50 protein-coding genes (1 of these 50 cut by a window edge) are annotated in these 57,671 nt (G+C 49.3%); 13 read left to right on the forward strand and 37 right to left on the reverse strand.

Annotation, left to right across the window (positions count from 1 at the left end; all coding sequences use genetic code 11):
• The coding region (locus tag V7P87_RS06995; RefSeq protein WP_333796798.1) for a hypothetical protein at positions 1 to 221 on the forward strand (221 nt) is incomplete at its 5' end.
• 67 nt (positions 222 to 288) lie between these two features.
• Here V7P87_RS06995 and V7P87_RS07000 read toward each other — a convergent pair.
• From V7P87_RS07000 to V7P87_RS07040, 9 genes are all read right to left on the reverse strand, one after another.
• The gene (locus tag V7P87_RS07000; protein WP_333796799.1) at positions 289 to 702 is read right to left on the reverse strand and encodes a hypothetical protein; all 414 of its coding nucleotides are present in this window, start codon (positions 700 to 702) and stop codon (positions 289 to 291) included.
• Positions 703 to 818: 116 nt separating this feature from the next.
• Positions 819 to 1,412, reverse strand: coding sequence for a nucleoside deaminase (locus tag V7P87_RS07005; RefSeq protein WP_296294379.1), 594 nt, complete (start codon positions 1,410 to 1,412; stop codon positions 819 to 821).
• A 229-nt stretch (positions 1,413 to 1,641) separates the two neighbouring features.
• Positions 1,642 to 2,154: a DUF1993 domain-containing protein gene (locus V7P87_RS07010; protein WP_333796800.1), complete on the reverse strand. Its 513-nt coding sequence runs from the start codon at positions 2,152 to 2,154 to the stop codon at positions 1,642 to 1,644.
• A gap of 260 nt (positions 2,155 to 2,414) precedes the next feature.
• Positions 2,415 to 2,831, reverse strand: coding sequence for a DUF1801 domain-containing protein (locus V7P87_RS07015; RefSeq protein ID WP_296294383.1), 417 nt, complete (start codon positions 2,829 to 2,831; stop codon positions 2,415 to 2,417).
• Positions 2,832 to 2,934: 103 nt separating this feature from the next.
• Complete coding sequence (locus tag V7P87_RS07020) at positions 2,935 to 3,738, reverse strand: hypothetical protein (RefSeq protein ID WP_333796801.1); 804 nt, start codon at positions 3,736 to 3,738, stop codon at positions 2,935 to 2,937.
• A gap of 109 nt (positions 3,739 to 3,847) precedes the next feature.
• Positions 3,848 to 4,297 carry a hypothetical protein gene (locus tag V7P87_RS07025; protein ID WP_333796802.1) on the reverse strand — a complete coding sequence of 150 codons (450 nt, stop codon included), beginning with the start codon at positions 4,295 to 4,297 and terminating at the stop codon, positions 3,848 to 3,850.
• A gap of 630 nt (positions 4,298 to 4,927) precedes the next feature.
• Positions 4,928 to 5,911 (reverse strand): ion channel, encoded by a 984-nt coding sequence (locus V7P87_RS07030; protein WP_333796803.1) that lies wholly within the window; start codon positions 5,909 to 5,911, stop codon positions 4,928 to 4,930.
• A gap of 181 nt (positions 5,912 to 6,092) precedes the next feature.
• Positions 6,093 to 8,048 (reverse strand): S9 family peptidase, encoded by a 1,956-nt coding sequence (locus V7P87_RS07035; RefSeq protein ID WP_333796804.1) that lies wholly within the window; start codon positions 8,046 to 8,048, stop codon positions 6,093 to 6,095.
• A 109-nt stretch (positions 8,049 to 8,157) separates the two neighbouring features.
• Positions 8,158 to 9,405: an MDR family MFS transporter gene (locus tag V7P87_RS07040; RefSeq protein WP_333796805.1), complete on the reverse strand. Its 1,248-nt coding sequence runs from the start codon at positions 9,403 to 9,405 to the stop codon at positions 8,158 to 8,160.
• Positions 9,406 to 9,850: 445 nt separating this feature from the next.
• On the opposite strand from V7P87_RS07040, the gene V7P87_RS07045 reads away from it, so the two are divergent.
• Positions 9,851 to 12,457, forward strand: a complete 2,607-nt coding sequence (locus V7P87_RS07045; protein WP_333796806.1) for a TonB-dependent receptor — start codon at positions 9,851 to 9,853, stop codon at positions 12,455 to 12,457.
• 35 nt (positions 12,458 to 12,492) lie between these two features.
• Here V7P87_RS07045 and V7P87_RS07050 read toward each other — a convergent pair whose 3' ends face one another.
• Positions 12,493 to 12,948, reverse strand: coding sequence for an Lrp/AsnC family transcriptional regulator (locus V7P87_RS07050; protein WP_333796807.1), 456 nt, complete (start codon positions 12,946 to 12,948; stop codon positions 12,493 to 12,495).
• A 138-nt stretch (positions 12,949 to 13,086) separates the two neighbouring features.
• Between V7P87_RS07050 and yjeH the strand changes: the two genes are divergently transcribed.
• Complete coding sequence (gene yjeH / locus V7P87_RS07055; protein ID WP_333796808.1) at positions 13,087 to 14,373, forward strand: L-methionine/branched-chain amino acid transporter; 1,287 nt, start codon at positions 13,087 to 13,089, stop codon at positions 14,371 to 14,373.
• Positions 14,374 to 14,476: 103 nt separating this feature from the next.
• On the opposite strand, the gene V7P87_RS07060 is transcribed toward yjeH, so the two are convergent.
• A complete protein-coding gene (locus V7P87_RS07060) occupies positions 14,477 to 16,240 on the reverse strand; it encodes a hypothetical protein (protein WP_333796809.1) in 1,764 nt (587 codons plus the stop codon).
• Between the two features lie 124 nt (positions 16,241 to 16,364).
• Entirely contained in the window at positions 16,365 to 17,975 is a 1,611-nt protein-coding gene (locus V7P87_RS07065; protein WP_333796810.1) for an NAD(P)/FAD-dependent oxidoreductase, read from the reverse strand.
• A 194-nt stretch (positions 17,976 to 18,169) separates the two neighbouring features.
• Between V7P87_RS07065 and fdxA the strand changes: the two genes are divergently transcribed.
• Positions 18,170 to 18,499, forward strand: coding sequence for a ferredoxin FdxA (gene fdxA, locus V7P87_RS07070; RefSeq protein ID WP_296294400.1), 330 nt, complete (start codon positions 18,170 to 18,172; stop codon positions 18,497 to 18,499).
• Between the two features lie 12 nt (positions 18,500 to 18,511).
• On the opposite strand, the gene V7P87_RS07075 is transcribed toward fdxA, so the two are convergent.
• From V7P87_RS07075 to V7P87_RS07090, 4 genes are all read right to left on the reverse strand, one after another.
• On the reverse strand, positions 18,512 to 19,426 hold the full coding sequence (locus tag V7P87_RS07075) for an ABC transporter ATP-binding protein (protein WP_333796811.1): 915 nt from the start codon (positions 19,424 to 19,426) through the stop codon (positions 18,512 to 18,514).
• Positions 19,423 to 20,250 (reverse strand): ABC transporter permease subunit, encoded by an 828-nt coding sequence (locus tag V7P87_RS07080; RefSeq protein WP_333796812.1) that lies wholly within the window; start codon positions 20,248 to 20,250, stop codon positions 19,423 to 19,425. The genes V7P87_RS07075 and V7P87_RS07080 overlap by 4 nt, the downstream gene beginning before the upstream one ends.
• A 115-nt stretch (positions 20,251 to 20,365) precedes the next feature.
• A complete protein-coding gene (locus V7P87_RS07085; protein ID WP_333796813.1) occupies positions 20,366 to 20,581 on the reverse strand; it encodes a hypothetical protein in 216 nt (71 codons plus the stop codon).
• Positions 20,582 to 20,700: 119 nt separating this feature from the next.
• Complete coding sequence (locus tag V7P87_RS07090) at positions 20,701 to 22,041, reverse strand: NAD(P)/FAD-dependent oxidoreductase (RefSeq protein ID WP_333796814.1); 1,341 nt, start codon at positions 22,039 to 22,041, stop codon at positions 20,701 to 20,703.
• A gap of 99 nt (positions 22,042 to 22,140) precedes the next feature.
• On the opposite strand from V7P87_RS07090, the gene V7P87_RS07095 reads away from it, so the two are divergent.
• The 5 genes from V7P87_RS07095 (at position 22,141) to V7P87_RS07115 (ending at position 31,007) form a co-directional block, all read left to right on the forward strand.
• Positions 22,141 to 22,707, forward strand: coding sequence for a GNAT family N-acetyltransferase (locus tag V7P87_RS07095; RefSeq protein ID WP_333796815.1), 567 nt, complete (start codon positions 22,141 to 22,143; stop codon positions 22,705 to 22,707).
• A 578-nt stretch (positions 22,708 to 23,285) separates the two neighbouring features.
• Positions 23,286 to 26,174, forward strand: coding sequence for a TonB-dependent receptor domain-containing protein (locus tag V7P87_RS07100; RefSeq protein WP_333796816.1), 2,889 nt, complete (start codon positions 23,286 to 23,288; stop codon positions 26,172 to 26,174).
• Between the two features lie 518 nt (positions 26,175 to 26,692).
• The gene (locus V7P87_RS07105) at positions 26,693 to 27,712 is read left to right on the forward strand and encodes an isopenicillin N synthase family dioxygenase (RefSeq protein WP_296294416.1); all 1,020 of its coding nucleotides are present in this window, start codon (positions 26,693 to 26,695) and stop codon (positions 27,710 to 27,712) included.
• A 157-nt stretch (positions 27,713 to 27,869) separates the two neighbouring features.
• A complete protein-coding gene (locus tag V7P87_RS07110; protein ID WP_333796817.1) occupies positions 27,870 to 29,033 on the forward strand; it encodes a trans-sulfuration enzyme family protein in 1,164 nt (387 codons plus the stop codon).
• A 126-nt stretch (positions 29,034 to 29,159) separates the two neighbouring features.
• Entirely contained in the window at positions 29,160 to 31,007 is a 1,848-nt protein-coding gene (locus V7P87_RS07115; protein ID WP_333796818.1) for a M2 family metallopeptidase, read from the forward strand.
• 101 nt (positions 31,008 to 31,108) lie between these two features.
• Here V7P87_RS07115 and V7P87_RS07120 read toward each other — a convergent pair whose 3' ends face one another.
• Positions 31,109 to 31,513, reverse strand: coding sequence for a VanZ family protein (locus V7P87_RS07120; RefSeq protein ID WP_333796819.1), 405 nt, complete (start codon positions 31,511 to 31,513; stop codon positions 31,109 to 31,111).
• 151 nt (positions 31,514 to 31,664) lie between these two features.
• On the opposite strand from V7P87_RS07120, the gene V7P87_RS07125 reads away from it, so the two are divergent.
• Entirely contained in the window at positions 31,665 to 31,862 is a 198-nt protein-coding gene (locus tag V7P87_RS07125) for a hypothetical protein (protein ID WP_333796820.1), read from the forward strand.
• Here V7P87_RS07125 and V7P87_RS07130 read toward each other — a convergent pair.
• The 20 genes from V7P87_RS07130 to mioC form a co-directional block, all read right to left on the reverse strand.
• On the reverse strand, positions 31,859 to 32,440 hold the full coding sequence (locus V7P87_RS07130) for a DUF1439 domain-containing protein (protein WP_333796821.1): 582 nt from the start codon (positions 32,438 to 32,440) through the stop codon (positions 31,859 to 31,861). The two genes, V7P87_RS07125 and V7P87_RS07130, sit on opposite strands and share 4 nt — an antisense overlap.
• A gap of 27 nt (positions 32,441 to 32,467) precedes the next feature.
• Positions 32,468 to 33,328 carry a TraB/GumN family protein gene (locus V7P87_RS07135; protein ID WP_333796822.1) on the reverse strand — a complete coding sequence of 287 codons (861 nt, stop codon included), beginning with the start codon at positions 33,326 to 33,328 and terminating at the stop codon, positions 32,468 to 32,470.
• Positions 33,329 to 33,440: 112 nt separating this feature from the next.
• Complete coding sequence (gene glmU, locus V7P87_RS07140; protein WP_333796823.1) at positions 33,441 to 34,811, reverse strand: bifunctional UDP-N-acetylglucosamine diphosphorylase/glucosamine-1-phosphate N-acetyltransferase GlmU; 1,371 nt, start codon at positions 34,809 to 34,811, stop codon at positions 33,441 to 33,443.
• A gap of 177 nt (positions 34,812 to 34,988) precedes the next feature.
• Positions 34,989 to 35,369: a hypothetical protein gene (locus V7P87_RS07145; RefSeq protein WP_333796824.1), complete on the reverse strand. Its 381-nt coding sequence runs from the start codon at positions 35,367 to 35,369 to the stop codon at positions 34,989 to 34,991.
• 205 nt (positions 35,370 to 35,574) lie between these two features.
• Positions 35,575 to 38,454, reverse strand: a complete 2,880-nt coding sequence (locus V7P87_RS07150) for an insulinase family protein (protein ID WP_333796825.1) — start codon at positions 38,452 to 38,454, stop codon at positions 35,575 to 35,577.
• 92 nt (positions 38,455 to 38,546) lie between these two features.
• Entirely contained in the window at positions 38,547 to 40,640 is a 2,094-nt protein-coding gene (locus tag V7P87_RS07155; protein WP_296294437.1) for a winged helix-turn-helix domain-containing protein, read from the reverse strand.
• A gap of 384 nt (positions 40,641 to 41,024) precedes the next feature.
• Positions 41,025 to 41,441, reverse strand: a complete 417-nt coding sequence (locus tag V7P87_RS07160; RefSeq protein ID WP_260657553.1) for a F0F1 ATP synthase subunit epsilon — start codon at positions 41,439 to 41,441, stop codon at positions 41,025 to 41,027.
• Between the two features lie 23 nt (positions 41,442 to 41,464).
• Complete coding sequence (atpD, locus tag V7P87_RS07165; RefSeq protein WP_260657554.1) at positions 41,465 to 42,850, reverse strand: F0F1 ATP synthase subunit beta; 1,386 nt, start codon at positions 42,848 to 42,850, stop codon at positions 41,465 to 41,467.
• A 39-nt stretch (positions 42,851 to 42,889) separates the two neighbouring features.
• Positions 42,890 to 43,750: a F0F1 ATP synthase subunit gamma gene (gene atpG / locus V7P87_RS07170; RefSeq protein WP_260657555.1), complete on the reverse strand. Its 861-nt coding sequence runs from the start codon at positions 43,748 to 43,750 to the stop codon at positions 42,890 to 42,892.
• A gap of 62 nt (positions 43,751 to 43,812) precedes the next feature.
• Positions 43,813 to 45,354 carry a F0F1 ATP synthase subunit alpha gene (gene atpA, locus V7P87_RS07175; protein ID WP_296298915.1) on the reverse strand — a complete coding sequence of 514 codons (1,542 nt, stop codon included), beginning with the start codon at positions 45,352 to 45,354 and terminating at the stop codon, positions 43,813 to 43,815.
• A gap of 14 nt (positions 45,355 to 45,368) precedes the next feature.
• Positions 45,369 to 45,902 carry a F0F1 ATP synthase subunit delta gene (atpH, locus tag V7P87_RS07180; protein ID WP_333796826.1) on the reverse strand — a complete coding sequence of 178 codons (534 nt, stop codon included), beginning with the start codon at positions 45,900 to 45,902 and terminating at the stop codon, positions 45,369 to 45,371.
• 12 nt (positions 45,903 to 45,914) lie between these two features.
• Positions 45,915 to 46,385, reverse strand: a complete 471-nt coding sequence (atpF, locus tag V7P87_RS07185) for a F0F1 ATP synthase subunit B (RefSeq protein ID WP_260657558.1) — start codon at positions 46,383 to 46,385, stop codon at positions 45,915 to 45,917.
• Positions 46,386 to 46,433: 48 nt separating this feature from the next.
• Positions 46,434 to 46,667 carry a F0F1 ATP synthase subunit C gene (gene atpE / locus V7P87_RS07190; RefSeq protein WP_260657559.1) on the reverse strand — a complete coding sequence of 78 codons (234 nt, stop codon included), beginning with the start codon at positions 46,665 to 46,667 and terminating at the stop codon, positions 46,434 to 46,436.
• A gap of 51 nt (positions 46,668 to 46,718) precedes the next feature.
• Positions 46,719 to 47,513, reverse strand: coding sequence for a F0F1 ATP synthase subunit A (atpB, locus tag V7P87_RS07195; RefSeq protein WP_296298920.1), 795 nt, complete (start codon positions 47,511 to 47,513; stop codon positions 46,719 to 46,721).
• Between the two features lie 2 nt (positions 47,514 to 47,515).
• Positions 47,516 to 47,908 carry an ATP synthase subunit I gene (locus V7P87_RS07200; RefSeq protein ID WP_296298922.1) on the reverse strand — a complete coding sequence of 131 codons (393 nt, stop codon included), beginning with the start codon at positions 47,906 to 47,908 and terminating at the stop codon, positions 47,516 to 47,518.
• Between the two features lie 128 nt (positions 47,909 to 48,036).
• Positions 48,037 to 48,936 (reverse strand): ParB/RepB/Spo0J family partition protein, encoded by a 900-nt coding sequence (locus V7P87_RS07205; RefSeq protein WP_296298923.1) that lies wholly within the window; start codon positions 48,934 to 48,936, stop codon positions 48,037 to 48,039.
• 22 nt (positions 48,937 to 48,958) lie between these two features.
• Positions 48,959 to 49,753 (reverse strand): ParA family protein, encoded by a 795-nt coding sequence (locus tag V7P87_RS07210; RefSeq protein ID WP_260657563.1) that lies wholly within the window; start codon positions 49,751 to 49,753, stop codon positions 48,959 to 48,961.
• Positions 49,754 to 49,774: 21 nt separating this feature from the next.
• Entirely contained in the window at positions 49,775 to 50,398 is a 624-nt protein-coding gene (gene rsmG, locus V7P87_RS07215) for a 16S rRNA (guanine(527)-N(7))-methyltransferase RsmG (protein ID WP_333796827.1), read from the reverse strand.
• Between the two features lie 12 nt (positions 50,399 to 50,410).
• The gene (gene mnmG / locus V7P87_RS07220; RefSeq protein WP_333796828.1) at positions 50,411 to 52,300 is read right to left on the reverse strand and encodes a tRNA uridine-5-carboxymethylaminomethyl(34) synthesis enzyme MnmG; all 1,890 of its coding nucleotides are present in this window, start codon (positions 52,298 to 52,300) and stop codon (positions 50,411 to 50,413) included.
• Between the two features lie 688 nt (positions 52,301 to 52,988).
• On the reverse strand, positions 52,989 to 53,444 hold the full coding sequence (gene mioC / locus V7P87_RS07225) for an FMN-binding protein MioC (protein WP_333796829.1): 456 nt from the start codon (positions 53,442 to 53,444) through the stop codon (positions 52,989 to 52,991).
• 165 nt (positions 53,445 to 53,609) lie between these two features.
• On the opposite strand from mioC, the gene V7P87_RS07230 reads away from it, so the two are divergent.
• The 3 genes from V7P87_RS07230 to V7P87_RS07240 all read left to right on the forward strand — a co-directional run.
• Complete coding sequence (locus V7P87_RS07230) at positions 53,610 to 55,436, forward strand: DEAD/DEAH box helicase (protein ID WP_333796830.1); 1,827 nt, start codon at positions 53,610 to 53,612, stop codon at positions 55,434 to 55,436.
• Positions 55,437 to 55,728: 292 nt separating this feature from the next.
• The gene (gene trxC / locus V7P87_RS07235) at positions 55,729 to 56,172 is read left to right on the forward strand and encodes a thioredoxin TrxC (protein ID WP_442967941.1); all 444 of its coding nucleotides are present in this window, start codon (positions 55,729 to 55,731) and stop codon (positions 56,170 to 56,172) included.
• A gap of 120 nt (positions 56,173 to 56,292) precedes the next feature.
• Positions 56,293 to 57,671 carry the beginning of a TolB family protein gene (locus tag V7P87_RS07240; RefSeq protein ID WP_333796831.1) on the forward strand. It continues 1,564 nt past the right edge of the window, so the window shows 1,379 of its 2,943 coding nt (coding positions 1-1,379); the start codon lies at positions 56,293 to 56,295; its stop codon lies beyond the right edge, outside the window.

Below are 57,671 nucleotides of genomic sequence, written 5' to 3' on the forward strand. Positions count from 1 at the left end.
CCGCAGCTTTGCTGTGCAAAATGGCTCTCCTGCCATTTTGTGGACAGCTTCAGCTGGTCCCGCAGGGTGAATTCGGGCTCTCAAGACGCAAACAATTTTGCGTCTTGCCGAATGAACGCATGAGCCTCTGGCGATTGCCGGGTGAAAACGGATCTAAGCAAGCCAACGATTTGGCTTGCGCCGTTTTCACGCCTTTTGCTTTGCAAAAGGCCGGACTGTGAAAAACAAAGGCCGGTTTCCCGGCCTGTTCAGCGCTGGCAGCTCAACATCATCTGCCCAGACCCGCTGTTATTTTGTTTCAGCTTTAATCATCTTGATATTGCTGACCACATCTTTATCAAAAGACAATTCAATCGCTTTTGGCGCCTGTGGATACTGGGCTAACAAAGCCGGTAATGCCGGGTAAGTTTGCTGCAATTTAGACAGGTCATAACTCCAGACTTCTTTTTGCTGTTTTAAGGTTTTGCTGACCGGTTCACCCAGTTTTTCCAGCACATAGCTGCTACTGGTTTTACCCTGAGTTAAACCTAACGCAGACTGCACAGCACTGTCATAAGCCGCGTCTTTGGCACTGTCGGCACTTTGTTTTACCGAATCTGTCACGCTGCCTTTTACTGAATCTGTGGCTGCTTTTAACCAGTCTGCCTGCACTGCAGCTGACGCCAATACCAGGGTGGTGATTAAAGCGAATTTCAATTTCATGATGGGTTCTTTCCTTTGCTCATCAACATCAAACCGGCAGAGTGCATCCCTTGCCGGGCGGCGCGCATGATAAAGCAAAAAAGCACTGAACAAAACCCAAAACTGCAACAAGCTGTTCACTTATTGCCGTCACGGCCGTTATAAATGCGGCCACCTGAACTGGCATATAAATCCAGCACAGCTTTGGCCTCAGGCTGCATAAAACCCCGCACCACCTCGATGCCGGCGTTTTGCAGATATTGATAAGACTCGGCAAAAACCGGCCCTTCGTCAAAACCTATAGCCCGGGCGTCGGCCGCAGTACCGGCACACACCAGCCGGTTCACGCCACTCCAGAGCACAGCGCCCAGACACATGGCGCAGGGTTCACAAGAGGTAAAAAGTTCACGGCCGGCGTCGGAGGCCAGGGTAAAAGTGCCAAGCCGTTGTTCTGCCAGCATAATGGCCACGGTTTCGCCATGTAAGGTGGAATTATTCAGCGGTAAAACTCTGTTCACGCCAACGGCCAGTAACAGATGGCTGTTGCGGTCAAAAATGGCAGTACCAAAAGGGCCGCCGGTTTGCTTTAACACATTTTGCCGCGAAAGCTCTATCGCCAGCGCCATTTTGGCCTGGTCGTCGGAGTAAGGTTGTTGCCAGTTCACAACTTGTGCCACCCAGTCGGGCAGTTTCACCAGCGCCTGTTGCGCCGGCGCAGACCATGGCTGCATCTCAAAGCTCCTTTGTCAGCTTGCTGAAGTTAAATCTAGCGGCAAGGCTGCGGGCAAACAAGCGCAGGATCAGAGCTTTTTTTAGCCAGAACAGCAAGATACAAAAGCAATAGCGAAAAAAACGGGGCCAACAGGCCCCGGATGATTCACTTTTATCAGCCATTGATGCTGATAAGGCGTTCGTTTTTATAAGGCTCAGCTTTTATATGGCGTTAGCTCTTATAAGGCATTAGTTTTTATAAGGCATTGGGCCCAGATAGTCTTTTTTACCTACATCCACACCGTTGTGGCGCAAAATGGCGTAAGCGGTGGTGATATGGAAATAAATATTCGGGATGGCATGCTGCACCGCAAACTCAAAACCTGTCAGGTATTTACCTTCCCAGCGCGGCTGGCTGATCTGACGTTCGGCCGCCTCGGCAAAATCGGCCGGCGTAAAAGTTTTTAAATAAGCCAGAGTTTCGGCAATACGGGTTTTTAACTCAGGCAAAGAGCTTTCAGTGTCGGCATGTTTAGGCGCACTGTCGGCCACACCAGCCAGACGGGCAACACCTAACTTGGCGGTGTCACAGGCAATTTGCACCTGACGGATAAAGTTAAACTGGTCCGGCGCTAAACGGGCGTTGAGTAACACCGACACATCATATTTTTTCGCACTGGCCGCCTGTTCTGCTTTATCCAGAATGGCATCGAGGTTGTTCAGCATTTTGCTAAATTGCACTACGGTCAAATCATAAAGCATGGTGATTTCCTAATCGGCTTAAGGGCAAGCTCTGAGATGGGGGGCTTGGCAGTGGAATTCAACAGCAGGTTGGTTTTATCCGGACAGGATATGGGCGCCTTGTTGTTTTTGATGTTGCCGCAATAGATTTGCCAGATACCTGCGAGGCGGCGCCGGCTCATACCACTATCACAGCAAGTTGATTTTCTGCTTTTAGCAGAGACTCGCCCACGCCAGCGTATGCAGCAGGTCAGGGATTAAGCGGAGGATGAGGCGTGGTTTCAGCCATACCTGGCTTTGAGCTGCGCCAGCGAGCCGATAACCAACTGCGCGAGGACTGTCATATCAATGTCTGCGAGCCTCTTTATGTACAGACAAGACTTGCCCATCTTGTGTTTGCCAAGCCGTTTTAACAACGCCTCTTGCTCAGCACCTTCCGCAATAAGATAAACAACCAACTCCTTACCCCGGATTGCAAAGCCGGTTCTGCACATTTCACCTGTTCTGCCACTCTCGTAGCTGTAGCGGTAGAGACCATACCCGACAATGCTGGGCCCCCACATCTGAGGCTGCTCCTGGGTCACCCCTGTTAATAAAGCCATCAGGCTATAACAGTCGGCCTGCTGCTCTGCATTCGCCCGTGAGCCGATGTATGCATCGATGCTTGCATCGGTTGGCCTGGTTTTAAGTTCAGCCATAACAGCAGGCTCCTATAGTGGTTGTGACGCCTAACGCACGCCTAAACGGCGAGCAACTTGTTGCGAGTCCAGCGGCCGCAGGCCGCGTTGTTTAAGGCGCTTGTTAAGTTGTATTTCCCGATACAAGACCACCACCAGTTGTATAAATATGAGCCTGAACTTCGGAATCTTTAAGTTCAATAGGATCAACATCTTTTACTACTTCGAAATATTTTGCGGCAAGTTGTTTTGACAAATTTTTATCTAATGCATAAACGCTAGATGACTTACTTTTAGTAATCGTAATAAGCCCGTAACGAGATAATTCTTCGTAATACTCTGTTACCTCGTATGGCATAAGACCATGTTGATTCTTTAATGATTCAACATTCCGATTGAAAAACACTGCAAGATACTTAGCAACGTTTCCGTTGAAATTTTGTACTATATCTGATTTTTGTTTGTTCTTTAACCTCTTAAATTTTAACTTAACGAAAGCAGTAACAAACCAATTCAGAAGTAAAACCTTTGAATTAATATCATGTTTTTTGAACCCAACACCTTTTGAGATTATTTTTTTTATCTCGTGATGGTTTCGATAAACGCCATTCTCTTCAATACATTTATTAAGAATAATTGCTTCGTCGTCGGAAAGGCATTCAACAGTTTTAATCGATGAAAAAATACGACGCAAATATTTAGATGCACGTAATATCCAGCGACACATAATTAGCAAAACTTTTGCTAAGACATAATACACGGCACTATATAAAACAAATAAAATCAATATCTTAGTTAGTATTGGCAGTTCAATAGCTATAGGGAGAGACACCGAAAGCATACTCGCGACTAGCACGAAAATTGCTCCAATCGCTTTATTGGCAGTCCAATCCAAACTCAGGATTTCTTTTATGTCCGATAATTTCAAAGAAACGACCTTGTAAACTTAACGCTTTGCTAATTGGCTGCCGCAGCGTAGCGTAGGCAGTCCAGTGGAGGCCACGCTTTTTGTGGCCGGAACGAAATTAAGCAATTTGTTATATTTCACTTAATAAACCATTGTTTGTATAAAAATTTTCAATTTGAACCAAATCGCCAAACTTATAAAAAATTGAGCGTGCAATTTGGTCTTTGCAACTGTATCTAGCACCAATGCTTAAAGCCAAACCTTCAGCTTTTGCAGCGATAATATGACTTGAGTAATGCTCTATCGACTCCGACATATTTGAAAGGAAATTATGAGCAATGAACTGACCATCCTTTTCGATAGTTAGTTCGATATCAGTAACACTACAGTTATTGCTATCAAGTATAGGGACGCCAAAACGTAGATTGACCGATTGCTCACGATTTTCTTTAATACCCATCTGAGTAACAAGTACACCAAAGCCTCTTAATTCAGATAGGGTAATTTCCTTAACATCGGACTGAGCAGTACTATGAAATGCGATAACAAACAGTAAAAGCCCTACAAGTAGTTTACGCACAAATCCTCCGTGAAATATAACAATTTAATAGAAGGCGGAGCGCTCGCAAGACGAACATTTTTCTGCCTTCTTTGATGATTTTTACTCATATCAAGCTAAATCCTAAGTTACTATTTTTCAACTTATTTTTCCAAATTCGAGAAATACTAAATTCACAAAACCCATACTCCTTGTACGCAAGTTGTGCAGAAAAAAACTCATAACGAAATGCTGATTATTTACTCAGTTGCTATTTGATGAGTTCGTCGGGATAGGCTGGCGCAAATACAAGAAGCCTTTATTAGCTTTTGACACATCAGAAAAACCAAATCACCAAGCCAGCGCTTTTGCTCCCCGTTTAGTGAGCCGTTGTTTTGGCCGGTTTTGAGGTTTTAAGACGCCAACTGTTTGAGCGGGGTGACGCTAGCACCCCGCGAGTTTTGGCGGCGCCTCAAAATCGAGTCAAAACTACGGGCTTTCGAACGATCCCGGGGTCGTTTTTTATGTCACTTTTTGTCGACACAAAAAGTGACTCGCCCGCGGGGGCGAGACCCCGCATTTGCGCCATGCCGCTGGCATCAAGAAGAACCAACAAAGCCAGATGCTTAGGCACAAAACCAGCAACCTCAGCTGCAAGCTGAAAACCAGCCCCTATCTGGTCATCTTCTTCACAAACACCACCACAAACAGCGCTATGGTAAAACTGCCGGTAAAAGCTTCCACTGCAGCCACCAGCCGCGACAAACCCACAGGGGTAATATCGCCGTAGCCCAGGGTGGTAAAGGTCACCACCGAATAATACAAACAGGTGCCAAATAGCTGCAGTTGCTCAAGCCAGGACGCTTGCGGATTAAACTGCAGCAACTGGCCTGCTGTTGTCACCCCCAGAAAAAAATAGGCAATAGCACAACAAAAAATCAGCAATAACGAAAACAACACCACCCGGATGGGCTCTTCGCCATATCCACAAAACACATCGATCAGCTTGGACAAAAAGCGCTTTTGACTGAATTTAGGGTACTGAAAACGCCGCATCCGCAGCTCTTGCTGGATATACAACCCCGACAACACAAACAAACCTTCGTGTTCGGCGGCTTTACGTAAGTCGCGGTAAATCTCTTCCGATTGTTCAAAATAATCTCGCGCCAGTGCCAGATCACCGGCTTTGACCGCCTGTTGTGCTATGGCTTCCTGCCGTAGCGTTTTACCAAGTTGCATATTTTCCAGCCGGGCACCGGCCCATTTTACGCCAAGCAAATTGGCCTGCTCAGCCTTGACCCAATGCACATTGGCATCGCGCAAGTCGGCCTTCATTAAATTGGCCTGGGTTAAATTTACTTTGTATAAATGGGCACCCTGCAAGTTGGCTCTATATAAGTCGCAAAAACTTAAATCAAAACCACTCTGGCCCGGCGCCGCCGCTAAATTCAGCCCAGCCAACTGAGCTCTTTTTAGCGCTAAACCCCGCATTTGCCCGCCAGCACGGGCATATTGCTCCAGCGCGGTTTTGTCTTCGGCTTTGTCTTTACAAATAGTGGGATCGTGCCAATAACACAGGCCGGAAGGGCCGGCCGGTGCGTGGCAACAATGCTGAGGGTCGTCTTCCTGATAACAGCAGCGAAGTTCGGCTGACATAAAAATTAGCTGCGCTGAGAACTGAAGGTTCAACAAGTGTAGTCAGGGCTTAGCCAGAATTCCGCGTCAGGGCAACAACAGCTTTTTACCCGCAAAAACCACAAAGCCACACGCCAGGCCGCTGCCAATAAAAATGCCAGTCAATTGACTGGCATTTTGCAAGATGAAAGCTGTTTGCTGTTTACAGATGTTTTTGCAGGAAGCTTAAATAAGCCTGTTGCGCCGTGATGCGGTTGGCTTTTTTAACAAAACCATGGCCTTCGTCCGGAAATAACACATATTCCACCGGCACACCGTTTTTCTTGATAGCAGCCACCATTTCATCACTTTCTACCTGCAGCACCCGTGGGTCATTGGCGCCTTGCACCACCAGCACAGGTTTTTTCACTTTATCACCGTGAAACACAGGCGAAATGCGTTTTAAGCGTTCGGCGTCTTTGGCCGGGTCGCCCAGTTCGGCATATAAAGATTCGCGGAATGACTCCCACCAAGGCGGAATACTTTCCAGCGTGCGCAGCCAGTTGGTGACACCAAAAATATTAATGCCCACTTTAAATTCGTCGGTAAAGGCCATGGCCGCCATGGTTAAATAACCGCCATAACTGCCGCCCATCACACCAATACGCTCGCCGGCCACCCAGTTCAGCGACTGCAGATATTTTTTACCAAATACAATGTCCTGCAGATCGTCTTCACCATGTTTTAAGTCATCCAGATGGTAAAAGGTTTTGCCATAACCGCTGGAACCGCGGTTATTCACCGACAGTACGGCATAACCCTGATTCACCAGATGCTGAATAGTCGGGTTGTAACCGGTGCGGGACTGGCCGCCCGGGCCACCGTGGATCCAAATCAGCGCCGGCACTTTGGCCGTGTCGCTGGCTTGTTTTGGTTTGTATAACAATGCCGGAATTTGCAGACCGTCAAAACTGGCGTAGCGTACCACTTCACTCATCACCAAGTTGTTTTCGTCAATAGCAGCGTCTAAGGCCTGGGTCAGGCGTTTGGCTTGTGGCTCACCCACTTTCCAGACATATAAATTGGACGGGCTGTTGTCGGCATTGACATAAAAACTCAGGTACTGGCTGTCTTTGGAAAAATTAATGCCGCGCAAATCACCCACCGGCAACGGCGGTAACTTCAGCTCTTGTCCTGTGTTCTGGTCGATGATCTGAATTTTGGTGGACGCATCGGCATTCACCCCAACCACTTTGTATTTATTGTCTTTGCTAAAATCGATAAAACTGACGTCCCAGTCAGCTTGCTGATACAAACTGCTGCTGTTGGCGGCAATGTCATACTGCTGGGCCTGACTGAACTCAGAATTTTGATCTGAACCATAAATCAGTGTTTTGCTGTCACGGCTAAAACCATGGATCTGGAAAGTGATATTGCCTTCATGCGGCGTGATATGTAGTGGCTTTTGCTCTTTGCTCTGTAAATCAATGATATACAAGTTATTATCGGCATTGGTGCGTTCTTTGCTGAGCGCCAGATAACGGCCATCCGGGCTCACCGCATTCACAGTTAAACCGTCGTTATTCTGATATACCAAAGTGCGCTGATAGGTTTTAGCATCGTATTTATATAAATCAAAAAACTTCGGGTCACGTTCATTACTGGCCACCCAAAAAGCGTCGGTGCCATGCCAGTCCAGGAACATCGCTTTAAGTTTGTCGCCCGGCGTCAGATCGGTCACTGTGCCGTCCTCTGCCAATACGTATAAATGGTGCAGCTCGTTGCCGCCCTGATCTGCGGTGTAAAGCACCCTGTCATCTTGCGGGAACCAGTCCACCGGCATGATGGCGTCTGTGGTGGATTTAGTCAGCGCTTGCCAGCTGCTGCCATCCAGGCTGACACGGTACAGGTTAAATACACCAGTTTCGTCTGATGCCACCAATAACGACTGACCGTTATGGTTCATTTTGTTGCCCATATAAGATTTGGTGGCGTAAAACTGCTCTGCCGTATAAGAAGGCAAAGCGGCAGCGACCGTTGTTTTGCTGCTGTCTGCCACTGCAGCCGGCACTTGGGCTTGCAGTTGCTCCGGCGCTTTATTACAGGCAACCAGCAAACTCAGGCTGGCAACCGCCAGCAGCAAGGTGGGTTTACGGATGCTTCCATGGTGATATTTCATATTGATTCCTTCTGAAATCGTGTGCATAACATAACAAATGCAGCCACTACAACCCGACTGCCCGGACAAATCCCAACCTCAATCTATGGGAAATCTGGCGAAAATTCAATCAGCTATCTGTGGGTTTGCTGCTCAGAAACTGATGAAAATCCGGTCGGCTTAACCGGCCGCTGATGCGGTAACAAAACACCACCACAATACAAAGCACAAAACTGCCAAAATACAGCGCAGGGCCCCCCAGCCAATCCAGCACCAGGCCACCAATCAGCGGCGACAAAGAAAAACCTATGGCATATAAACTGGCGGCACCGAAATAACTGCCTCTGAGCGCAGGCGGCGCCAGCTGATCCAGATGCACGTTCATATTGGCAAATAAAATGGCTTCACCCAGGCTTAACACCAAAGTGGCACCCAGCCAGCCCCAGTACCATAAAATAGGGTTCAGCGCATACCACAACTGAGACAGCGCCAGCAGCACAATGCCCAGATAAATACGTTTCACCACGGGCCAGCCCGACAGCAGCCGCAATAACGGAAACTGACAACTGACAATCACCAGCGAGTTCAGAATGCCAAGCGCGGCAATCAGGCTTACCAGCTCGGGAAAGTTAGCGCGGGTCAGATATTGGATCAGACTGGAATCGGCATGAGCATAAATAAAATTGATCAGAATATTGGCCACTATCACCAGCAAAAACAGCTGGTCCAGCCGCAGGATTTGTAACGTCAGCTTTAAATTCAGCTCTCTGGGGTGGTGCGGACGCTGTGGTTGTGGCGTAAAACGGTATAACCACAAAATACCAGAGCCCAAACAAGCATAAGAAAAGGCCGTCAGAAAAAAGGCGTGCTGATTACCGCTGACACCGGCCCAGATGCCAAACAAGGGCCCTATAGCGGCACCGGCATTAACCATAAAATACAAACCCTGCAGCGCCAGCTCGCGATCTTTGCTGTCGGGCAACAAATCACCAAGCCAAGCTTTACTGGGTGAGTCCCACAAAGCCCGCGGCAAGGTCGATAAAAAAATACAGCCAATCACCGCCATTTTGCTTTGTGCCAGTGCAAAAGCACTAAAAGCCAGCACCCCCACCAGTGCTGCCACCAGCAACACAGGTTTGCGGCCAAATTTGTCCGATAAATAACCGGCATAAAAGCCACTGAGCACTGCCAGCAAAGCAGCGCAGGTCAGCCAGAGCCCCACTTCAGCGGCAGACAATTGAAACTTGCGGTACAGTAATACCGCAATAAAAGGCCACACCATGTAATAACTGCCGCGGACAAAAAAATTGCCAAACAACAACATCCAGACCGGGCCCGGCAGGTTTTTTAACCGCGCAAAACTGACAAGATCCGACACCTGCGCTCCTTTAACGGCCGGCATGGCCAGCATCAGATTCCGGGTTCAGGCGCTGCCCCCACCCGGTTTAATAAAACGGCAAGTCGCCGCAATCCAGGTTGCCCCAGCACCTTGGTCATCAGCCGCTACTGTGGAAAATTCAGTGTGTATTCTGCTTCAGACTGATTATTCCGGTTAGTGCACAAACTAACAGTTGAATTGATGAAATATCCGGCAGTATCGCCATTTTATCTGTGGCGGCACAACATAAATCCCTTTGATTTTTATTATTTAATTGCCGATTTCTGTAACAAAACCTGACTGGCTATCAGAAATTAACTGATGCTTACAAAAAAACATCAATTTTTTGCACGACCTGCTTCAGAAAAACAAAATTTGTACTATAAATGAATGGCCGCCTCCGGGCGCAAAACAATAAAAATACCAGGTGAATAAAAGGATTGTTATGAACACTACCCAACATAAACTCAGTTATTGTGCGCTAACCGTGGCTGCTGTGCTGTGCAGCTCACAAGCATTGGCCCAGCAATCTCAAGCCGCGGCAAAAGAAGACAAATCCGTAGAACGGATGCAAATCACTGGTTCACATATTAAAAGAACCGATATTGAAGGAGCCTTACCGGTCACCATTATCGACCGCAATATGATTGATAAATCAGGCTTTGATAATCTGCAGCAACTGCTGGAGCGTTTACCTGTCACAGGCGCCGGTACTTTTTCAACCCGGGGTAACAGCCAGGACTCCACCGCCAACGGTGCAGCAGCCATTAGTTTGCGTGGTTTTGGTGCGGACGCCACTCTGGTGCTGATCAACGGCCGCCGTGTTGCCACCAGCGCCTTTGCTGAAGGCATAGTGAACTCTTTTGTTGATATCAACAGTATTCCGGTAGCCGCTATTGAGCGTATTGATATCCTCAAAGACGGTGCTTCCGCCATTTATGGTTCGGACGCTGTGGCAGGTGTTGTCAATATTGTGCTGCGTAAAGATTACACCGGCACTGAAGTTTCGCTGGGCTACGGTGCCACTACAGGTCCAAGCTACGATGAAAAAACCTTTAGTTCGGTCTGGGGGACGGGTGACGATAAGAGCAACGCCACCTTAATTCTGGATTATTTTAACAACAGCCAAATCGACAACTCAGAACTGGGCCGCTTTGGTACCTCTAACCAAAAACCTTATGGTGGTCAGGACTTCCGCTCGTCCCGCGGTTATCCGGGCCGTTTTATTGTCGACGGTGTGACATTACGTGACCCGGGTTGCCCGGCAGGCAGTATTGCCGGCCAGACCTGTGTTTATGACTATGGCCCGCATTCTATTGCTGTCCCTGCCGCTGAGCGTTTGGGTGCCATTCTGACCATGAGCCGCGAGTTAGCCAACGACGTTGAAATTTTCTCAGAAATGGCCGTACAACATAACACTTCAACCGCTGGGGGCGCCGCCACGCCACTGGATGAAGGCGCAGGTCTAACAGTACCGGCCAGCCATCCGAACAACCCATGGAAAAAAGACATTAAAATTGGCCGTTACCGCACTGTAGATGCCGGCAACAGACGCTGGGATATTACCTCTGACACACTGCGGTTATTGGCCGGGCTGCGCGGTAATATTAATAACTGGGAATGGGAAGCCGCAGCGCAAAAAGGCCGCAGTGCCGCCACCCAAACCGGTGAGCGGGACCAGGGCTGGGTACGCACTGATTTCCTGCAAAACGAAATTAACGCCGGCCGTTACAACCCCTTTGGTGGCGTGCAAAATCCGCAGTCGGTGATTGATGCTATTACCACCAGCTTGGTGCGTCGTGGTAAATCTCACCTGACCTCGGTGGACGGTCATATCAGCGGTGAACTGATGCAAATCACCCACGGCGCTATTGGCCTGGCAGCAGGTGTGGAATATCGCAAAGAAGACGCCCGCGACACGCCGGATGACCAATTCTCCCGCGGACTGATTTTTGGAACTGAGTCGGTATCATCAGCGGCAGGCCGTTCGCAAAAAGCAGCTTATATTGAGCTGTCGGTGCCGGTGCTGGAAAACCTCGAGCTGCAACTGGCCGAACGTTATGACCATTACAGCGACTTTGGCGGCACAGCCAATCCAAAAGTGGCCTTCCACTACACACCGTCTGACACAGTGACAGTTCGCGGCTCCTGGAGCCAGGGTTTCCGTGCACCTTCATTGGCGCAGATTGGCCTTGGCCCGTCCCAGGAATCGCAATTTTTTGTTGATACCTTTTTATGCCCAACCAACAATCCGGCCAACCCGGCTTGTGCCTCCACTGACTACACCATTATTTTTGCCGGTAACCCGAACCTGAAAGCCGAAGAATCGGAAAGCTGGAACCTGGGTTTAGTCTGGCAGGTGAATGATGCACTGGATTTCAGTGTGGACTTATGGAGCATTACACAAGACAACAAAATTGATGAAGTGCCTTTTGGTGAGGTGTATCAGGCCGAATGTCGTAAACAAAACAGCACTATCTGTGTACGCTTTGCGCCACTGCCAGGCCAGACTTTAGGTACCCTGGACCGTATTAACAACGGTTATTTTAACGTCAGCTCACAAGAAGCCAGTGGTCTGGATTTATCTGCCAACTACAAACTGGATCTGGCACAAAACGGTGTCGTCAAACTGAATCTGGAATGGACTTATCTGGACAAATTTGAAAAAGACAACCGTTCTTATGCCGGTGAATACCGTTATCCACAATACCGCTGGGTGGCAGGGGCCGACTGGAACCTGAACGACTGGGGTGTGGCAGGTTCGTTATCTTATATTGGCGAATTTGAAGATACACCGGATATCGATTTTGACGGTACCCTGGACTTTGATACCAAAACATCAAGAATGGTTGATTCTCAACTGACTGTCGACACCCAGCTGTATTACAACTGGGACGCCAGCACCAAACTGATGCTGGGTGTCAGCAACCTGCTGGATGAAGAACCGCCATTTGCTGCCGGCGACGGTGATAGCGACTTGTATGGTTATGTCACCAGCATTTACAGCCCACGCGGCCGTTATGTGTATGCCAAGGTCAGCTACAAGTTCTGATAAGCACAAATCCGGCTGGGCAGGTGCACACCTGCTCAGCTGTTTATTATATCCCCGTCTTTATTAATCCACTCACTGAGCACCATATGGGTGGTGATACGCACCACTGCAGGTTCAGCATCCAGCAACTCACGGATCTGATGTAACCGGGCCACAGAGGGCGCCTGCACAAATACCATTAAATCGGTTTCGCCACTGATGCCATGGCAACGGCGGATCTCAGGAATTTGCTGTAATTTGGGGATAATGTCGGCACAACGCGCGCTGTTATGTTCAATGGCAAAATAAGCAGATACCAAAGCACCGGCGGCAGGCTGTAACAACACCTGATAACCGCGGATCACGCCACTTTGTTCCAGCCGTTTTAACCGCTCTGACACAGCACTACGCGATAAATGAATGCTGCTGGCTATTGCTGACACACTCTGGCGTGCATCCTGCTGTAATGCCGCTATGATCTGCTGGTCAAACTTATCTAAACCGGTGTGCATACTCAGTCTCCTGCCGCTTGAGGCAATAAAGTTATTTTGCCGGTGAAAACAACGTTTTGCCGTCTGGTTCCGTCATCTTGTTGGCGCGCGCTAAGTTATCATATTGGCCTTCAGAACAGAGGATGGCATCACCACAGCATGCAAAAAAATTCTTCCCGCACCACCCCCAAACAGCAAGGCATTGGCCTATGGCAGGGAGCTGCCTTATTGGCCACCACATTATTGGGCACAGGGGTCTTTATTCTGCCGCAGCTCAGCATTCAGTTTGCCGGCGCCAGCGCTTTGCCAGCCTGGCTGCTGCTGACGTTATTGTCCGTACCTATCACCATTGTTTTTGCCAAATTAGCCAGTGTGTTACCCCACGCCGCAGGCCCGGCCCATTTTGTCGCCGAAGCCTTTGGCACCCTGGCCGGCCGGCTGACCGGATTGTTGTTTATGCTGGTGGTGCCACTTGGGGCTTCGGCCGCCATGATGATGACGTTTTCTTTTGTTGCGCCCTGGCTGGGGACACATATGGCGCTGCCGGTTGAACTTGGGTTATTGCTGTTGTTGTGGCTATTAAACCGCCGTGGTTTTCAGCTATCCGCCAGGCTGCAGCTGGCATTAACCTTAGCCATAGTGGCGGTGGTGCTGCTGATGCTGGCCGGTTTTGTGTATGTCACACCATCCTCAGCCCAGCCATTGCAGATGTGGCCGCAACAAACCCAGCTGGCTGGCTTTTCGGCGGCGCTTGCTATTGGCTTCTGGAGTTTTTTGGGGGTAGAAGCCATGACGCATTTAGTCCAGGATTTTCGCGACCCGAAACGGCATTTATTGCCGGCTTTGCTGCTGGGGTTATTGCTGGTGGGGCTGATTTACCTTGGCTGCAGTTATTTATTGCTGGTGCTGGCCGCTCCGGGTGAAAACCTCAGCATGGCGCAGGGTTTTGACCGGCTGTTTGGCGCAGGGGGCGCCTTGCTGATTGGAGTTTTGGGTTTGTGCAGTGGTCTTGCCACCGTCAATGTCTATACCGCCAGTGTGGCCAGGCTGTGCCAGAGTTTTAGCGCCGCAGGTGTACTGCCGGCCCTGTTAGCGCCGCTGAATCGTTATCAGATGCCGCAGCGCGCCTTAAGTTTTATGTTAAGCCTGATGGCGTTGGTGCTGTTGGGCTCAGCCTGGTTTGGCGCAGGTCTAGAAGATTTAATAGGTTGGGTGAACGGTGTTTTTGTGCTGATTTATCTCGGCAGTATGGCAGCGGCTTTACGTTTATTGTCACGCCGCTACCGGCCACTGGCCTGGATCAGCCTTGTTGTCTGCGCCGCAGTGGCCTGGATCTTAGGACTGGCGATGTTATACGCGCTGCTGATTGTGCTGCTGGGCTGGCCGCTGCTGTATTGGCAGCAACAATGGCAACAACGCCGGTTGCAGGCAGAAATACCACCATAACAGCAGCTGCGGCAGGGTCAGCTTGTTAGCCGCTGAGCCGGGCTTAATCTGCCAATAAAAAAGGAGCTGATTACAGCTCCTTTTTCACATCACAACAACAGATTTATTTGCCGGCGCTGGTGGCCGGTGCAGCTGCAGCGGCCTGTGTTTTGGCACTGACCTGCATTTGAGACTGCAACACAAAACCCTGATTGTTAATGTTGACGCTCATCTGCATTTTCATATCGCTGTTGGCAAAAGTCTGGAAGTCGGCTGGCACTTCTTCACCTGTAGCAGCCATGGCCTGCTGCATGGTTTTAAAGAAGCTGCCGTAGTCCAGACCAAAACTTAATAAACCGTTTTTGCTTAAGCTTTCTTTGCCAATCTCAGCAGACTGCGCCTTGGCTTTGTCACCGACATACAACAATAAATGACTGTCGGTCATGGCCAGTTTTGGCTGTACCCCCAGTACCGCCACTTCCGGCACCACAGCAGCCACATCCAGCTCTTCACCGGCGGCAGGCAGGGCAACAGCAGCCAGTGGTGGATAAAAGGCTTTGATACCTTCAACAAAAGCGCGGGCGTTGGTGGCTGAAATAGTTAATAACGCATCAGCATTTTTTGGGCTGCCATTGGTTAAATCCAGCTCCACATCATGCAGTGTCAGCGAAATACCTTGCAAACCGCTGGCCATTCCGGCCATCGCCAGCGCCGCCAGCGGGTTATTTTGTTTAGCTTCCTGCTGCATTTGCGCCAGAGGTTCACAGCTGTAAGCAGGTTCAGTAAAACCTGTCCACAACTTGCCAAGGGTTGGTGCCAGCTGGGCAACGTCCAGACCCACAGCCGTATGCATCATGGCGCTGTTGGCCGGGTCTTGCAGCTGCGCCGGAATAAAACCACGCAGGGCCGATAACTGAGCCACAGTGTCGGCATTTTCGGTTGGTACTAATAACCGGCCTGCCACTTTAATTTTACTGGCATCTTTGAGGTCAAACTGACTGTCCATATACAACCCAGGCCAGTTTTTACTGATAGCGGCAACATCAGCCACACAAGCAGGATTACGCCATGCCGCCAGCGCCACAGCAAGCTCCTGACCAAACACCGCATTCACGTCTTTGGCCAGACGGTTACCATCTGTGCTGGTGACAAACTTCAGCAGCTGCTCAGAACTTAAAAAACCGATAGAGTCGTTATTTAACTGATATTTTTTCTGCACATCAGCCAGCAGACTGGTATTGGCCAGGTTTTGCTCAGGCTGAGCCGCTTGCACCACAATCGCTAGGTGCTGCGCATCAAATTTGTCAGAGCTCAGTGCCAGAGTGGCAAAACCATTTTTAACCGACACCAGAAAATCCAGCGCCACTTCTTCTTTCACCAACCGGTACTGACGATATTTCACATCATTAATTTGCTGGGCGATATGACTAAAACCACTGGCTTTTTCGGCCTCGTCAAATAAACGCCAGAACGCTGCTTCGTCACCCAACTCAATCCGCATCACCGGCGACATGCCGACCAGATACACCAGGCTGCGCATCTGAGGTTTGACACCTGTGCTGGCGCTCAGCCTGGCCGGATCAGACAAAGCTTTCATATAAGTTTGCAGCAGCGCCAGCACAAATTTGTTTTGTGCCTCGTTGCTTTCATTCAGCATGTCGCCAAATACCTGCTGCATATTAGCGTCGTAATATTGCGGGCCCATGCCGAGACTGGTCAGGTAACTGCCTAAATCAATCGGCGTAAACTGACCGGAAAATAACGCTGTGTCAGCCGGCACATAAGCCAGTTCTGCCAGCTCAGGGGCAGCACCACTTTTACCGGCAAACTGGTAATAAGCCAAAGCGCCGGCGGCGACAACGGCAACTGCAATAAGGGTCTTACGCATTTTTCCACTCCTGTTGGTCATTGCAAGACCTGAGTCTTTGCAGTGCAAGCTTAGGGTGACAACACCCTGTTTTATCAATTATTTACGTCATATTAACCAGCATCTGCCACAGCTACAAGCCGGATTAACCGGCCTGCTGTGTTATGGCCAGGGCAACAGCTTCGGCCACTTTAATACCGTCGATACCGGCCGATAAAATACCACCAGCATAACCCGCACCTTCACCGGCCGGATACAAACCTTTGATATTGATACTCTGGAAATCTGCACCCCTTTTAATACAAATTGGTGACGAAGTGCGGGTTTCCACCCCTGTTAATAAACCTTCAGGCCGGGCAAAACCTTTAATTTGTTTATCAAAAGCCGGAATGGCTTCGCGGATAGCGGCTATTACATAATCCGGTAACACCTTGGATAAGTCGGTCAGTTTTACCCCTGGGGTATAAGAAGGCTCCACATCACCCAGTTCAGCCGAGGCTCTACCGGCCAGGAAGTCGCCAATCAGCTGCGCAGGCGCATCATAGTTGCCACCGCCCAGCTCAAAAGCCTGAGCTTCCAGTTGACGCTGCAGCTCAATACCAGCCAGCGGATGGCCAGGGTAATCCCGCTCCGGGTCTATACCAACCACTATGGCGCTGTTGGCGTTGCGCTCATTACGTGAATATTGGCTCATGCCGTTGGTCACCACCCGGCCTTCTTCAGAAGCCGCGGCCACCACAGTGCCGCCGGGGCACATACAAAAACTGTACACAGTGCGGCCATTGTCGCAGTGATGCACCAGCTTGTAGTCAGCAGCACCTAAAATGGGGTTACCGGCGTTAGGGCCAAAGCGACATTCGTCGATCATCGACTGTTTGTGTTCAATGCGAAACCCAACCGAAAAAGGTTTGGCTTCAATATACACACCACGTTTAAACAACATTTCAAAAGTGTCGCGGGCACTGTGTCCGACAGCCAGCACCACATGTTTGCTGTGCAGGGTTTCGCCATTGGATAACTTCAGGCCGGTCAGCTGACCATCTTCAATCAGAACATCGTCAACCCGGGTGCTAAAGCGGATTTCACCACCCAGTTCAAGAATACGGGCGCGCATTTTTTCCACCATAGTCACCAGTTTAAAGGTACCGATATGGGGTTTGCTGACATACATAATTTCGTCCGGCGCGCCGGCCTCGACAAATTCGGTCAGCACTTTGCGGCCATAATGTTTTGGATCTTTTACCTGGCTGTATAACTTGCCATCAGAAAAAGTACCGGCACCACCTTCACCAAACTGCACATTCGATTCGGTATTCAGCGGTTTTTTCCGCCAGAAACCAAAGGTATCTTTGGTGCGTTCCCGCACTTCTTTGCCACGCTCGAGAATAATGGGTTTAAAGCCCATTTGCGCCAGCAACAATCCGGCAAATAAACCACAGGGCCCAAGGCCAACCACCACAGGTCTTTCATCAAGAGTGGCAGGTGCCTGTGCCACAAACTTGTAGCTGGTGTCGGGTGATGGTTTGACATGCGGATCTTTGGCAAATTTTTGCAGTAATTTTGCTTCCTGCTCCACTTCAACATCCAGTGTATAAATCAGCTGAATATCGGTTTTTTTCCGGGCGTCATAACCCCGTTTAAACATGCTGAAACTTTTTAACTGGGCAGGCAAGATGCCTAATTTGCTGACAATAGCGGCGGGTAACGCGGCTTCGTCGTGGTTCAGCGGTAATTTAATTTCGGTTAAACGGATCATGACGGTTTCCTATCGGTGTCTTAGCCTCTGCTGGCAGGGCTCACAAGATGGTATTGGCCGGCCATTTTACGTGAATTTAGCGCTGCTGGCGCAACAAATTGCCATTGCACAAAAAATCCACGCTATCTTGTAATTTCAGTGTTGTTGCGTAAAATCCGCGACTCATTTTCAGCAGCAACCAGCAGGAGCAACCTATGGCCTTTGTCGTCACAGACAACTGCATCAAATGCAAATACACCGACTGTGTGGCTGTGTGTCCGGCCGATGCATTTTATGAAGGGCCAAACTTTCTGGTGATTAGCCCAACCGATTGTATTGACTGCGGTTTGTGTGAACCAGAGTGCCCGGCCAATGCCATTTACCAGCAAGACGCCTTATCTGAAGCACAAATTCCATTTATTGAGCTCAATGCTGAGCTGGCCAAAGTCTGGCCCAATATCACCGAAGTTAAGCCAGCCCCGGCAGACGCCGATGCGTGGAACGGCGTGCCGGACAAGCTGCAATATCTGCAAACCGACGAATAACCTGCATCGGCTTTACCCATTCACCACACTGAATAACTGCTGCTCCAGCGAACGGCCCAGCGTTAACTGGCGATACGGCAAGCCTTCAGCGCGCAGCAACGCCAGCACTGTCAGATCCAAATCAGGGCAAAGCTCGCGGTCATAACAAAGGCCAAATTCGTTTTTCTGCAGCAGTTCCACTTTTTGCACACCGGGTAACTGACTCAGCAGCAGCTGCACCCTTTGATTGTCACCAGGCTCCAGCTGCACTGCCAGATAACCGGCAACCCCTTGCTGATGGGTCGGCTGTTGTTGCTGCAGCCTGCCGTTTTCCAGATACAACACAGTGCCGCATAACCGTTCCAGTTCAAAAATATTGTGCGAGCTGATAATAAAAGTGGCTTCTTTGGATAACGACGCTATCAGTTTACGTACCTGCATCGCATTCACCGGATCCAGGCCCGCTGTTGGTTCATCCAGCAACACCAGCTCCGGCTGACCCAACAACGCCTGTGCAATCGCCACTCTTTTGCGCATGCCGTGGCTCAGTGCCGTGGCTTTTTGCCCGCCGTTTTCCGCCAAATCCACCAGCGCCAGTACCCGCGCTGTTTCGGCTTTGGCAGTGGCCGGGCTCATGCCTTGCAACCGGCCATAAAATTCCAGCTGGGTTTGCACCGAAAAATTCGGATCCAACTGCGCGTCCTGTGGCAGGGCGCTGACCCGGCCAAATAAACTGCTGCTGCCGGGTTTGTGACCCAGAATTTCCAGCTGACCGGCGCTTGGGGTTAAATAACCGCAGAGCAGACTAAACAAAGTGGTTTTACCGGCGCCGTTCGGGCCTATCAGCGCAATGGGATCACCGGCTTCCAGACTAAAATTCAGATTGTCTAAAACTGTTTTACTACCAAATTTTTTTGATAAGGCTTGTGCCCGGATCAACGCTGTCATAATGCTTTTCCTTTCATCACTAACCAGGCCAGAGACAACAACACTGCAGTTTGCGCCAGCGGTAAAGCGGCATATTGCAACGTAGCCCAGCCTTGTTCAGCCAATAACAGCGGCAGCTGCGCACCTGGCAGATACTCCAGTAACCAGAGAAAATCCGGCCAATACCAAATCAGCGTACTCAGCAGCCCCATCAGCAGGCCAGAGCCCACAATAGCCAGACTAATGGCCAGTTTGGACGAGCGCACCAGCGCCGAGCACAGCGCCATCAGCGCAGTAAAAGGGGCCAACACTATCAGCAGGTTTAACCACACAATCAGCGCATGTTCAAATGCTGCCAACGGCAACGAGCCTAAACGCCAAGCCGCCAGCGCTAAAGTAGCCAATAAAGACAACAATACCAGCAGTGCCTGTACCAGCATCTGGCCGGCAAAACGTCCCAGCACAATGGCACTGCGGCTGGTTCTTAAAGTCAAAAATCGTAAAGTGCCGCGCGAGCGGTCGCTGGCGGTTTGATCAGCGCTGGTCAACACGGCCACCAGCGGCAATAACAATAAAGTGATCAGCCAATACACACTGAGTTCCGGCAATGGCCAATTTAATAAATTATGTAAACCCACCATACCAAAGACCCGGCCCAGCATGCCCTGAACCTCAGGTTGTTGCAGCTGGGCACTGGCTTCAAAAATGGGGTAACGCAGCAGGAAATACCAAATCACACTAAAAGCGCCCAGAGCAAACCAGCCACGGGGGCTGCCGACCAGGCGGTAAAGCTCAAAACGCGCCAGTAAAGCGCACTGGCTGATAAAAGCGGGGAAGTTGGTCATCAGATTGTCCTTTTCACTATAGATAAGTCAAAAGAGCAAATCTGATGCCATTCACAAAAACATTTAAAATCAACAATTTAATTAAATTTGTCAAAGATCGCTGCGGCGAATTTGACTAATAATTGGTGAAGTTTTCCTCAGTATTGAGGCGATAACGCTTTTTGAGCCAAAAATAACTGAACCAGGAGCAGCATAAACAAATGCAGCTCCAGCAAAATCTTTGTTTCAGATTCAGATCAACCCGGCTTAAGATCAACAACAAAGGGGCATACCAAAAATACAACACCCCAACCACCAGCAATATAGTGTTTAAGTCCGGCAATAGTTCCATTTTGCCTTTGCTCCATTCCAATTGGTCAGACTGGCGCATGGTAGGCAAGAAGGAAACAAATATCAATACTATGTAGCGGCCACAATAAACAATTTATATACAAATTTACCTGTTATTGCTTAAAACCACCGATCCTGCCATTTGCCATAATGGAAATAACCCCACTGGCCCAGACGGCGCAGTGCCGGCAGCGGAAACTTTGGCAACGCACTCTGGTATAAAGGCAGCTCTGGTAAAGCCAACCCCATCACCCGCTCGGCCAGCCTTTTACCGGCCTGCACCGAAAAAGACAAACCGCTGCCACAATAACCCATGCTGTACAGCACATCTCCACGTTCATCGGCCTGATAAATATGCGGAATATCATCAAGCGCCATACACACCCAGCCCGCCCATTTATATTGATAACGGATCTGCTGCAGCGCCGGAAAACTCAGTTTTAGCACCTGCAACAAACGTTCGGCATAATAGGGGTTTTCAGCGTCTTTGCCGGTAATAGCACCACGGCCACCAAACAGCAGTCTGTTATCGGGCAGTTTGCGGTAATAATATTTTAGGGCGCGAGTGTCCATCACCACATGGCTGGTCAGGAAGTTACAGGCTTGCAGCTGAGCTTCAGTCAGAGGTTCAGTGACAATAATTTGCGACAATACCGGCAGGGTACGAGCCTGAATACCAGGATGGAAGTTTTTGGCGGTATAACCATTGGTGGCAATCACCACTTTTTTGGCAGTCACTATACCCTGAGGGCTGTGCAGTTGTTGTCGAGCGCCTGCAGCTTGCAGCTTGAGCACCGGGCTGCCGGTATAAATACGGGCACCGGCTTCCCGTGCCAGTCGCTGATAACCCCAGGCCAGTTTCAGCGGATTCACACCAAAACCGTCGGCATAACGCAAGGCACCAAAAGATTGCTGATCGTCCACATATTGCTGACGTACCTGCTGTTGGCTCAGCACTTCCACCTGATAACCAAACATCTGTTGCTGCAACGCCGCCTGGGCTGCTATCACTTTCACCATGGCCGGTTTATGTGCCATACGCAGGTAACCCGGCGCCTGTACTTCACAGTCAATACCTTTGTTTATCAAAGATTTGACTGTATCCACCCCAGCACAAAACTCCTGGTAAATGCCGCGCATTACGGCGTCACCCCATTGTTTTTGCATCTGGGCATAAGGTTTACGGCCACTGGATTTGAGCACAAAACCGGCATTACGGCCGCTGCAGCCCCAGGCGGTTTGGTTGGCCTCCAGCACCACTGCTTTTACACCATGGTCAACCGCCAGATGATATGCGGTGGATAAGCCGGTGTAACCAGCGCCAATAATGGCAACGTCAACGTCCAGATCGCGGTTTAATACACCATCAGCAGCAGGCGCTGGCCCGGAATGTTGTGCCCAGTAACTGTCCGGATAGGGTTCAGCCTGACCGGCAAAGGTATCGTGCAGCGGATCGTACATAACAAACCTCATCAAAAACCATCAGCCAGCTGCAACTGGCATTCTTTGGCAGCATCATGGCAAGATATGGCTTTATTGCCAAGCCATTCAGATCAGCTTATGACGTCAAACGATATTCAGTATTTCGAACTCCAACCATCTGATTTTGCAGAAGTGATTGCCCTGGGTAACAAGGTGCATGGTGACGGTTATTTAACGGCTGAATTGCTGGGCAGTTATTATCAGCAAGGCATTTACAGTGGCATGAATGCCGGTCGCATTGCGCGCTGCGGCAATAACCTGGCCGGTTTCAGACTGGCTTTTGCTGCCGGACAATGGCAGCCGGATCAGTGGTGCAGCCCGGCCTTGTGGCAATTGCCACCTGGTGAGGTGGCTTATTTTAAATGTAATACAGTGGCACCGCAGTTTCAGGGTCAGGGTATTGGCGGCCAGTTGTTGTTGCAATCTATTAAAGCATTAAAACAACAAGGAGCACGCGCCGGAGTTGCGCATTTATGGCAACAAAGCCCGGGCAATGCCGCAGTCAAATATTTTCGCCAGCACGGTGGTGTGCTGGTCAAAGAGCATCCGGATAAATGGCGGCAGGACAGCCTGAATGGTTATGCCTGTGTACGTTGTGGTTTTGACTGCCACTGTTCGGCCGCCGAGATGATTTTGCGCTTTTAAAACCAGCCGCAACTGCCGGCCGAGGATGACAAACGGCGGCAGTGCAGCTGTGGGAGAGGCAGCTTTATCCGGTCCTGTATAACACCGCCCCAGAGGCCACCACAGCCAGACGGTCAGGAGTCCCCCCCAGCATCTTTAAGCCGGGTGGCGGATAAAGTTTCACGTGAAACCCTGCACAGACAGTTTTAACTGCCACATCTGCCAACAGTTGTCACCGGGGGATGACCACCAATAGCAGCAAAATGTAAGCGGTTTCAAAAGCAATAATTGCACAGAATCTGCCAGGCCGCAAGTTGCCCCACCGCCAACAGTCTCAGGCCTGCTTCCCATCACCCTCAGAGGGTAAAAACACCATTTGCCAGGCTGTATTTTTGCCAACACCTGCTGGCAATGGCTCGGCTACACCGATTAATTTGTCGCCAAATTGGTGACTAAATGCGCACTCAGCTATCTAAACGTCCATTTTTTGCCGATTTTTGTGCCTCTCGCTGTGTTGTTTCTATAGAATGCGCCGCCCCGCCTGCCGGGGCTTTTATTCGCTTTTGATCCGACACCGATGACGCCAAAGGCTTTGCCAATTGCGTCTGCATTTCGAGGTACAAATGTTTCGTCGTTCATTATTCACTCAGGCAGTCACCTTAAGTGTGCTCTCTGCCACCGCACTCAGCAGTTTTCAGTTACAGGCACAACAACAAAACGCCGACAGCACAGCTGCTGTTGAACGTATTTCAGTAACCAGTTCACGTATTCTGCGTGAAGGTGCCATAGCACCGTCTCCTGTCACTTCAATCAGCGGTGCCGATTTAGTCGACACAGGCGCTACCAACATTGGTGAAGCCTTAAACGAATTACCGGCGCTGGCGTCTACCTATTCTCTGGCAAACTCAGGCAATTCTATTGGCACAGCCGGTTTAAGCTTGCTCGACTTACGGGGTATGGGCAGCTCCCGCACCCTGGTGCTGGTGAACGGCAAACGCCATGTGGCCAGCAGTGCAGGTACAGCTTCAGTGGATACCAACACCATTCCTACAGCCTGGGTAGAATCGGTGGAAATTATCACCGGCGGCGCTTCAGCCATTTATGGTGCTGACGCTGTCACAGGTGTGGTGAACTTCAAATTAAAAAAAGACATTCAGGGCCTGGAATTAAGCGCTACAGCAGGTAAAGCCAACGACAACCCGCTGGCAAACCAGAAATACACTTTCTCTTATGGCCAGGACATTGCCAACGGTGATGGTAACGTCGCTTTTGCCGCCGACTTTGCCACGCAAAATGACATTAATGCCACTGAACGCAGCCAAACCCGCACCTCTTACATGTCTTTGACTAACCCTGCCAGCAAAGACAGCAGAGATGCCAACGGCAATACCATTCATGACGGTATTGCCGACAAAATTACTTTTGCCAATGCCGGTTATTACGACAGCTCTATTAATGGCAACTTCCTGCTGAATAAAGTCTGGTACACCTTTAACCCGGACGGTACAGTACGGCCACAAAACATGGGCACAGTGTTCCCGCTGGACGCTGCCTGTGTCGATTGTGAATTTTTAAATCTGCGTGAATATAACGATTTACAGCCAGCCTTTGACCGTTACAGCTTTAACCTGAAAGGCGACTATGACCTGACTGCCGATCTGAACCTGGCGGCCTCGGCTAAACATGTGGTCAGCAAAGCCGACTCGGTAAATCAGCCAAGCTTCTTTGAATATGGCAGCGCGCTGCAAATTCAGCGTGACAATGCCTATATCACGCCAGGTCTGGCGGCGTTAATGGACGCCAATGGCAAAAACAGCATTGCCATTCACCGTTTTAACAAAGACGCCGGTCGGCGGATGGAAGAAAACACCCGTACCACAGACCAGTTCAACCTGAGTTTAAGCGGCCAGCTGACAGACGACTGGAGTTTTGAAACTTTTGCCACCCACGGCCGTACCCGGCTGGAGCAGATTAACCGCAACAACCTGATCCGCAAAAACTTTGCCCAGTCGATTGATGCAATCAAAGATCAGAACGGCAATATTGTCTGCCGCGATACAGCAGCCCGTGCTGCCGGTTGTGTGCCAACGTCAGTGTTTGGTTATGGTGCAGTCAATCAGGCGGCCATCAACTGGTTTAATACCTCATCATTGTCCACCAGCACTATTGAACAACAAGTGGCTGGCGGCAGTGTCTCCAACAGCGCTTTATTTGACGTACCAGCCGGTAGCGTGGGTGTGGCTGCGGGTGTGGAATACCGCCGTGAACAAAGTGACAGCACCCCTGACGCTTTTGCCGCCACAGGTGCCACTTTCCTCAATGCGTTACAGGAAACCCACGGCAAATTTAACGTGAAAGAAGCTTTTGGCGAGGTTTCTATTCCGCTACTGACCGATATGCTGCTGATCCAGGACCTGGCATTTGATGCTGCGGTGCGGGTTGCCGACTACAGCACTATCGGCAACGCCACCAGCTGGAAAACCGGCCTGGACTGGACCATCAATGATGAGATCCGTGTTCGTTCCACTTATTCAGTGGCGCTGCGCGCACCAAACATCAGTGAACTCTATCGTCCGCTGAACCAGACCTATTTCTCACGGCTGCAGGACCCTTGTGATCTGCGTTACAAACAAAACGCCACCTGGGCTGCCAACTGTGCTGCGCTGGGCATTCCGGCTGACTTTGTGGCCAAGGCAACAGGCGCCAGCATTGAAGGCCGCTCTGGCGGTAATCCAAACTTAAAAGCGGAAGAGTCAAACAGCCACACTGTAGGTTTTGTCTATCAGCCGGAATGGATTGAAGATTTCACCTTTACTGTGGACTACTGGTCTATTGAAATTGACGAAGCCATCAGCACAGTATCAGCTCAGGACATTCTGAATAAGTGTGTGGACGCCAGCAACGGTTTATCGGCGCAGTTCTGTAACCTGATCCAACGGGACCCGGTCAGCCACGAGCTGAAACTGATCACTTCAACGTCACAAAACGTGGCCGCCCAAACGGCGGAAGGTGTGGATTTTGAAGCGGGTTATGATCTGGATCTGTTGGGCGGTCGCTTAAAAACCAAACTGATTGGTACTTATTTAGGCTCACGCAAAACTTTCTCTTTCCAGAACAATCCGTCACAGTTTGAACAACGTGCCGGTACTGAAGGTGAAGCAGATTGGCAGGAAAACCTGTCGTTAAGCTACAGCTATGATGCCTGGACCGCTACCTGGAAAACCCGTCATATCAATGGCGTAAGTCTGTACACTGAACAGGAACTGGCGAAAAACCCGGATCCACGTGATTTGATGAGCTACGGCAGTTATGTGCTGACCGACATCAGCCTGGGTTACCAGTTTGAAAATGGTCTGAACTGGTCTGTGGGTATCGACAACCTGTTTGACCGTGGTTTACCTGGCGTCAGCACAGGCACCACCACAGCAGGCGCCAGCTACGACAACGTGGGTCAGTTCTTTTACACCACAGTGTCTTACAAAATGTAAAACTCCGGCCTTAGCCGCTGTGAGTGAATAAACCAGGCCCCGCGACAACAGCGGGGCTTTTTTTATGCTGAAAAAGCCTGCTTAAGCGCTTGCGCCTGTTTGATGCCACACAAAAACACCCGGTTATCCGCCTGCGATTGGCGCTTATCCGGCTTCATATCCCTGTGATGTGATGCAGTATTTTTATCTATATCAGATCCGAATGTTGTAAGCGGATGTCTAAACATTCAGCATGCCAAAATCTAAAGCAAGCAGGAATGATTATTATATTTTATCTATAAATCAATAACATAAACAAAATCCAATCCACTCTACCTGCCATAAAAAGACGCAGCTTGACGACCCGCCACACGGTTTTGACCTTTATGCCATTTAAAACAGAAAACGGCTAAAAATCCAGACATCCGGTTATAACTAAATCATCTGACCAAGAGCGTTTCGGTCATTTTTTATGTTTTTTACTGCTGGTTAAATGCGCACATTCGCGAAACAGAGCGCAAGTGACACCGGAGTAAAAAATGAGCCACCCACAACAATTGCAGTTACCCGTTTTGGATTTAAGCCAGCTTGGCGGAAATGCAGAGCAACAACAGCAGTTTTTTGCACAGCTGCGTGCTGCAGCGCGTGATGTTGGCTTTTTTTATCTGGTTGGCCATGGCATCAGTGAAAACCGCCAGCAACAAATTTTGCAATTAGCCCGTCAGTTTTTTGCGTTGCCAGCTGCCGCCAAACAACAAATTCAGATGATCCACTCACCGCATTTTCGCGGTTATACCGGCGTGGCCGGTGAGCTGACGCTGGGTCAGCCGGATCAGCGCGAACAGTTTGATATTATGCGCGAAGATATCGCCACAGGTTTGCCTACAGCCAAACAGCCGTGGCGCCGCTTAATAGGGCCCAACCAATGGCCGGCCGCTATGCCAGAGCTGAAAACCGAATTATTAAGCTGGCAACAGCAGCTGTCTGATCTGACAGAAACTTTGCTCAGTGCTTTTATGCAGGCGTTAGAACTGCCGGCCGATGCGCTGCAAAGCACCATTGCGGATGGTCCTTACCAGCATATGAAACTGATCCGTTATCCTGGGCAAAGTGCCAGCGATAGCAAACAAGGGGTGGGCGCCCACAAAGATCCGGGTTATCTGACTCTGGTGCTGCAGGGTGAACAATCAGGCCTTGAAGTACTCACCGACGACGGCTGGGTCAGCGCTGAACCTTTAGCAGGCTCTTTTGTCGTGAATATTGGAGAGCTGCTGGAACTGGCCTCTAACGGTTACCTGAAAGCCACCTTACACCGGGTGGTCAGCCCACAAGCCGGTATTGAGCGTTTTTCCTGTGCCTTTTTTATGGCGGCGCAGCTCGATGCCACAGTGCCTTTATTGCAGTTGCCACCCCATTTGGCGCAGGAAGCCAAAGGCCCGGCTTCAGATCCACTGAATCCGCTGTTTTATCAGGTAGGCGACAACGTATTAAAAGGCCGCTTACGTTCACATAAAGACGTGGCCGCCAGCCACTATGCCGATTTGGCCGTGGCCAGCTAACCGCTGTTTTTACCAGCACACCGGCTGTGGTTAACACCATAGCGCGCCATAACGCTGAGCGTCCGGAAGGCTCTGTTTTTCCGGCGCAAAGCGCTACTCTTTTCTGACATTGTTTAGCACTGGCGCTGCCTGCAGCGCTTTATTAACAGGTATTCTGATGAAATTTCGCACTTTAGCCATTCATGCCGGCCAAGCGCCGGATGCCAGCACAGGCGCTTTAAATACACCTGTGTATCTGACCAGCACTTTTAGCTACGGCACCGCCGCTGAAGGCCAGGCCCGTTTTGCCGGCCAGAACCCGGGTTTTATTTACAGCCGCTTTGGCAACCCAACCTCAACGGCGCTGGAGCAAAAGCTGGCGGCCATGGAAGGTGCTGATGAAGCTGTAGTAGTGGCAAGTGGGATGGCCGCCATCAGCAGCATTGTGTACGCCTTAACCCAGCAGGGTGACGAAGTGGCTTTTATCGACCCGGTGTACGGTGGCACAGATGCCTTTTTACGTAATACGCTGATACGCGCCGGTGTCACTGTCAAAAGCTATAGCAGCGACGATGATTTTGTTGCCAATCACAACCCAAACACCCGGCTGGTGTTGTGGGAACCTATTACCAACCCAACGTTAAAAGTGATCGACAGCCGCAAAATAGTGGCGGTTGCACGGCAAATTGGTGCCATCACTGTGTGTGACAATACCTTTTTAACCCCTTATTTATTCCAGCCGTTGTCGATTGGAGTAGATATTGTGATGCACAGCGGCACTAAATACCTGAGCGGTCATGGTGACATTATTGCCGGTGTGGTGGCTGGCAATGGCCCACTGATCCAGCGCATCCGCACTATAGCGCTAAAACATATTGGCGCCCCTATGGGGCCGCAGGAAGCGTATTTATTACAACGGGGCGTCAAAACCCTGCCACTGCGGATGGACGCGCATTTAGCTGCTGCCCACAAAGTGGCGGAGTTTTTGGCAAGTCACCCTAAAGTAGAAAAAGTGTTTTTCCCTGGGTTAAGCTCACACCCTGGTCATCAGGTGATTAAAGAAACCGCTGCTGGTTTTGGTGGCATGGTGGCGCTGGAGTTGGCCGGTGGTTTTGCAGCTTGCGCTAAGTTCTTAGATAACCTGACATTATTTGCACAGGCCGTAAGTTTAGGTGATTTAGAAAGTCTGGCTTGCCATCCGGCCTCCACCACGCACGCCGCTATGACAGCAGCAGACAGAGCAAAGGCCGGTGTCACTGACAAACTGGTGCGGTTAAGTGTGGGTGTCGAAGACGCCGATGATTTAATTGCTGATTTAGCGCAGGCACTGGAATTTATCTAAGCCAATGCGCACTCATCTGATTTGCAAATCCTTTACAAGCTGACAATACTAGCCGGGCATTGTGAAGTGCAGCCACTATCAACTGCACTTCACACCATACAACCATAACAATGCCCGGAACCTCAGATGAAACCTCAATTGAAACCAACTTTACTGGCAACCCTGATTGCCGGTGGCTTTTTACTGAGCGCCTGCCAGCCAGCCGCCGAAAAACCAGTCGAAAACAACACCGCAGCAGCCGTTAGTGCACCGACAGCCGAAGAAGCCACAGCTTTTGTGAAAAAAGCGTCGGATGAAATGGCCACTTTATTGCTGGAAGTCAACCGCGCCGACTGGATCGCCAGCAACTTTATTACCGAAGATACCGAAGCCCTTTCCGCAGCCGCAGGTCAGAAAATGACTGAAACTGTGGTACGGCTGGCCAATGAAGCTGCCCGCTTTAATCAGACCACAGTAGATGCCGACACCAGACGTCAACTGGATAAACTGAAACTGGCGCTGACGCTGGCGGCCCCCCAGGACAAAGCCAAAACCGCCGAGCTGGCGGAACTGGTTGCTAAACTCAATGCCATGTACGGCAAAGGCAAATATTGTAAAGCCGAAGGCCAGTGTATGGACTTAGGTGAAATGTCATCAGTGATGGCCAGCTCACGCGATTACAACGAACAACTGGAAATGTGGAAAGGCTGGCATGACACAGCAGCGCCAATGCGGCCTTTGTATCAGCGTCAGGTTGAACTTGCCAACGAAGGTGCCCGTGAACTGGGTTATGCCGACACCGGCGCTATGTGGCGTTCTAAATATGATATGGATGCCAATGCCTTTGCCACTGAACTGGATAAACAGTGGAGTGCGGTCAAACCTTTATATGAAGCTTTGCACTGCCATGTACGGGCCAAGTTGTCAGAAAAATACGGTGCCGACAAAGTGCCGCTGGATAAACCTATTCCGGCGCATTTGCTGGGCAATATGTGGGCACAGGGCTGGGGCAATATTTACGATTTAGTCGCGCCGGAAAATTCAGATCCGGGTTATGACGTAACCAAACTTTTGGCCGACAAAGGTTACGACGAATTAAAAATGGTGAAGGGCGCTGAAGGCTTTTTTACCTCTTTAGGTTTTGCCCCTTTGCCAGATACTTTCTGGAGCCGCTCGTTGTTTGTGAAACCACGCGACAGAGACGTGGTTTGCCATGCTTCAGCCTGGGATTTAGACAGCAAAGACGACCTGCGCATTAAAATGTGTATCCAGAAAACCGGTGAAGAATTTGCGGTGATCCACCATGAACTGGGACACAACTTCTACCAGCGCGCCTATAAAAACCAGCCGGTGTTTTATCAGGACAGTGCCAACGATGGTTTCCATGAAGCCATTGGCGATACCATAGCTTTATCGGTCACCCCAAAATATCTGCAACAAATTGGTTTGCTGGAGCAGGTGCCAGACGAATCGAAAGACATAGGTTTATTAATGAAAATGGCGTTGGAAAAAGTCGCTTTCCTGCCTTTTGGTTTATTGGTAGATCAATGGCGCTGGCAGGTGTTTTCCGGTCAGGTGACACCAGAACAATACAACCAGGCCTGGTGGCAGTTACGGGAAAAATATCAGGGGGTGGCTGCACCAGTTGCCCGTACTGAAACCGACTTTGACGCCGGCGCTAAATACCATGTACCGGGCAATACCCCTTATACCCGTTATTTCCTGGCGCATATTCTGCAGTTCCAGTTCCACAAAGCTTTGTGTGAAATAGCCAAAGACAATGGCCCAATTCACCGCTGCTCTATTTACAACAGCAAAGAAGCCGGTGCTGCGCTCAACAGCATGCTGGAAATGGGTGCCAGCCAGCCATGGCAAAATGCTTTGCAAAAAATCACCGGCAAACCGGAAATGGATTCGTCTGCCATTCTGGATTATTTTGCGCCGCTGAAAACTTATCTGGATGAACAAAACAAAGGCCGCAGCTGCGGCTGGTAATTTGACTTCCTGAGTAAGTTATTGTTTTAAATTGAAAAAAACGCCGCTATTTAGCGGCGTTTTTTATTTGCTGGGGATCGGTACCCCGTTTTTTCTAACCTTCAACGCAACTTACGCCGCATTTGCCGGTATCTGTTGCCTGTGCCAAGCCACAGCCAACAAAACAGCTGCGCCAGCGTCACGCCAACCACATCGGCAAAAGCATCCCATAAATCAAAGTTGCGGGTACTAAGAAAATACTGGCTGCCTTCTTCCAGCAAAGCGGCAATCAATACCAGCACCACACCAACAAACAAACGCCAGCCACCAATACGCCATTGCCGGAACCGGGTTGCAACAGTAAGGAACAACGCCAGCCCCCCATACAACATGGCGTGGCCTATTTTGTCACCATAAACATATTGATCGGCAAACTGGATAAACAGATTCGGGATCCCCCGGTCGGCCTGATAAATCATCCAGCCGGCAAAAGCCATCAGTATTAAACTGGGTAACCAACGTAACATCTTAAACTGTCCTTCTCGCGGGCCAAGGCGCCGCTACTCACAACAAAACTACCGTTTATCACAAAAGCCGCGGCATTTTGACAAATCCGGTTAAACTTTTTTGCAACTGGTTACGACTTAATGTTCAGACCAGTCGCCACGGAGCACAACCATGAAACCCAATGAGCACAACGACCTGATTATGTTGCCGGATTTAGCCCAGCTTGGTAAAACCTTGTGCTGGTTCTTGCTGGCGATGGTGCTGACTCATGTTGTACTGTTGGTGTTGGAAAGCCGGGTTGGCATGCTGAGTTATTATTACCCGGAGCAACTCAGCCAGCTGCCGTTATTAAGCAAGCTGCTTAGTTAACCGCCTTGTTGATAGGCCGGTGACAAACTGATTTGCCCCGGCGTCAGCTGCAATTGCAGCGGTATATTTAACAACATACGATGACTGAGTTTATTTGGATCCAGCCGGTACACCGGCATCTGCGCCAGCTGTTGTTGTAATAATCCGGCCAGCTCCGCCGACAACGGCTTTAACTTGCCCTGCATACCGCCAGCGGCCATTTCTGAATCTAACAGCTGAAAACGGCGTAAATACACCGCCTGACGTTGCTGGTCAAAATAAGGTTCGGCACTGAGCGACAATTTCAGCTGCACCGGCAATTGCACCAAAGCCAGCTGCACTAAAGCAGCGGTATCCAAGGTCAGCTGAACATCCGGCTTGCCTTGTGGCGCTATCTGCACATCCAGTTGCTTCACCTGCAATTTAAGCGGCAAACCTGCCACTGTGGCTTTTTGTGCCAGCTGCTGCAGTTGTTGTGAAAGCTGCTGATTGAGTTCAGCTTCACTGAGCCGATACAGCGCCAGCTGATTGGTCTGACTGCAGGACGTCAGCAGCAATACCACACAAAATAACCAACAATAACGCTGCAGTGCCAACATCATCTCACCCCGAATAAAAGGCCGCTATTACAGCGGCTTAACCTCAAAACCGGCCTGCTGTAACAGCAACAGTAAACCATCTTCGCCCGGTAAATGACCTGCCCCCACCAGCACCAGTTCTTTGTCATTATTGCCAAACATCTGACGGATTTGCCCCAGCCAGCGTTGATTGCGTGCTGTGAACATTTGCTGAAACAGTTTTGGATCTTCTGCTCTGGCGTCTTTTAATAACAGCTCGTCAATTTTTGCCAGGTCACCAGCACGCCAGGCTTTGATCGACTGGTGCATTAAAGGGCCAAGTTCAGCGGTGTTTTCCAGATTTTGTTTGATAAAGTCGCTTTCATAACCTTCGCCCATACCGGCAATCAGCTGAATTTGAAAATCCAGAGTTTCCAAAAACAGCACAGGCTTTTGCTGTTGCTTGGCCTTGTTGGCAAAATAGGTGTCGACCCCTTCACCGGCAATGCCGGTGGCACTCATCTCCAGCAAGCTGAGCTGCACAGCGACAAAGCCAGGTTTAAAGCTATCCAGTGCCGCCACATCGGTACCAAACTTTTTGAAATAGGCCACCAGCTGCTGATACACATCGACCGACAATTTTTGTTTTAAGCCGGTGCCAGCAGGGTATTGCAGCTGCTGCATCATGGCTTGCATAGCTTGTTGATCGGTCGGCTCAGGCACAGGCGCCTCGAGAAACAACACTGAACTTTGGGCAAAAGCGGTTTCAAATTCTGCCGGCAGCGGAAACTCAGCGGCGGGCAACAAATGCACTGTGCCACCAAGCAACACCACATCGTCCCCTTTTTTAACCTGCCACACTGAGGTTTTGGCTTGCAGCTGGCTTTGCCACAACAACAATAACAGCAGACTGAACTTCAGTAGTTTCATCACTCTTCCCCTGGTGAGCTGCCGCTTTGGCAATAAAAATGCCGCGCTGAGCCACAACAATGTGGCCTCAGACGGCCTGAAACTAGCAGAGCCCGTTGCCGGGCTACCGGACTTAATCTGACTTTTTCTGTTTAACAGGTCTTTGCCAGCCGGTGATATGGCGCTGTTTAGTGCGAGCCACCACCAATTCATTGGCAGCCACGCTGCTGGTGATCACTGAACCTGCGCCTACAGTGCTGTTTTCGCCCAAAGTTAAAGGTGCCACCAGCGAGCTGTTAGAGCCAACAAAAACACCGTCTTCAATGGTGGTCTGGAACTTATTGGCGCCATCATAGTTACAGGTAATGGTGCCTGCACCCACATTCACTTTACTGCCAATCACCGCATCGCCTAAATAGGTTAAGTGGTTGGCTTTGGAACCTTTGCCCAATTTGGTTTTTTTCAGCTCCACAAAGTTGCCAACATGGCTGTCGTCTGCCAGCACTGAATCCGGGCGGATACGGGCAAAAGGCCCAACTGAACAGTCAGCACCAATGATGGAGTTTTCCAGCATAGAGTTGGCTTTAATTTCGGTGTTGTCGCCAACAGTGACGTCTTTCAGAATACAGTTAGCGCCAATCACCACACCGTTACCCAGCACCACTTTGCCTTCAAAAATCACATTGACGTCAATCATCACATCGCTGCCGACTGTCACTTCACCACGCACATCAATGCGGGCCGGGTCACGTAAATTGGCACCGTTTAACATCAGCTCTTCTGCTTTACGCAACTGATAAGCCCGCTCCAGCTGCGCCAGTTGCACGCGGTTGTTGGCGCCTTCAGTTTCAATGGGATTGGCCGGGTGCGCCGTGGCAATCTCCACACCGTCCTGGTGCGCCATGGCGATAATGTCAGTTAAATAAAACTCACCCTGGGCATTGTTGTTTTTCAGATTGGCCAGCCAGTGTTTCAGCTGTTTGCCCGGCACCGCCATAATGCCGCTGTTCACTTCCTGAATTTTTAACTGCTCAGGAGTCGCGTCTTTTTGTTCAACAATGCCAACCACCAGGCCGTTTTCCCGCACAATACGGCCATAACCTGTTGGGTTGTCCAGCAGCACTGTCAGCACCGCCAAACCCTGGGCAGGGCGCGCCGCCAGCAATTTTTCCAGCGTTTCTTTGCGCGTTAAAGGCACATCCCCATATAAAATCAGCACAGTGTCGTCGTCAGCCAGATGTGGCACGGCCTGTTGCACCGCATGGCCTGTACCCAGCTGTTCAGCCTGCAACACCCAGTGCAGCGGTTGCTCGCCCAAAGCGGCTTTAAGCTGCTCAGCACCATAACCGTACACCAGGTTAATTTGCGCCGCGCCAAGTGAATTGGCGGTATCAATCACATGTTGCACCATGGCACGTTCGGCCACTTTATGCAGTACTTTCGGGAGGGTGGATTTCATCCGGGTGCCCTTACCGGCCGCCAGGATCACTACGTTTAACGCCATAAGAAGGGTCCCTGTAAATGGTGCGCTTAAGCTCTGTCGCGATATTCTAATTGATCAAGCTACAGATTACAGGGGGAGGGTGAAGTTTTGCTGAATATTGCCAGACGAAACAGCTGCCAGCTCTGACTTCATCCCGCACATCAGCACTATGCCGGCCCTGGTTAGGGCTGATTCAGGCTATTTTACCCGCCTGAGCAACACTGTATTCTGGTTTAAAATCATCTCTTTATCTGCAATATTAATAGGCTCAAAGTCGACCCGCACAGCTGAATCGTACAGCGTCGGGTAACTGATAACCCTGAGCCGCACCGGTATCGGCTGATCTTCTGCAATTAACACATAGGCATGTTTCAGATCCAACATCGCGGCGTGGCGCCTGTGCAGCCAGAGTGTATTCACCTGCGCCCCCTCAGGGTAGTCAATCCTGACATCATGCCAGTGCTGAGGATTCACCAAAGCATAGGGCGGCTCACCCCTTGCTGTGTCCAGCATGGCTGAAAACAGCAGCACAACCACAGCGATCACCCACAGAGACCGCAATTGATGCAAACGAGTCATGTTAATGTGGCCCCGGTAACATCAGCTGGCTGAGCACCGCCAGCCCGGCCCAGTTCACTGAAATCCATACCATCAGCCAGAGGCTGCTGCCGAAAATAACAGAGTGTTTTTCTATGATGAGCTTCATTTTTTCTGCCCTAATCAAACTGTAGAACCAGAGGCCCAACCGGGCCTCTGTTGTGATGCCAACGAATGAACAACAGGTTTAGAAGCTTTGATGAAATTCAGTGACATCATCCAGCAGCGTAAAACCAGCTAAAGTTTTGTTGTTTTGCCGCTTCGCTTTCCCCTGCAATACAACTTGCAGTGCGGCTGAGGTCTCTGCTGCCAGAGCCTGCTGATAAAACTGTTTCAGCTGGGCTAAGGTCAGGGATTCAACCGCGGCAATCAGCTGTTGTTTATCCGAAAAATCCAGTCTGTTGCGCAGCCAGTCGCGACTGAAGCTATCAAACTCCTCATCCAGGTTTGCCGGTGCCCGCTTTAATTCCAGCAGTTGCGTTTGTTTCAGGTTGTTAAACTCGGCTTCAGTCAGTTTGGCAAGCTGTTCGTTATACTGCTGCAGGAATAAATCGACCCGCTGCTGTAACTTCAAACCGGATAACACCGGGCTTTGAATCATCAGACCAAAACCAGCATGTTTATTCAGCGGCATTGGGATGGCCTGTACGACATAACCCAACTGTTCTTCAGTACGGAGTTGGTTAAAAAACGCCTGATGCAGATGGCCTGACAACACCAGTGCCGCAGCTTTGCCGTTGTGTCCGCCATTGACTAAAAACTGCGCCCGGATCACTGAACTGTCGTTTTGCGGATTCGCCCGCTGCACTGTCAGACGCTGACCTGGTTCAGGCTGCCAGCTGCGATATGTCTGGTACTGGCGTGCGGTTTTTTTCGGGCCAGCCAGGGCTTTGGCAAAAGCCGATACATCCTGCTCAGCGTAGTTCCCTTGTGCCAATAAACGCAGCTGACTGTCCGCCAATGTCTGCTGAATGTATTGATTCAGCTCAGCCAAATTAATCTGTTTGACTGCGTCCAATAAGGCCGGCAACTCATAACGGCCACTGGACAACACAGTTTTCACCAGCTCACTGGCCTGCTTTGCCTGCATTTGTTGCTCTGAGGAGCGTAAGCTGCGTAACAGCAGGTCTTTACTCTGGTTAAATTGCTGCTCACTGATGGTTGCCGCCAGAGCTTTACCAATGTAACCGGTGAATGCGGCTTGTTTATCGGTAAAACCAGACAGTTTTAACACTAAATCGTATTCATTGGCTTCCGGCTGTAATTTCATCCCTGCAGCACTGGCTTCCTGCAGCAGCGCCTGATTATTGATTAAAAAGTTAAACAACCAGAGATGATGCAATACTGCCTGTTTGGCACTGTTTTTTGCCTCCGGCTGGTGCCACTGCATCAATAATTGACCACGCGGCTGATCGGCAAAATGTTGGCTGCCGGCCAGCCAGGCACTAACCCCTTCAGCTTCCAATACTTTTACCGGAGTTTTGTTGCTGCTGTGACTGACGGCGAAACTTTCCGGCTGAAAACGATTAAGCGCAGGTAAACTCATTGCAACTTTTGGCTGTTGCCAGCTTTGGATTTCATCCTTGCCAATATCAGTCACCGAATAGCGACCGGTAAAATGCGGCACGTCCTGATCTGCCGGCTCGTTACGGCTGATATGCCACACAGTGAGCCGTTCCGGCACCAGTTGAGCCAGCAATGCATTCACAGCTTTTGGCTCAAATTTGTCATATTGATAAGGCGCGCTGATCACCGCAGGCAGCGGATAATATTGCATTGCAGCGCTGAGCCTGGCGGCATAACTAAAGCCATCGGTTTTTTCCAGGAAGTTAAACTGGTTTTGCAGTGAGGTGCGGATCTCATTGTAGTATTTTGCATCTACCCCTTTGCTGCGGATCAGGTCAAGATATTGCATCATCACAGTGGTAATGGCTGGCCGCTGTTTCATACCGGCTTCGGTCAGCGCCATGACAATTTGCAGCGTGCCGTAATTGCCATACCATTTAGGGTCATAAGTAACCTGCACAGCATCCAGCAAACCCATGGTTTTCAGCTGCTGCGCCGGTGTACCTGGCATTTCAGAACTGATCAAGTGCGCAACAAATTCATTGGGTTTAACGCCAAAGTCGGCCAGATTGTTATCGATGATAAATTCCAGCTGCAGGCTTTGCGCTTCTGTGCCAGGCACATAATGCACCCGCTTCGGACCAAACTTGCTAAAGTCAATCTTCGCCACAGGCCTTGGGCTATTGATGCCTTTATTTTTGATATCGGCAAAATAGCGCTGTGCCAATAATTGCATTTGTGACAAGGGTTGCGGGCTGATTAACACCAGCTTCATCCGGTTGGCTGAATAGTGCTGCTGATAAAACGCCAATAACTCATCATGCAACTTGCTGTTGGTTTTATCACCCAGCGTTTCCAGATTACCAATCCAGAAACTATTCGCCGGGTGTTCACCCAATAATTTCGCTGCTATTTGCCGTTGTGCCCAGCCATCCTGATTACGGTTTAATGACCACTCCGAATTTACCGCATTGCGTTCTTTATCCACATATTCGGGTAACAATAACGGCGCTTTGAAAAAGTCAGCAAAGCGGTCCAGTGCTTCTTCATACTTGCTGTTATTAATTTCAAACATATAGTTGGTCAGCTGGTTGGTAAAAGCATTGGTGGTGCCGCCATGCTGTTTCATAAACTTCAGATAACCATCGGGTTGTGGGAAACGTTCAGTGCCCATAAACAGCAAATGCTCCAGAAAATGGGCTAAACCCTGCTGCTGTTTTGGATCGTTCAGCCAGCCCACATCCACACTTAACGCCGCTGATGATTTTTCGGCGGCCGGATCAGAGACCAACACCACATCCAGCTGATTCTGCAGCGTAATAGCGAGGTACTGGCGCTGATCGTTAGGACTTGTTTTTATCTGCTGGCGCTCTGCAACCGCAACAGAGGACTGTCCGGTTATGGCTGGGTTTTGTGTGGCCAAGCTGTTCGCAGAAAACAGCAAACCACAGCTGATCATGGCAATAGTCAGCGGTGTTAACGAAAAGGATTTGTTGAACATAAAAAGCTCCGTGTTTTAGTTGTGTGTTTGCAATCAGGTGTTGCTACAAACTAACCACGGAGCATCGGCTATTCGATAACCGGCAGCGGACTTTACTGTGACTTATTGCCTGAAAAGTTATAACCAAAGTTATAACCAAGCCTAACTAATTGATTAACAACTTCATTTTGCGTTGTAATGATGACGGAGCTGGCGTCATTATTAAAAGAGAACTGTGATTTTATCGGTAAAGTACTGCTCAGCTGGCGCTGATAATCCTGCGTCACCAGGTTCAAACTTGCCAAAGCCCAGTTGCCATCAGCCATTAAATTGGTTGTCATCAACTTATCGCCGTATAAACCAACCTGATGCCGGTGTGCAACATTCAGTGTCAGCGGAAGTGTTTTGATTGGCTGATAATGGGCATCCAGCAGATAAAACTTTCCCGTGGCATCAGATGCAACATACTGATTTTTCCAGGGCAACAATAAACGGTAACCTTTTAATACCCTGCTTTGGCTGTTGGATTTTCTGTTGTAAATATTAACCAGCCATTCGTCCCCTATTTGTTCAGAAAAAATAATCTGTTCCCCGTTTAACACTGGAGTGGCGTAATGCACCTGCTGATTTTCAAAAGAGATGTTTTTGAGTTCACTACTGTGCAGATCCAACAGTTTTAACTGATATTGTTGCAACAGCAGCAAATAGTCCGGCGTTTCGGCCAACACCACAAAGGGCTGGGCTTGCTCCAGACTGAGCTTTTTTTCACCGGTCTGCGGAAAAAAACGGAACAACTGATAGGCTGATTTTGCCTGTTCAACCAGCCAGAGCTGACCCGGTGTGCGGCCATAGCTCAGGTTCAGCGCCTGAGCGTTAAATGAAAAATAACGCTGCACTGTCGTCAAATCCGCAAGTTGGACCTGAAAAAAATCTCTGTTTTGTGGTTTGAGCAAAAGACCAAAATAATTGCCTGCAGCATCGCGGCCAAAGCCGGTAAAACGTTCATGCCAGGGCAAAGCTGTCATGACACCACTCTGTATATTGAGTTTTTTATGCTTGTCGGCAAAATTAATCAGCAACTCTTCTGCATTAAGCCACATCAGGTTTAACTCATCAGCAACAACAGCCCCCTTCGCAAAGGACTCCTGCGCAATTAACTTTTTGTCGGCAACACGATAAATTTGTACGCTGTGACTAGCATCACTTCTGATAAGCGCAAGGTGATGTTTATCGGGTGACAACACGGCGCCAAAATCGACACTGCCGGGCACAGAACTGTAGGTAAATTGCGTCAGCGCTGCTGTTTCGGTATCAAGCAGGTAGTACAGGCCATTGTGTTCACCTTTTCTGCGCCCATTAAGCAGCACAAACTGATCTTTATAGGGTACCGCCTGACCAATGTCAGATAATTCATTAAGTTCCAGTGTCCTGACAGGCGTCTTTAAATCCGTGACCCCATACAAATACAACTTTGCTTTGCCATCTTCAAAAGAGGAAATAGCCAGGGTGTTGTTATTGGCCATAGCAACAAGATGGTACACAGCGTGTTCAGACACAGGGATTCGTTGTAATTGGCCTAACTTAAAATCGTATAAATAAGGTTGCCAAAGCCCGGTGTTACCCAGACTGCCGCTAAAGGTATGAAAGCGGCCGTCAGCGGACACGGACAAAAGTCGTTTTTCGCCGGCAATTTCAACCACAGGCTGGTGTGTGACCATCAGCTGTTTTTTATCGTCCGGCAGTAGCGTGTAGAGAACCGTCAACATAACCAGCAACAAGACAGTGGCAAGGGGCCAAATTCTGAAGCGCTTCAGTTTGGGCTGCAGCGGCACGTCTGGCTGAGTTGGCGGGGAAAGGTACTGACTGCTGTCAGGCAGCGCAACATCATCTGTAACCGCAGCTGCCGGATAAATAAACTGATAACCGCGTTTCATCTGCGACCTGATATAACGGGGGGTATCGGGATCGGTATCTTCCAGCAGCAACCGCAGTTTGCTGATGGTTCTTCGAACAGCAGTGTCAGTGACAACCCGGCCGGACCAGACCTCGGCATGAAGTTCCTGCAAGCTGACAAAGCGGTCCGGGTACTGCATTAAATAACATAATACATCGATCACTTTTGGCTCGACCGGAAGCTCTCCCTCGTTGGTAAAAATACGCCGCCCGGGGACATCAACATTAAACTTCCCGATATTTACCACACTCATCAGCAAAACCACCTGTTAACCAAAAGCGCCCGATCCAATAGCATGTTCACTATAAGAACCGGCATCCATGTTATGCAGAAGCTGTATCAAACAAAACTTCATTGAGCTTTTGACCGAACCTTGCCGACCATCAATTTATATACTTAATAAATAATAACTTAATCTGTTGTCGTTCAACTGTTTGCACCAGCAGCATCTGTTGTTGACAACAAGCGGCTCGATTATACCTTTAATTTACAGTTGTAACATTCATCCGCGATAAATGCTGGTGCGAAGGAGAATGTGGTGGACAAAAGTCCGGTTTCCATCAGATCGGTGTTGCAGCACACCTGAATCAGCAATAAAAAAGCCACCTTGCGGTGGCTTTTTCAGACTCAGCAAAAATTACTTTTTGCGCAGTTTCTGGATCAGACGTAACTGAGCAATTGCTTCGGCCAGTTGAGCCGCTGCTTCTGCGTAGTTAAAGTCAGCGCCGGCATGTTGCATCGCTTCCTGTGCCTGTTTCTGGGCGGCCAGGGCGGCTTGCTCATCCAGGTCTTCAGCACGGACTGCAACGTCGGCAAGCACGATCACACCATGCGGCTGAACTTCCAGCACGCCACCGGCAACATAGATCAGGTGCTCTTCACCAAACTGTTTTACAATCCGGACCATACCTGGCTTGATGCCAGTCAGCAGTGGAATGTGGCCAGGTAAAATACCCAGCTCACCTTCGCTACCAGTAACCTGAATGGACTCAACAAGGCCAGAGAAAATTTTCTCTTCGGCACTTACTACGTCCAACTGTACTGTCATCGCCATTTCGCTCTCCTAAAGCTGTAAAATTACAGCTTCTTCGCTTTTTCGATTGCTTCGTCGATAGAACCAACCATGTAGAAGGCTTGTTCTGGCATGTGATCAAATTCACCTTCCAGAATGCCTTTAAAACCACGGATAGTTTCTTTCAGCGGAACGTATTTACCTGGCGAACCAGTGAATACTTCAGCAACGAAGAACGGCTGCGACAGGAAACGCTGGATTTTACGAGCACGGAATACAGTAGTACGGTCTTCATCAGACAGTTCGTCCATACCCAGGATCGCGATGATGTCTTTTAACTCTTTGTAACGTTGCAGTACTGACTGCACGCCACGAGCCACTTCATAGTGCTCTTTACCGATCACCAGTGGATCTAACTGACGTGAAGTAGAGTCCAGTGGGTCGATCGCCGGGTAAATACCCAGAGAAGCAATGTTACGGCTCAGTACTACTGTTGCGTCTAAGTGAGAGAACGTAGTGGCTGGTGACGGGTCAGTTAAGTCGTCCGCTGGTACGTAAACCGCTTGTACAGAAGTGATAGAACCAGTTTTGGTTGAAGTGATACGCTCTTGCAGTACACCCATCTCTTCGGCCAGCGTTGGCTGGTAACCTACTGCAGATGGCATACGGCCCAGAAGTGCTGATACTTCAGTACCGGCCAGGGTGTAACGGTAGATGTTATCTACGAAGAACAGAACGTCACGACCTTCGTCACGGAACTTCTCGGCCATAGTCAGACCGGTCAGAGCTACACGTAAACGGTTTCCTGGCGGCTCGTTCATCTGGCCATACACCAGTGATACTTTGTCCAGAACGTTTGAGTCGTTCATTTCGTGGTAGAAGTCGTTACCTTCACGGGTACGCTCACCTACACCGGCGAATACTGAATAACCGCTGTGCTCGATTGCGATGTTACGGATCAGTTCCATCATGTTTACGGTTTTACCTACACCGGCACCACCGAACAGACCAACTTTACCACCTTTGGCAAACGGGCATACCAGGTCGATAACCTTGATACCAGTTTCTAACAGCGCATTTGAAGCAGCCTGATCTTCGTAGCTTGGTGCAGAACGGTGGATAGCCCAACGCTCTTCTTCACCGATTGGACCCGCTTCGTCGATTGGCTCACCCAGCACGTTCATGATACGGCCGAGAGTTGCTTTACCTACAGGTACGTGAATCGCTTTGCCAGTGTTGGTCACTTCAGCACCACGACGCAGACCGTCAGTTGAACCTAACGCGATGGTACGAACAGTACCGCCGCCCAGCTGTTGTTGTACTTCAAGTACTAAACCAGCCAGGTCGCCGTTTGTTACGTTTAACGCGTCATAGATACCAGGTACCGATTCTTGTGGAAAGTCGATATCCACAACGGCGCCAATGATTTGGACTACCTTACCTTGACTCATGTTAATTCCTCTAATTTCTCAAACCTGTAAACCTAAGCGTTAAACAGCGGCAGCACCGGCGACGATTTCGCTCAGTTCCTGCGTAATAGCTGCCTGACGGGCTTTGTTGTAAACCAGTTTCAAGTCATCCATCAGGTTGCCGGCGTTATCGGTAGCGGCCTTCATTGCCACCATCCGCGCTGCCTGTTCGCTGGCTGCGTTTTCCACAACACCCTGATAAACCTGAGACTCTACGTAGCGGTCCATTAACTTCTCGAGGATAGCTTTTGGATCTGGCTCGTAAATGTAGTCCCAGCTGTGACTTCTGGCTGACAGCTCTGCTTTTGGCAAAGGTAAGAGTTGCTCAATCACTGGCTCTTGCTTCATGGTATTGACAAAGTTGTTGTATACCAGGAACAAACGGTCAATTTTGCCTTCAGAATATTCATTCAGCATGACCCGCACAGTACCAATGACATCAGCCAAACGTGGTGTATCGCCTGAACCCACTTGTTGTGCAACTACTTTACCGCCAAAACGTTTGAAGAAGGCTGTGGCTTTGTTACCGATCACGGCAAACTCAGCATTGGCGCCTTGTTCTTTCCACGCTTTGAGGTCGATCATCACACGTTTAAATTCGTTGGTATTCAAGCCGCCGCAAAGACCCCGGTCTGTTGATATCACAATGTAACCCACGTTTTTCACCGGACGTTCTGTCAAGAACGGGTGGCGAAACTCGAGGGTACCGTTAGCGATATTACCGATCACTTTGCGCATACCTTCAGCGTATGGACGGCTTTGTGCAACCCGCTCTTGCGCTCTGCGCATTTTGCTGACTGCAACCTTTTCCATAGCGCTGGTGATCTTACGAGTATTGTTAATACTCCCGATCTTACTTTTTATCTCTTTTGCGCCGGCCATGACTAATCTCCGAAAATTTCAACGAAGGGTGGTGTTACCACCACCCGATGCCAATACCTGAATTACCAGGTCTGAGTCGCTTTAAACTTCTCAATCGCGCCCTTGATAGTGGCTTCGATTTGGTCGTTGTAGTTACCGGTTTTGTTCAGATCAGCCATGAATGCGCCGTGCTCTGCATGCATATAAGCCAGCAGGGCAGCTTCGAAGTCGAGAATTTTCGCAACTTCAACGTCTTTCATGTAGCCTTTTTCGATGGCATAAATCGACACGCCCATATCAGCTACGCCCATTGGTGCGTACTGTAACTGCTTCATCAGTTCAGTTACTTTCTGACCATGGTCTAACTGCGCACGGGTCGCATCGTCCAGGTCTGAAGCGAACTGAGCAAATGCCGCCAGTTCAGAGAACTGAGCTAATGCCAGACGAATACCACCACCAAGCTTTTTGATGATCTTGGTCTGAGCAGCACCACCAACACGAGATACCGAAATACCAGCGTTTACGGCTGGACGGATACCGGCGTTAAACAGGTTAGATTCTAAGAAGATCTGACCGTCTGTGATTGAAATCACGTTGGTTGGTACGAATGCAGAAACGTCACCACCCTGGGTTTCAATGATTGGCAGTGCAGTTAAAGAACCTGTTTTGCCTTTCACTTCGCCATTGGTTAAACGCTCAACATAATGCTCGTTAACACGAGATGCACGCTCTAACAGACGGCTGTGTAAATAGAATACGTCGCCTGGGTAAGCTTCACGTCCTGGTGGACGGCGTAACAACAGAGAGATTTGACGGTATGCCACGGCTTGTTTTGACAAGTCATCGTATACGATCAGCGCATCTTCACCGCGGTCACGGAAGTATTCACCCATGGTACAACCAGAGTATGGCGCCAGGAATTGCAGTGCAGCAGCTTCAGAAGCAGAAGCAACAACCACGATAGTGTGGGCCAGTGCACCGTGCTCTTCCAGCTTACGTACTACGTTGGCAATGGTCGAAGCTTTCTGACCGATACAAACATAAATACATTTCACACCAGAAGTTTTCTGGTTGATGATGGCGTCGATGGCCAGTGCTGTTTTACCAGTCTGACGGTCACCGATGATCAGCTCACGCTGGCCACGGCCGATTGGAATCATCGAGTCTACTGATTTGTAACCAGTTTGCATTGGCTGATCTACCGATTGACGGTCGATTACGCCTGGTGCAATTTTTTCTACCGGTGCAAATGCAGCAGCTTGTACCGGGCCTTTACCGTCGATTGGTTCACCTAAAGTGTTCACCACACGACCTAACAGACCTGGACCTACCGGCACTTCTAAAATACGGCCAGTGGCTTTTACTTTAATACCTTCACGCAGGTCCGCATATGGACCCATGACTACGGCACCTACAGAGCTGCGCTCTAAGTTCAGTGCGATAGCGTAACGGTTACCAGGAAGCTCAATCATCTCACCTTGCATACAGTCAGCAAGGCCATTGATACGGATGATACCATCGGTAACAGACACGATAGTACCTTCGTTACGAGCTTCACTGACAACTTCAAACTGAGCAATACGTTGTTTGATCAGTTCAGAGATTTCAGTGGAATTCAGTTGCATGCTCTAATCCCCAATTATGACTGCAGCGCAGTGGCTAAACGGTCTAACTTACCGCGAACTGAGCCATCAATAACCATATCACCGGCTTTGATTAACATACCACCGACAACAGTCGGGTCTACGCTACAGTTCAACTTAACATTGCGTGCTAAACGCTGTGACAAAGCTGTGGTGAGCTTTTCCTGTTGTGCTGCGCTCAGAACAGTGGCAGAAACAACATCAACTGTTGCTTCTTTTTCATGTTCGGCTTTTAACAACAAAAATGCTTCCAACACAGCAGGCAACGCCAATAAACGTTTGTTTTCAGCCATCACTTTAATCAAGTTCTGGCCTTGTTCATTGAGTTGCGCACCACATACCTGGATAAAAAACTCAGCCTGTGCTTCAGCACCACTGTTGTTTTGCAGGCGCTCGGCAACAACAGCGTTGTTTGCTACTTCAGCAGCAAAAAACAGCATATCGGCCCAGGCCGCCAAAGCGTTTTGTTCAACTGCAAAGTCAAACGCCGCTTTGGCATAAGGACGAGCGACAATCGTCAGTTCAGACATGGCTCTTCCTCTTTATAGTTCTGCAACCAGTTTTTCCAGGATGTCGCTGTGGGCAGCTTCATCAATCGAACGTTGAAGAATACGTTCTGCACCGGCAACTGCCAGAGCAGCAACTTGCTTACGTAACTCTTCTTTCGCCCGGATGCGTTCAGCTTCAACTTCAGCTTTGGCCTGAGCCAGGATTTTTTCCCGCTCTGCCTGCGCTTTCACCGCAGCTTCGTCAATAATCTGCGCTTCGCGTTTTTTAGCCTGGTCGATCAGGGCAGAAGCCTGGGCTTTTGCTTCGATCAGCTGTTTCTTTGCATTCTCTTGCGCTAAACGCAGGTCCTGTTCGGCACGATCACTCGCGGCCAGGCCATCTGCAATTTTTTGCTGGCGAGTTTCAATGGCGCCGATAATTGGTGGCCATACCCATTTCATACAGGCGATGACAAACACCAAAAACGCGATTAACTCACCAATGAGAGTGGCGTTAATATTCACGAACGCTTCTCCTTAATTACAAAAAGTAAATGTTCTGTTGGCTGCCAATTAGATAGCGAACAGCATGTACAGACCGATAGCAACACCGATCATCGCGATGGCGTCGATCAGACCAGCAACGATAAACATTTTACCTTGTAAAGAAGGAGCTAATTCTGGTTGACGTGCAGCAGACTCCAGGAATTTACCACCTAAAGTACCGAAACCAATCGCAGTACCTAAAGCACCGAAACCGATTAACAGAGCTACAGCGATGTATTTTAAACCTAATACCATTTCCATGATTTTCTCCGAGTTTCTAAAGTTAAAGTTAAAGTTAAAACGAAATCGATATTAATGATGCTCGTGCGCCATACTCAGGTATACCACTGTTAACACCATGAAAATAAAGGCTTGCAGTGTAATAACCAGAATGTGGAACATCGCCCATGGGAAGTGCAGTGGTAACTGCCATACACCCAGAAGTGCAATCAGAATGAAGATCAGCTCGCCGGCATAGAGGTTACCGAATAACCGCAGCGCCAGTGACAGAGGTTTGGCTAATAACGCCACCACTTCCAGAATAAAGTTGAACCAGTACAACCAAGGCGTGTTAAACGGCTGAGTCGTCAGTTCTTTAATAAAACCGCCGATGCCTTTGATTTTGATCGAGTAACCGATCATCAGGATAAACACACCAATGGCCAGGGCGAAGGTCATGTTTAAGTCTGTGGTAGGTACAATTTTCATGTAAACATGTGCCGGATCATAACCCATTGCACCACCAATCATTTGGGCAGCGTAAGGAATGAAGTCAACAGGCACTAAGTCCAGCAGGTTCATCAGGAATACCCAAACAAAGATCGTCAGGGCTAAAGGCGCAATAACGGCGCTCTTGCCATGAAAGGTACCTTTGACGGTATCGTTGATAAACTCCACGACCATTTCAACGGCACATTGCCATTTGGTCGGGACACCGGCATTGGCTTTTTTCGCCACTGCACGGAAGGAGAACAGGAACACAAGTCCCATAAGAATTGACCAGCCTAAAGTATCAACGTGCCAGGTCCAAAAACCCTCGCCGACACTCCAGTTGGTCAAGTGGTGGGTAATATACTCTTTGCTTGTAAGCTCAGCACCAGATGCCATCGTTAGTCCCAATTATCGTAGTTAATCAAAATCGGTAAAAACACCTGTAATATCAACGCGGAAACAATTCCGGCAAAAAATAGCCAATCGACTATTACAGCGTGTTTAAGCACTGCCATCACCAGCAATGCCATCAATAAAAATTTGAAGGTTTCGCCGCGATAAATGGACTTCAGAATCAGCTGTAACTGATCAGTCCCGCGAAAACGAAACACATACCACGTAAAGACACAATGGGGCACAACTACACATAACGCGCCATATAGGGCAGATTTGGCGCCTAAGGCATCAAAAGCCAGATAAACGCCAGCTGCAAGTAACAATGCAGCAACAAACTGCCAGATAAAAGTCTTAAAAATCAGTCTGAAGCGCTGTTTTGTTGTGGTTAAAGTCAACGAATACCACCTGTAGAATGCTCAAACTACAGCGCAAAAAACTCGCGCAAGTATACTTAACTGCCTTATTTTTGCAACCAAAAGCGGCGCTAAGGCTTGATTTGTCGGTATTTTGGTAAACTAACTGCTTAGTTTTCAGCCGGGGTCAGACCAAGTTTTTCCAAAATGCCATCCAGTTCATTCAGGTTGCTATACCCGATCACCAGTTCACCTTTGCCTTTTTTGCTGTAACTGATACTGACCGGCGCGGCAAAACGTTCACTTAACCGCTGCTCCAGCGCCGCTACATCCGGGTCTTTCACCTTAGGTTGTGCTTCAGGTGCTGGTTCCAGTAAACGACGTACCAGACTTTCGGTTTCACGTACTGTCAGCTGTTTTGCCGCAATAATACGGCCGGCATCAGACTGCTGGCTTTCACTAAGCGCCAGCAAAGCACGGGCATGACCCATTTCAATATCACCATGCTCCAGCAGGGTTTTCACATCGTCGGCCAGCTGGTTCAGACGCAGCAAATTGGTCACAGTAGTGCGGGACTTGCCAACAGCGTCAGCAACTTGTTGATGGGTTAATTCAAATTCGGTTAAAAGCCGTTGTAATGCCACTGCTTCTTCCATGGCATTGAGATCTTCACGCTGAATATTTTCAATCAGCGCAATAGCTACAGCTGCCTCGTCCGGCACATTTTTGATGATACAAGGCACTTCGGCCAGACCAGCAATTTGTGAGGCACGCCAACGCCGTTCACCGGCGATAATTTCATAAGACTCCGCAGCCAGTTCCCGCACCACTATTGGCTGGATCACGCCCTGGGCACGGATAGAACTGGCTAAATCATCCAGCGCTTCCTGCGACATGTCTTTGCGGGGCTGATATTTGCCAGGAGTTAACCACTCAATCGGCAACTTTTGTAATTCGTGTGGGTGACTTTCAGTCTGAGTTTCAGCAACTTCCTGGACCTGAACCTGCGGCCGGCCTGAAGTTAACAAAGCGTCCAGACCCCGTCCTAAACCACGTTTTTTTACCGACATTGCGCCTTAATTCCTTAAAAAATCAGACAGAAGCTGCTGTTTTTACTTGTTTTTTATCCGAACGCCGCAAAATTTCCCCTGCCAGTGCCAGGTAGGCTTTTGCGCCGGTCGAGCTTTTGTCGTAATACATCACCGGCGTACCAAAACTGGGGGCTTCCGCCAGACGGACATTACGTGGGATCACGGCACGATAGACTTTTTCACCAAAATGCCGTTTTAACTGTTCAGAAACGTCGTTGGCCAGCCGGTTGCGCGGGTCGTACATGGTGCGCAAAATACCTTCAATTTTCAGATCGGCATTAACCACTGCGGCCAGTTTATTGATGGTTTCCACCAAAGCGGTTAAACCTTCCAGTGCATAATACTCACACTGCATAGGTACCAATACTGAATCAGCTGCCGCCATGGCGTTCACAGTCAGCATATTGAGTGAAGGTGGACAATCAATAAAAATAAAATCGTATTGGTCACGGTAGTTTTTCAGTGCATTGCGCAGGCGCAGTTCGCGGGCAAATACATCCAGCAAGCGCACTTCAGCTGCAGTAACATCTGAGTTTGCAGCCACCAGGTGATAACCACCTGCGGTTTCTTTTACCACCACTTCCGGCAGCGGTTTTTCGTCCACCAGCAACTCATAGGCAGTTGCCGGCACTTCGTATTTATCAACACCACTGCCCATAGTGGCGTTGCCCTGCGGGTCTAAATCAATCAGTAATACTTTACGTTTGGTTGCCGCCATCGAAGCGGCCAGATTGACTGCGGTTGTGGTTTTACCAACACCACCTTTCTGATTCGCAATAGCGATGATTTTTCCCACAGCATTCCCTCGAAAAGTAAATCAGCCTGGTATTTTTTCGACTATGACCAAAAAGCGCTGCCCGGTCAGTTCCGGTACCTGTAAAGTCTCGTTGGCGACAACTTTAACAAAATCCGGCAAAGCTGCAATTTCTTCTGCAACCTGGGCACCTTTCATGGCGAGAAATTGGCCATGATCTGCCGGCAAATGGGCACACCAGCCGATCATATCACTTAACGAAGCAAAAGCACGACTCAGCACCTGATCATAACCCTGCGCCGGTTGGTGATCTTCCACCCGGCTTTGCAGTGGAGTTACATTCTGTAAACCGAGCTGTAATTTCACCTGATTTAAAAAACGGATCCTTTTGCCCAGACTGTCGAGCAGGGTGAACTGCTTTTGCGGAAAACAAATCGCCAGCGGAATACCAGGTAAACCAGGGCCAGTCCCCACGTCAATAATGCGCTGGCCTTTGACAAAAGGTGCCACCGCCAGGCTGTCCATGATGTGTTTGACCAGCATTTCCATTGGATCGCGCACTGATGTCAGGTTGTAAGCGCTGTTCCATTTGTCCAGCAACTGCACATACTGCACCAGTTGTTGCAGTTGTTGCTCTGACAATTGCAAACTGGTTTGCGCCACCAGCTGACGTAATTTTTCTAACATGCAAACACAACCTTAAGCAGATTTACGCAACAAACCCTGTTTTTTCAGGAACACCAGTAACAACGAAATAGCGGCTGGCGTAATACCAGAGATCCTTGATGCCTGACCTACAGTTTCAGGTTGCGCCTGATTGAGTTTCACCACCACTTCGTTGGATAAACCTTTTACCACGGCATAATCAAACTGAGCCGGCAGGCGGGTATTTTCGTTGCGCTCCTGCTTGGCGATCTCGTCCTGTTGCCGGTTAATATAACCTTCGTATTTGATCTGGATTTCCACCTGTTCGGCTGCAGCGGCATCATTGAGTGCAGGCCCCACACCTTCAATGGCCATCAGATCCTGATAATTGACTTCAGGGCGACGGATCAGATCTTCCAGGCTGGCTTCCCGGCTTAACGGCGTTTTTAATAACGCATTTACTTCAGCCAAAGCCGCATGTTGTGGGTGGATCCAGCTTTGTTTCAGGCGCTGGCGTTCCAGTTCAATCTGTTCCATTTTGGCGTTAAATGCGGCCCAGCGTGCGTCGTCTACCAAGCCAAGTTCGCGGCCTTTGGCGGTTAAGCGTAAATCAGCATTGTCTTCGCGTAACATCAAACGGTATTCAGCACGGCTGGTGAACATACGGTACGGTTCTTTGGTACCCATAGTGGTCAGATCGTCGACCAAAACGCCAGTGTAGGCCTGATCGCGGCTTGGCACCCAGGCGTCTTTTTCCTGCACAAAAAGTGCAGCGTTTAAACCGGCCAGCAAACCCTGAGCCCCGGCTTCTTCATAACCCGTAGTGCCGTTAATTTGACCAGCAAAGAATAAACCTTTGATAAATTTGGTTTCTAATGATGTTTTTAGATCTCTTGGATCAAAAAAGTCATATTCAATGGCGTAACCAGGACGGGTAATGTGTGCATTTTCCAGACCCGGAATTGAATGCACTAAGGCCAGCTGCACATCAAAGGGCAGGCTGGTTGAAATACCATTTGGATACAACTCATGAGTGGTTAAACCCTCAGGTTCGATAAAGATCTGATGTTTATCTTTGTCAGCAAAACGGTTGATCTTGTCTTCAATTGAAGGGCAATAACGTGGGCCAATACCTTCAATCACACCAGTGTACATAGGCGATCTGTCTAAACCACCACGGATAATATCGTGGGTTTTTTCATTGGTGTAAGTGATAAAACACGGGATCTGCTGCGGGTGATCGCTGACTTTTCCCATAAAAGACATCACCGGCAGTGGCGTATCACCAGGCTGAGGCTGCATTTTAGAAAAATCGACACTACGGGCATCGATCCTTGGTGGTGTGCCGGTTTTTAATCTGCCAACCCTGAAAGGCAAGGCTCTTAAACGTTTTGCCAGAGCAATGGACGGTGGATCGCCGGCTCTGCCGCCTGAATAGTTCTCCAGGCCAATGTGAATTTGGCCACCGAGAAAGGTGCCGACTGTAAGCACCACAGTTTTAGCGGTAAATTTCAGACCCATCTGGGTCACAACACCACAAACACGATCTTGTTCAACAATTAAATCATCACAGGCTTGTTGAAAGATCTGCAGATTTGGCTGGTTTTCCAGCATATTGCGGATAGCAGCACGGTACAACTGACGGTCAGCCTGGGCGCGGGTAGCCCGTACAGCAGGGCCTTTAGAGCTATTCAGAGTGCGGAACTGGATCCCGGCCAAATCTGTGGCTTTTGCCATAGCACCGCCCAGCGCATCAATTTCTTTAACCAGATGGCCTTTACCAATACCGCCAATAGCCGGGTTACAGGACATCAGACCCAGGGTCTCTACGTTATGGGTTAACAGCAAAGTTTGCATGCCCATGCGTGCGGCTGCTAATGCGGCTTCGGTACCGGCGTGGCCACCGCCGACTACAATCACATCGTAACTTTGTTGGAACAACATATCTGCCTCTGCAACTTCAAGGATAACGCGAAAAAAGGGCACGTATTGTAACTGGATCGGCACTGAAACGAAATGGCTAAAATCTGATCCGGATCCTCAGTTGGCTTTAAATATATAAGGATCTTTAAAGAGATCTTTTTATTATTCTTACTACTAAGCACAGTGTTTTAGGTGGATAACCAATTTTTGCTGAAAAGGATCAAGATCTTACGGAAGATCTAAACTGTGATCTGATCCGGATCTGCCAGCCGTGATCCTGTGATCAACTCGATGTTTTATCCACAAGCCAACAGAGTGAATATTTCATTAAGAGGATAATACCACGTTATTAAGTTAGTTATACGCCACTTATTCACAGTTGCCTCTGGTTTATGATTAATTTGTGGATAAGCTGGTATAGCTGGATCATAACTCAGATCTGAGCTTTATCATGCATTTATCAGATTGATATTAAGAATTGGGCTGCTAAAACGCAGATACTTGGTTTTGTTGGTGTTTCATTGCTGATGCCAACATGGAAGTACGTTAGAAATCCAGTTTCTGGACAGTGACTTGTGTAGTTGGCGGGCTGAAAAGCCCGCTTTTTTTATCGCTGAATTTAGATCTGTGCTGAGCACTGACTAAAAACACCTGGCTTTTGGGAAGCCGGATCCAACTTTTATATCAGTGCTGTTTTGACCGCTGTCTTTTAGCTGTGTTGTTCTGTCGTTGCGACAGTTTTTATAAATTCAGGTAGCCAGGCACAAGCTATGTCTTCGGGTAGTTCGGGTTGAAGCACATCAATATTGAGTGTTAAACCAAGACTTTGTGCGCCATTTTTTTGCAACAAAGCTTCCATTTTCCGCCCTGCCTGACAAAAAGTATCATAGCTGGAGTCACCTAAAGTGATCACGGCATAAGAAACTGTGGTAAGATCACTTCGATCTTGTGCTAATTGATCCGCAAAGGGTTGGATATTGTCGGGCAGATCACCCGCACCGTAGGTCGAGGTGATCACTAACCAGATAGCGTTTCTGGTCAGTTGTTCTAATTCGGGTGTCAGATGCAGCCTGACTTCATAACCCGCTTGTACCAGTGTATCAGCTACTTGTTCAGCAGTGTATTCAGCTGCGCCCATTTGGCTGCCCACGAGGATCTCAATCATCTGTCAAACCCTTGTCAGGAAAAATGATTGGCTATACTACTGGAATAAAAACGTGCAAAGCCACGCTTTTTGCACGTTTGGGGTATTTTTACAGCAAAGCAGGCTCTGTAAAACTACAATAGCACAACCACTATCGCCTGCGTGTTATTGAGGTTTATACAATATATGTCTGAGTCCCTGACTTTTTCCCAGCTTGATCTGCCAGATGCAATTTTGCGTGCAGTTACAGAATTGGGTTATGAAACTCCATCGCCAATCCAGGCGGCGGCCATCCCAAAACTGTTAGCGGGAGAAGACTTACTGGGTCAGGCGCAAACCGGTACAGGTAAAACTGCTGCTTTCGCGCTGCCACTGTTAGCCCGGCTTGATCCGGCCCAAAACGAACCACAAATTCTGGTATTAGCTCCAACCCGCGAATTGGCGATTCAGGTTGCAGAAGCATTCCAGGCTTATGCCCGCTTTATGCCGGCATTCCATGTACTGCCTTTATATGGTGGTCAGAGTTATACCAACCAGCTGAAATCATTAAAACGTGGTTCTCAGGTGATTGTTGGTACCCCGGGTCGTATCCTTGATCACCTGGATCGCGGCACGCTGCAGTTGGACAAACTGCGCGCTATCGTGCTGGATGAAGCTGACGAAATGTTGCGTATGGGCTTTATTGACGATGTGCAGACGATCATGGATGCCACTCCGGCAGGCCGTCAGGTTGCGATGTTTTCGGCCACTATGCCGTCGCAAATCCGTGCTATTGCCCAGAAGCACCTGAAAAATGCTCAGGAAATCAAAATTGAATCCAAAACCAGCACTGTAGAGCGCATTACCCAACGTTATGTCATGCTCGACAGTAATCAGAAGCTGGATGCGTTAACACGCGTACTGGAAGGCGAAGAATATGACGCCAGCATCATCTTTGTGCGTACCAAAAGTGCAACAGAGGAAATTTCCGAAAAATTAGGTGCTCGCGGTTATGCTGTAGCTTGCCTCAATGGCGATATGAACCAGGCCAACCGCGAACAAACCATTCGCCGCTTAAAAGCAGGTCAGATTGATATTATCGTGGCAACAGACGTTGCTGCCCGGGGTCTGGACGTGGAACGGATTAGCCTGGTGATCAACTATGACATTCCGTACGACAGTGAAGCTTATGTCCACCGTATCGGCCGTACCGGTCGTGCCGGCCGTTTAGGTAAAGCTATTCTGTTTGTGTCACCACGTGAGCGTCGTCTGTTACGCACCATCGAACATGCCACCCGCCAGCCGATTGAAAAAATGTCGCTGCCAACAGGTGAAGTGATTGAACAACGCCGTATTGAGTCATTCCGCGAACAACTGGCCAACACCATCGAAGCGAAAAACTTAAGTTTCTTCCAGGATTTAATTAACGATTGGCGTGAAAAACTGGAAACAACAGATGCAGATTTAGCTGCGGCGCTGTTGTTCCTGGCACAAAAAGATCAGCCGTTAAATGTGGCCAAACAGTTCCCGGAAATCCGTGAACCTCATGCCCGTGGTGACAGACCGGATCGTCCTGAGCGTGGTGATCGTCCTCGTTTTGAACGTGGTGACAGACCAGAGCGTGGTGATCGTCCGGAGCGTGGTCCACGTCCACGTCGCGAAATGCAGGGCAACTACAATACTTACCGTATTGAAGTGGGTAAAGAACATGGTGTTCGGGCCGGTGACATCGTTGGCGCTATCGCTAACGAAGCTAATATCGACAGCCAGTTTATCGGCAACATCAAACTTTTTGACCACTTCTCAACTGTTGAGCTGCCGGCAGATATTCCAACCGAAATCTTCCAGCATCTGAAAAAAGTTTATGTGCGTAAGCAAAAACTGAATATCAGCGTGGATACCGGCGGTCATGCTGGTGCTGACCGTGGTGGCGATCGTGCCGAACGTTCTGGTGGCGAGCGTCGTCCTTCATCAGCGCCTGCTGGTGCGGGCCCGCGCCCAGGTGCCGCGCCAAAACGCCGTACCCGCGAATAACAACGGATAGATAAAAAAACCACCTTCGGGTGGTTTTTTTATGGCTAAAAATTGCCGGGCAAGCCTTAACAGCTAGCTATTTTTTCTCAAATTGTGCTGACCCTGAACGATCGCAGCACATGCCGTTCTGCTTTTTTTCAGGACTCTGAGTTTGTCCAACTGGTTGACGTCGGTACGGTCAAACATCAGGTTTGCGGCAGCGCAGCATTGAATCATGATACTGTGCCCTTGAAACTGCCGTCTTACTCCCTCAGATCCCACAGTATAAAACCGCTTCTGTCTGGAGATCCTGATGATTATTGCTTGTCCTCATTGTGCTGGTTTAAACCGGGTGGCAGCTGCCAAGTTGTCGGCAGCGCCTGTCTGCGGTAAGTGTAAAACACCTTTGTTTTCAGGTGTGCCGGTTGAAGTTAACAGTATGAATTTTACCAATCTGGTACAAAAATCAGAATTGCCGATAGTGCTGGATTTTTGGGCCAGCTGGTGTGGGCCTTGTCAGAATTTTGCGCCTGTATTTGCGCAGGCGGCACTTGAGCTGGAGCCTGACTTTCGTTTTGGCAAAATTAATACTGAACAACAGCAACAACTGGCTGCGCAGTTTCAGATCCGCTCTATCCCAACCCTGATGTTGTTCCAGCAAGGTGAACTGATTGCCCAGTTATCCGGTGCTTTACCAAAACAACAGTTTTACCAATGGTTGCAGCAGCAAAAGCCAAAACTGAGGAAAACCGAATAAAGAAACATGTAAATTTTATTTACAATTCAATGGCTAACATTAATCATTTTGACTGGTGTTTTTCCGGGCTAATCCATTACAGTGGCGTTTTTTTACAAACCAATCACAAATGGATCATTGATGAAAAAGTTAGTCTGGCCAGCTTTGTTGCTGTGCCTTCATGCCGAAGCAAAAAGTCCACAAGAGCAAAACTGGCAGTTGCTGGAAACCGAAAATTTCCGGTTAATGTTTCCAAAAGAGTTTCAGGGGCTGGCGAAAAATGCCGGCCATGAGCTGGAGCAGAGCCGCGCTTTAGTATTAAAACAACAACAACGGCAGCTTGCCAAAAAAACTGATGTGGTGTTGCTTGATCCCGACAATGCACCAAACGGTTTTGCCCTGCCGCTCAGCCACACCCCAACCATGGCACTTTTTGCCACAGCGCCGCAGTCTGACAGTGCTTTACATCATTTATCCGGCTGGATGCAGCTGGTTGCATTGCATGAATATATTCACCTGGTTCATCTGGCACAGCCGGAGCGTAGCGCATGGCGTGACAAACTGAATCAGCTGTCACAGTTGTCTGATCTGACAAGGCTGGATGGCCCGCGCTGGGTCAGTGAAGGTTATGCCACCTTGCAGGAGTCGAAGTTGACAGGTAAAGGCCGGCTGTACAGCGCTTATGCCGAAGCCTGGTTACAGCAGCTGGCACAGGAAGGTGCTTTACCCCGTTATAACGAGTTGAATACTGCCGACGGACGTTATCAGGCGCGCGGTTTTGCGTATCTGGTGGGTGCCCGTTTTCTGGCCTGGCTGGAACAGAATTATGGTGTCGAAAAGCTCGATACTGTCTGGACCCGTCAGGTGGCAATAAAAAACCGCAGCTTTGATCAGGCTTTTGAAGGTGTGTATGGCGTCAGCGCCCAGACTTTGTATCAACGTTTTGTTGCCGAATATAGTTTCCAGAGTATGCAGCAGCAGCAACAACTGCAGCCGCTGCAAGCCAAACTCTGGTTAAACAGCAAAGGCCGCCAGCAGAGCCCGGCATTAAGCCCGGATGGTACTTTATTGGCAGTGGTGACTGATGACAGTCGTGAGCAGAGCCAACTGCAGGTGTTTTTAACTGCGGATAACCAGAAAGCCAGAGAAAAGTTTCAGCAAAGCCAGAAAGAACTGCTGGAAAACGACAAGCAGGACATTGCTGATACCGAACCAGCGAGCTTTAACCCTGAGCAGAAGTATTTGCTGGAGCAGCGCAATTTTACTGGGATGCGTGACCCGCGTTGGCTCAATGCAGAGACATTAGTTTTTGGTGCTAACACTAAAGATCAATACGGCAATTCGCAGCAGGATTTGTTTCAGTGGCACCTGCCTTCGGGTGAAGTGAAGGCGCTGAGTCAGAATGCGGGCTTGCGCCGTTTTGATGTCAGCCCGGATGGCCGTTTTATTATTGCTGAGCGTCAGCAAGCCGGTTATGCCGCTTTGGTGCAGCTTGACATCGCCACAGGGGATATTCAGCC

Origin of the sequence: Rheinheimera sp., from assembly GCF_036782235.1 — a bacterium.
Classification (GTDB): Bacteria; Pseudomonadota; Gammaproteobacteria; order Enterobacterales; family Alteromonadaceae; genus Pararheinheimera.

Excerpts from the sequence above, each read along its gene's own strand:
- V7P87_RS07000 (WP_333796799.1), bottom strand. The coding sequence starts at position 702 with ATGAAATTGAAATTCGCTTTAATCACCACCCTGGTATTGGCGTCAGCT.
- V7P87_RS07005 (WP_296294379.1), bottom strand. The coding sequence starts at position 1,412 with ATGCAGCCATGGTCTGCGCCGGCGCAACAGGCGCTGGTGAAACTGCCC.
- V7P87_RS07010 (WP_333796800.1), bottom strand. The coding sequence starts at position 2,154 with ATGCTTTATGATTTGACCGTAGTGCAATTTAGCAAAATGCTGAACAAC.
- V7P87_RS07015 (WP_296294383.1), bottom strand. The coding sequence starts at position 2,831 with ATGGCTGAACTTAAAACCAGGCCAACCGATGCAAGCATCGATGCATAC.
- V7P87_RS07030 (WP_333796803.1), bottom strand. The coding sequence starts at position 5,911 with ATGTCAGCCGAACTTCGCTGCTGTTATCAGGAAGACGACCCTCAGCAT.
- V7P87_RS07035 (WP_333796804.1), bottom strand. The coding sequence starts at position 8,048 with ATGAAATATCACCATGGAAGCATCCGTAAACCCACCTTGCTGCTGGCG.
- V7P87_RS07045 (WP_333796806.1), top strand. The coding sequence starts at position 9,851 with ATGAACACTACCCAACATAAACTCAGTTATTGTGCGCTAACCGTGGCT.
- V7P87_RS07050 (WP_333796807.1), bottom strand. The coding sequence starts at position 12,948 with ATGCACACCGGTTTAGATAAGTTTGACCAGCAGATCATAGCGGCATTA.
- yjeH (WP_333796808.1), top strand. The coding sequence starts at position 13,087 with ATGCAAAAAAATTCTTCCCGCACCACCCCCAAACAGCAAGGCATTGGC.
- V7P87_RS07060 (WP_333796809.1), bottom strand. The coding sequence starts at position 16,240 with ATGCGTAAGACCCTTATTGCAGTTGCCGTTGTCGCCGCCGGCGCTTTG.
- V7P87_RS07065 (WP_333796810.1), bottom strand. The coding sequence starts at position 17,975 with ATGATCCGTTTAACCGAAATTAAATTACCGCTGAACCACGACGAAGCC.
- fdxA (WP_296294400.1), top strand. The coding sequence starts at position 18,170 with ATGGCCTTTGTCGTCACAGACAACTGCATCAAATGCAAATACACCGAC.
- V7P87_RS07075 (WP_333796811.1), bottom strand. The coding sequence starts at position 19,426 with ATGACAGCGTTGATCCGGGCACAAGCCTTATCAAAAAAATTTGGTAGT.
- V7P87_RS07080 (WP_333796812.1), bottom strand. The coding sequence starts at position 20,250 with ATGACCAACTTCCCCGCTTTTATCAGCCAGTGCGCTTTACTGGCGCGT.
- V7P87_RS07085 (WP_333796813.1), bottom strand. The coding sequence starts at position 20,581 with ATGGAACTATTGCCGGACTTAAACACTATATTGCTGGTGGTTGGGGTG.
- V7P87_RS07090 (WP_333796814.1), bottom strand. The coding sequence starts at position 22,041 with ATGTACGATCCGCTGCACGATACCTTTGCCGGTCAGGCTGAACCCTAT.
- V7P87_RS07095 (WP_333796815.1), top strand. The coding sequence starts at position 22,141 with ATGACGTCAAACGATATTCAGTATTTCGAACTCCAACCATCTGATTTT.
- V7P87_RS07105 (WP_296294416.1), top strand. The coding sequence starts at position 26,693 with ATGAGCCACCCACAACAATTGCAGTTACCCGTTTTGGATTTAAGCCAG.
- V7P87_RS07110 (WP_333796817.1), top strand. The coding sequence starts at position 27,870 with ATGAAATTTCGCACTTTAGCCATTCATGCCGGCCAAGCGCCGGATGCC.
- V7P87_RS07115 (WP_333796818.1), top strand. The coding sequence starts at position 29,160 with ATGAAACCTCAATTGAAACCAACTTTACTGGCAACCCTGATTGCCGGT.
- V7P87_RS07120 (WP_333796819.1), bottom strand. The coding sequence starts at position 31,513 with ATGTTACGTTGGTTACCCAGTTTAATACTGATGGCTTTTGCCGGCTGG.
- V7P87_RS07125 (WP_333796820.1), top strand. The coding sequence starts at position 31,665 with ATGAAACCCAATGAGCACAACGACCTGATTATGTTGCCGGATTTAGCC.
- V7P87_RS07130 (WP_333796821.1), bottom strand. The coding sequence starts at position 32,440 with ATGTTGGCACTGCAGCGTTATTGTTGGTTATTTTGTGTGGTATTGCTG.
- V7P87_RS07135 (WP_333796822.1), bottom strand. The coding sequence starts at position 33,328 with ATGAAACTACTGAAGTTCAGTCTGCTGTTATTGTTGTTGTGGCAAAGC.
- glmU (WP_333796823.1), bottom strand. The coding sequence starts at position 34,811 with ATGGCGTTAAACGTAGTGATCCTGGCGGCCGGTAAGGGCACCCGGATG.
- V7P87_RS07145 (WP_333796824.1), bottom strand. The coding sequence starts at position 35,369 with ATGACTCGTTTGCATCAATTGCGGTCTCTGTGGGTGATCGCTGTGGTT.
- V7P87_RS07150 (WP_333796825.1), bottom strand. The coding sequence starts at position 38,454 with ATGTTCAACAAATCCTTTTCGTTAACACCGCTGACTATTGCCATGATC.
- V7P87_RS07155 (WP_296294437.1), bottom strand. The coding sequence starts at position 40,640 with ATGAGTGTGGTAAATATCGGGAAGTTTAATGTTGATGTCCCCGGGCGG.
- V7P87_RS07160 (WP_260657553.1), bottom strand. The coding sequence starts at position 41,441 with ATGGCGATGACAGTACAGTTGGACGTAGTAAGTGCCGAAGAGAAAATT.
- atpD (WP_260657554.1), bottom strand. The coding sequence starts at position 42,850 with ATGAGTCAAGGTAAGGTAGTCCAAATCATTGGCGCCGTTGTGGATATC.
- atpG (WP_260657555.1), bottom strand. The coding sequence starts at position 43,750 with ATGGCCGGCGCAAAAGAGATAAAAAGTAAGATCGGGAGTATTAACAAT.
- atpA (WP_296298915.1), bottom strand. The coding sequence starts at position 45,354 with ATGCAACTGAATTCCACTGAAATCTCTGAACTGATCAAACAACGTATT.
- atpH (WP_333796826.1), bottom strand. The coding sequence starts at position 45,902 with ATGTCTGAACTGACGATTGTCGCTCGTCCTTATGCCAAAGCGGCGTTT.
- atpE (WP_260657559.1), bottom strand. The coding sequence starts at position 46,667 with ATGGAAATGGTATTAGGTTTAAAATACATCGCTGTAGCTCTGTTAATC.
- atpB (WP_296298920.1), bottom strand. The coding sequence starts at position 47,513 with ATGGCATCTGGTGCTGAGCTTACAAGCAAAGAGTATATTACCCACCAC.
- V7P87_RS07205 (WP_296298923.1), bottom strand. The coding sequence starts at position 48,936 with ATGTCGGTAAAAAAACGTGGTTTAGGACGGGGTCTGGACGCTTTGTTA.
- rsmG (WP_333796827.1), bottom strand. The coding sequence starts at position 50,398 with ATGTTAGAAAAATTACGTCAGCTGGTGGCGCAAACCAGTTTGCAATTG.
- mnmG (WP_333796828.1), bottom strand. The coding sequence starts at position 52,300 with ATGTTGTTCCAACAAAGTTACGATGTGATTGTAGTCGGCGGTGGCCAC.
- mioC (WP_333796829.1), bottom strand. The coding sequence starts at position 53,444 with ATGATTGAGATCCTCGTGGGCAGCCAAATGGGCGCAGCTGAATACACT.
- V7P87_RS07230 (WP_333796830.1), top strand. The coding sequence starts at position 53,610 with ATGTCTGAGTCCCTGACTTTTTCCCAGCTTGATCTGCCAGATGCAATT.
- trxC (WP_442967941.1), top strand. The coding sequence starts at position 55,729 with ATGATTATTGCTTGTCCTCATTGTGCTGGTTTAAACCGGGTGGCAGCT.